General features: G+C 43.2%; 44 protein-coding genes (2 of these 44 cut by a window edge). 11 read left to right on the top strand and 33 right to left on the bottom strand.

The window, feature by feature from the left end:
* From P1X15_RS21775 to P1X15_RS21750, 6 genes are all read right to left on the bottom strand, one after another.
* A protein-coding gene (locus P1X15_RS21775; protein ID WP_277340254.1) for a TolC family protein crosses the window boundary here: on the bottom strand, positions 1 to 1,039 show its 5' portion. The gene continues 152 nt to the left of window position 1, outside the view; the window shows 1,039 of its 1,191 coding nt (coding positions 1–1,039); its start codon is at positions 1,037 to 1,039; its stop codon lies off the left edge, out of view.
* 86 nt (positions 1,040 to 1,125) lie between these two features.
* Positions 1,126 to 1,560, bottom strand: a complete 435-nt coding sequence (locus P1X15_RS21770; protein ID WP_277340253.1) for a hypothetical protein — start codon at positions 1,558 to 1,560, stop codon at positions 1,126 to 1,128.
* A gap of 260 nt (positions 1,561 to 1,820) precedes the next feature.
* Complete coding sequence (locus P1X15_RS21765; protein ID WP_277340252.1) at positions 1,821 to 3,224, bottom strand: Gfo/Idh/MocA family oxidoreductase; 1,404 nt, start codon at positions 3,222 to 3,224, stop codon at positions 1,821 to 1,823.
* Between the two features lie 14 nt (positions 3,225 to 3,238).
* Positions 3,239 to 3,934 carry a DUF1080 domain-containing protein gene (locus tag P1X15_RS21760; RefSeq protein WP_277340251.1) on the bottom strand — a complete coding sequence of 232 codons (696 nt, stop codon included), beginning with the start codon at positions 3,932 to 3,934 and terminating at the stop codon, positions 3,239 to 3,241.
* Positions 3,935 to 4,075: 141 nt separating this feature from the next.
* A complete protein-coding gene (locus tag P1X15_RS21755; protein ID WP_277340250.1) occupies positions 4,076 to 4,834 on the bottom strand; it encodes an oxygenase MpaB family protein in 759 nt (252 codons plus the stop codon).
* A gap of 103 nt (positions 4,835 to 4,937) precedes the next feature.
* The gene (locus P1X15_RS21750; protein ID WP_277340249.1) at positions 4,938 to 6,386 is read right to left on the bottom strand and encodes an ATP-binding protein; all 1,449 of its coding nucleotides are present in this window, start codon (positions 6,384 to 6,386) and stop codon (positions 4,938 to 4,940) included.
* 374 nt (positions 6,387 to 6,760) lie between these two features.
* Between P1X15_RS21750 and P1X15_RS21745 the strand changes: the two genes are divergently transcribed.
* Positions 6,761 to 7,438 (top strand): hypothetical protein, encoded by a 678-nt coding sequence (locus P1X15_RS21745; protein WP_277340248.1) that lies wholly within the window; start codon positions 6,761 to 6,763, stop codon positions 7,436 to 7,438.
* A gap of 317 nt (positions 7,439 to 7,755) precedes the next feature.
* Here P1X15_RS21745 and P1X15_RS21740 read toward each other — a convergent pair whose 3' ends face one another.
* The 24 genes from P1X15_RS21740 to P1X15_RS21625 all read right to left on the bottom strand — a co-directional run bounded on the left by P1X15_RS21740 (position 7,756) and on the right by P1X15_RS21625 (position 35,734).
* Complete coding sequence (locus P1X15_RS21740; protein WP_277340247.1) at positions 7,756 to 8,757, bottom strand: IS110 family transposase; 1,002 nt, start codon at positions 8,755 to 8,757, stop codon at positions 7,756 to 7,758.
* Positions 8,758 to 9,232: 475 nt separating this feature from the next.
* Complete coding sequence (locus P1X15_RS21735; RefSeq protein ID WP_277340246.1) at positions 9,233 to 9,520, bottom strand: hypothetical protein; 288 nt, start codon at positions 9,518 to 9,520, stop codon at positions 9,233 to 9,235.
* On the bottom strand, positions 9,517 to 10,503 hold the full coding sequence (locus P1X15_RS21730; protein ID WP_277340245.1) for an HNH endonuclease: 987 nt from the start codon (positions 10,501 to 10,503) through the stop codon (positions 9,517 to 9,519). The genes P1X15_RS21735 and P1X15_RS21730 overlap by 4 nt, the downstream gene beginning before the upstream one ends.
* Before the next feature lie 26 nt (positions 10,504 to 10,529).
* Entirely contained in the window at positions 10,530 to 11,534 is a 1,005-nt protein-coding gene (locus P1X15_RS21725) for a 4-hydroxyproline epimerase (protein ID WP_277340244.1), read from the bottom strand.
* A 32-nt stretch (positions 11,535 to 11,566) separates the two neighbouring features.
* Positions 11,567 to 11,977, bottom strand: coding sequence for a DUF1801 domain-containing protein (locus P1X15_RS21720; protein ID WP_277340242.1), 411 nt, complete (start codon positions 11,975 to 11,977; stop codon positions 11,567 to 11,569).
* Between the two features lie 276 nt (positions 11,978 to 12,253).
* Entirely contained in the window at positions 12,254 to 13,135 is an 882-nt protein-coding gene (locus P1X15_RS21715) for an RluA family pseudouridine synthase (RefSeq protein WP_277340241.1), read from the bottom strand.
* Between the two features lies 1 nt (position 13,136).
* Complete coding sequence (locus P1X15_RS21710) at positions 13,137 to 13,913, bottom strand: glycoside hydrolase family 16 protein (protein WP_277340239.1); 777 nt, start codon at positions 13,911 to 13,913, stop codon at positions 13,137 to 13,139.
* 20 nt (positions 13,914 to 13,933) lie between these two features.
* Positions 13,934 to 16,744, bottom strand: coding sequence for an alpha-L-rhamnosidase (locus tag P1X15_RS21705; RefSeq protein WP_277340238.1), 2,811 nt, complete (start codon positions 16,742 to 16,744; stop codon positions 13,934 to 13,936).
* Positions 16,745 to 16,856: 112 nt separating this feature from the next.
* Positions 16,857 to 18,248, bottom strand: a complete 1,392-nt coding sequence (locus tag P1X15_RS21700; protein ID WP_277340237.1) for a sulfatase — start codon at positions 18,246 to 18,248, stop codon at positions 16,857 to 16,859.
* A gap of 47 nt (positions 18,249 to 18,295) precedes the next feature.
* The gene (locus P1X15_RS21695) at positions 18,296 to 19,441 is read right to left on the bottom strand and encodes a hypothetical protein (protein WP_277340236.1); all 1,146 of its coding nucleotides are present in this window, start codon (positions 19,439 to 19,441) and stop codon (positions 18,296 to 18,298) included.
* A 21-nt stretch (positions 19,442 to 19,462) separates the two neighbouring features.
* Entirely contained in the window at positions 19,463 to 20,824 is a 1,362-nt protein-coding gene (locus tag P1X15_RS21690; RefSeq protein ID WP_277340235.1) for an FAD-dependent oxidoreductase, read from the bottom strand.
* A gap of 11 nt (positions 20,825 to 20,835) precedes the next feature.
* Positions 20,836 to 22,317: a RagB/SusD family nutrient uptake outer membrane protein gene (locus tag P1X15_RS21685; protein WP_277340234.1), complete on the bottom strand. Its 1,482-nt coding sequence runs from the start codon at positions 22,315 to 22,317 to the stop codon at positions 20,836 to 20,838.
* 50 nt (positions 22,318 to 22,367) lie between these two features.
* Positions 22,368 to 25,712, bottom strand: coding sequence for a TonB-dependent receptor (locus tag P1X15_RS21680; protein ID WP_277340233.1), 3,345 nt, complete (start codon positions 25,710 to 25,712; stop codon positions 22,368 to 22,370).
* A gap of 190 nt (positions 25,713 to 25,902) precedes the next feature.
* Positions 25,903 to 26,916: a FecR family protein gene (locus tag P1X15_RS21675; protein WP_277340232.1), complete on the bottom strand. Its 1,014-nt coding sequence runs from the start codon at positions 26,914 to 26,916 to the stop codon at positions 25,903 to 25,905.
* A 32-nt stretch (positions 26,917 to 26,948) separates the two neighbouring features.
* Positions 26,949 to 27,506, bottom strand: coding sequence for an RNA polymerase sigma factor (locus P1X15_RS21670; RefSeq protein WP_277340231.1), 558 nt, complete (start codon positions 27,504 to 27,506; stop codon positions 26,949 to 26,951).
* 163 nt (positions 27,507 to 27,669) lie between these two features.
* A complete protein-coding gene (locus tag P1X15_RS21665; RefSeq protein ID WP_277340230.1) occupies positions 27,670 to 28,092 on the bottom strand; it encodes a putative toxin-antitoxin system toxin component, PIN family in 423 nt (140 codons plus the stop codon).
* Positions 28,073 to 28,300 carry a hypothetical protein gene (locus P1X15_RS21660; protein WP_277340229.1) on the bottom strand — a complete coding sequence of 76 codons (228 nt, stop codon included), beginning with the start codon at positions 28,298 to 28,300 and terminating at the stop codon, positions 28,073 to 28,075. Before P1X15_RS21660 ends, P1X15_RS21665 begins: the two co-directional genes overlap by 20 nt.
* 226 nt (positions 28,301 to 28,526) lie before the next feature.
* Positions 28,527 to 29,378, bottom strand: coding sequence for a sugar phosphate isomerase/epimerase (locus P1X15_RS21655; RefSeq protein WP_277340228.1), 852 nt, complete (start codon positions 29,376 to 29,378; stop codon positions 28,527 to 28,529).
* A gap of 216 nt (positions 29,379 to 29,594) precedes the next feature.
* The gene (locus tag P1X15_RS21650) at positions 29,595 to 30,365 is read right to left on the bottom strand and encodes a sialate O-acetylesterase (protein WP_277340227.1); all 771 of its coding nucleotides are present in this window, start codon (positions 30,363 to 30,365) and stop codon (positions 29,595 to 29,597) included.
* A 22-nt stretch (positions 30,366 to 30,387) separates the two neighbouring features.
* Positions 30,388 to 31,821: a sulfatase-like hydrolase/transferase gene (locus P1X15_RS21645; RefSeq protein ID WP_277340226.1), complete on the bottom strand. Its 1,434-nt coding sequence runs from the start codon at positions 31,819 to 31,821 to the stop codon at positions 30,388 to 30,390.
* A 215-nt stretch (positions 31,822 to 32,036) separates the two neighbouring features.
* Positions 32,037 to 33,305 (bottom strand): hypothetical protein, encoded by a 1,269-nt coding sequence (locus P1X15_RS21640; protein WP_277340225.1) that lies wholly within the window; start codon positions 33,303 to 33,305, stop codon positions 32,037 to 32,039.
* Between the two features lie 95 nt (positions 33,306 to 33,400).
* Positions 33,401 to 34,045 (bottom strand): polynucleotide kinase, encoded by a 645-nt coding sequence (locus P1X15_RS21635; protein WP_277340224.1) that lies wholly within the window; start codon positions 34,043 to 34,045, stop codon positions 33,401 to 33,403.
* Positions 34,046 to 34,137: 92 nt separating this feature from the next.
* Entirely contained in the window at positions 34,138 to 35,238 is a 1,101-nt protein-coding gene (locus P1X15_RS21630) for a slipin family protein (RefSeq protein WP_277340223.1), read from the bottom strand.
* Between the two features lie 91 nt (positions 35,239 to 35,329).
* The gene (locus tag P1X15_RS21625) at positions 35,330 to 35,734 is read right to left on the bottom strand and encodes a hypothetical protein (RefSeq protein ID WP_277340222.1); all 405 of its coding nucleotides are present in this window, start codon (positions 35,732 to 35,734) and stop codon (positions 35,330 to 35,332) included.
* A 77-nt stretch (positions 35,735 to 35,811) separates the two neighbouring features.
* Here P1X15_RS21625 and P1X15_RS21620 point away from each other — a divergent pair, with 77 nt between their 5' ends.
* The 6 genes from P1X15_RS21620 (at position 35,812) to P1X15_RS21595 (ending at position 52,045) form a co-directional block, all read left to right on the top strand.
* Complete coding sequence (locus P1X15_RS21620) at positions 35,812 to 36,834, top strand: YafY family protein (RefSeq protein ID WP_277340221.1); 1,023 nt, start codon at positions 35,812 to 35,814, stop codon at positions 36,832 to 36,834.
* A gap of 172 nt (positions 36,835 to 37,006) precedes the next feature.
* Positions 37,007 to 42,124 carry a DEAD/DEAH box helicase gene (locus P1X15_RS21615; protein WP_277340220.1) on the top strand — a complete coding sequence of 1,706 codons (5,118 nt, stop codon included), beginning with the start codon at positions 37,007 to 37,009 and terminating at the stop codon, positions 42,122 to 42,124.
* Entirely contained in the window at positions 42,121 to 44,955 is a 2,835-nt protein-coding gene (locus P1X15_RS21610) for a helicase-related protein (protein WP_277340219.1), read from the top strand. Before P1X15_RS21615 ends, P1X15_RS21610 begins: the two co-directional genes overlap by 4 nt.
* Before the next feature lie 69 nt (positions 44,956 to 45,024).
* Complete coding sequence (locus P1X15_RS21605) at positions 45,025 to 50,040, top strand: Eco57I restriction-modification methylase domain-containing protein (protein WP_277340218.1); 5,016 nt, start codon at positions 45,025 to 45,027, stop codon at positions 50,038 to 50,040.
* Positions 50,037 to 50,411, top strand: coding sequence for a hypothetical protein (locus tag P1X15_RS21600; RefSeq protein ID WP_277340217.1), 375 nt, complete (start codon positions 50,037 to 50,039; stop codon positions 50,409 to 50,411). Before P1X15_RS21605 ends, P1X15_RS21600 begins: the two co-directional genes overlap by 4 nt.
* 23 nt (positions 50,412 to 50,434) lie before the next feature.
* Positions 50,435 to 52,045 carry an RNA-binding domain-containing protein gene (locus P1X15_RS21595; protein ID WP_277340216.1) on the top strand — a complete coding sequence of 537 codons (1,611 nt, stop codon included), beginning with the start codon at positions 50,435 to 50,437 and terminating at the stop codon, positions 52,043 to 52,045.
* Between the two features lie 73 nt (positions 52,046 to 52,118).
* On the opposite strand, the gene P1X15_RS21590 is transcribed toward P1X15_RS21595, so the two are convergent.
* The 3 genes from P1X15_RS21590 to P1X15_RS21580 all read right to left on the bottom strand — a co-directional run bounded on the left by P1X15_RS21590 (position 52,119) and on the right by P1X15_RS21580 (position 54,824).
* A complete protein-coding gene (locus P1X15_RS21590) occupies positions 52,119 to 53,024 on the bottom strand; it encodes a dihydrodipicolinate synthase family protein (protein ID WP_277340215.1) in 906 nt (301 codons plus the stop codon).
* A gap of 166 nt (positions 53,025 to 53,190) precedes the next feature.
* A complete protein-coding gene (locus P1X15_RS21585; protein ID WP_277340214.1) occupies positions 53,191 to 54,054 on the bottom strand; it encodes an AraC family transcriptional regulator in 864 nt (287 codons plus the stop codon).
* Complete coding sequence (locus P1X15_RS21580) at positions 54,051 to 54,824, bottom strand: endonuclease/exonuclease/phosphatase family protein (protein WP_277340213.1); 774 nt, start codon at positions 54,822 to 54,824, stop codon at positions 54,051 to 54,053. Before P1X15_RS21580 ends, P1X15_RS21585 begins: the two co-directional genes overlap by 4 nt.
* A 167-nt stretch (positions 54,825 to 54,991) precedes the next feature.
* On the opposite strand from P1X15_RS21580, the gene P1X15_RS21575 reads away from it, so the two are divergent.
* The 4 genes from P1X15_RS21575 to P1X15_RS21560 form a co-directional block, all read left to right on the top strand.
* Positions 54,992 to 55,351, top strand: coding sequence for a hypothetical protein (locus tag P1X15_RS21575; protein WP_277340212.1), 360 nt, complete (start codon positions 54,992 to 54,994; stop codon positions 55,349 to 55,351).
* A 20-nt stretch (positions 55,352 to 55,371) separates the two neighbouring features.
* Positions 55,372 to 55,992 (top strand): TetR/AcrR family transcriptional regulator, encoded by a 621-nt coding sequence (locus P1X15_RS21570; protein ID WP_277340211.1) that lies wholly within the window; start codon positions 55,372 to 55,374, stop codon positions 55,990 to 55,992.
* Between the two features lie 211 nt (positions 55,993 to 56,203).
* A complete protein-coding gene (locus tag P1X15_RS21565) occupies positions 56,204 to 57,187 on the top strand; it encodes a hydrogenase (RefSeq protein WP_183979189.1) in 984 nt (327 codons plus the stop codon).
* A gap of 44 nt (positions 57,188 to 57,231) precedes the next feature.
* On the top strand, positions 57,232 to 57,671 hold the start of the coding sequence (locus tag P1X15_RS21560) for a nickel-dependent hydrogenase large subunit (protein WP_277340210.1). The gene runs 1,153 nt beyond the window's last position; only the first 440 of its 1,593 coding nucleotides appear in the window; its start codon is at positions 57,232 to 57,234; its stop codon lies beyond the right edge, outside the window.

The following is a 57,671-nucleotide window of genomic DNA, read 5'->3' as shown; positions in this document are numbered from 1 at the left end:
CCGTCGAAATCAACTCTTCCGCCTGTCCAATCGCTACGGTCTGAAAATAAGTGAGTGTATTTCGATAGCGAATCAATTCGCCTTCGGCGGCTTGTAAGTCGGTAGCAAGTGCTACTTTTTGGGCTTCAGTACGCTGTTTGGCTATTTCATAACCTGTTTGAGCAGCTGAGATGCGACTTTTGTACTGCCCCGCCCACAGCGGAATACTCATGCCTGCGCGCCAGCGCAGCCCCAAATTGCTTTCTTTTGTTCCTTGATTATAATAGCCCACCATAAAACCTGGCAGGGCATTGGCTCGCTCTACATCAATGGCTTTTTGATTGATTACTTCCACTTGCTCAGCCGCTTGGACAAGTGGATTTTGGGTAAAATCACTAGACAAAGAAGCCCTCACTGGCATACTAGCCAATGGCGAAACATTAAATTCTGTCGCCACAGCTTCTGCCTTAGTGTTTCCTTGCATCAAGATTGTCAACTGAGCTTTGGCAGTCGTTAGTTGTTGAGTAGCTTCGGTCAGCGCATTGCGTACCTCAGCAGCTTGCATCTCGGCAAAAGTCAAAGCTAGTTTGTCGATAGTTCCTGCCTCAAATTGACGCTTGGCAGCCTGCCTTATCTGCTCGTACACACTATCTTGGGCGGCTATTTGCGCTCGATTCGCTTGCGCCGCCTGAATCATCAAGTAAATCGACTTTACCCGCCATTTGAGGTCATTTTGGGTAATAGCCTGTTCTTTTTGAGCCAAGCCAATTTGCTGACTTTGAAGTTGTGCTTGATGTTTATAAACCGTCGGAAACCGTAACGTTTGTTGTACACCCAAAGTATAGAAATCGCCCGTAGGGCTATCGAAGGTCACATCAGGGTTGGGGATATTGCGCGCCGAACGAACCAATTGCTCATTTTGACGGACATTCAAAGCCCCTGCTTTGAGGGAAGGACTATTTTTGAGGGCGGTTTCTACAGCTTCAGTTTCGGTAAGAAGCTGCTGTGCATGAGCCGATAAGCAGCTCAATAGCACGCCCATGAAAAGGATTTTTTTCATAGCAACATTGAAATGAAAGGATAGGATAGATTATACCAGACAGCAAGCGTTTGCGGTCTGTATCAATTGCCCGTGATTTCAATGGTCTAAATCAAAAATGACTGCACCCAAGCCAGAAGCTGCCGCCCAGACGGTCGTGGAGAGGAAGGGGGTTCAAAATGAGATACTACCGAAGTAAGAGTAGTTCTTAAAGCTAGTATTAAAAAAGTGTATTGGGGAGTAGCAAAGCCCATGTAAGGGGCCAAAAACTCAGGTTGGTTTTTGGCGATGGTCTCTGCATGAATAAAAACAAACTGCACATCAGCTGTATCGTGTTCATTCTGAGCATAACCTTCTTCGGTTTGGTGCGAATGTTCATGCTCTTCATGCTCACAAGCCTGGCTTTGGGTATTGACCATGAGGTGCAAATGCTCCCCATGCTGCTCACATGTATGTGTCAACGAGCCATACCCCCTACCAATCACCAATATGAAGGTAGCGAGCAAGAGTGTGAGAGTCCGTTGAAAATACTTTTTTAGCATCACCTATATGAGTATGCCCCAAATTTAAAGTAAAAACCTATGCAACAGGGTTTCAGGAAAGTTTTTATTTAGTTTTAAATTACAAATTGTTTGTCTTATCCTAAAAATCGTTGACATTGTTGGATAAAAAGAAAACCTTCCGGTCAGCTTCTTAGAAAGCTAAATTCGGAAGGTTTTTTATGGATAAACTAAAATAACCCGAGGTGAAACATGGAGTTAAGCTTTATCAAAACGAGTAAAGCTTAACCCAGTTATAGACCTTATACTTTATAATAATCTTCCCATCCTTTACGCGGAGGCAATCCTGTAAGCCATGCATTGGCAAAAGCATTGTTGGTGATGGTCTTGGTATTACGGTCAAACAACAGTTTGGTATTCATCCGTTGGGCAAGCACTCCTAGCGAAAACACCTGACATAATGGCCCTGCGATTTCGAATGGCGAGCGTGTTTTTTCTTCGCCTTGGCATGCCAACAAGAAGTTTTTGAAGTGATTCGAAGGGCTTTGAGGCACTACCGGAAGTTTAGATTGCATAGCCAACGCTTTTTCTTTGGGGATAATGCTCAAAGTACTTCCGTGAGAACCACCTTTGAAAATAAGATCTTTTGAATAAATAATCTTACCAGGATTCAATTTGGCCTCTTTTACTTTTTGACCCGCTGCCACCGGAATATTGGGATCTAATTCCGACAAGCCATAGCCTTCTGGCAATGGAGGCTGATTGTTGACGCCATCATACCAAGTAACATCCACTGCGGGCATTCCTTTTCGCTCAGGGAAACGGAACAACAACGTAGAAGACATCGGGAAAAAGTAGTCATTATGCCCTTCCAATTTAAGCGCGTTGACCTCGGTAGGCAAGCCAAGGTCGAGGAATTGGTGCGCGGTATCCAAAATATGCGCGCCCCAGTCACCGAGCGCACCCATTCCAAAGTCATACCAGCAGCGCCAGTTGCCGTAGTGGTATTTTTCGTTGAAATCATGATACATGGTATTCAGGTGCCAAGTATTCCAATCTAAGGTAGCAGGAATAGGCTGTGCTTCGGGATATCTGCTGATGTTGGTATCCCAACCGTGCCATCTACGCGCCGAGTTCATATGAGCGGTGATTTTGGTCACATCTTTGATGATACCCGCTTCTTTCCACGCTTTAAACTGGAAATAGTTGGCCTCCGAGTGACCTTGATTTCCCATTTGGGTCACCACTTTTGGGTATTTTTTGGCCGCTTTCATCATCAACTCTGACTCATGAAAAGTACGCGCCATTGGTTTTTCGACATAGACGTGTTTTCCCAATGCCATTGCGTGCATAGCCACTACGAAGTGGGCGAAATCAGGAATCCCGATAGACACCGCCTCAATTTGGTTGCCCATGCTGTCAAACATCTTCCGAAAATCTTGGAATTGTCTTGCATTGGGGAATTTGGCCGCAATCTCTTGCGTATGCTTTGCACCCATATCAATATCGCACAAAGCCACAATCTCGGCCAGGCCAGTTTTGTCTAACTCCTTGATAATCTCCCCTCCTCGGAACCCAATACCGATACAAGCCAATTTTACTTTTTCAGCTTTTTTGTTGGTAATAATCCCCGGACTAAGTTGTGAAAACGCGAGCCCTGTGCCCGCCAAACCTGTTTTTTTTATAAAATCCCTTCTGGTTGCCATGGTATAGATAATTGTTATTTTGCTAATATTTTGAGGTTTTTAAACCAAACTTCGTCTCCGTGGTCTTGCAATAAAATAGGGGCTTCGGCAGCATTGCCAAAGTCAGCATATTTTTTGTATTTGCTATAGTTGACCAAAGCGCGCCACATCTGATTGTTGCGCTCATATTCCACAATTTTGACGCCATTGAGCCAATGCTCTACCTTGTTGTTGTTGACTACAACCATTGCGGTATTGAATTCACCATTTTTATAAGGCTTATTGGGAGCCGCCGCAATCAAATCATAAAGTGAGCCTAAGGTACGATTGCCTTCTACGCCAGCTTTGGCATCGGGATGCTTTTCATCGTCAAGTACCTGAAACTCGCATCCAATTCCTGATGGATCTACAAAGTACTTAATACCGCTATTTGCACCTTCGGTCAGTTTGAAATCTACTTTCAAAACGAAGTTTTTGTATTTAGTGGTCGTAATAATATCACCACCACGCGCACTTTTCAGGACTTTTAGCGCGCCTCCATCTACACTCCAACCTTTATCGGGGAAATTATCGCCTTTGGTACTTTTCCAACCATTGCTGGTTTTGCCGTCCCAGAGGAGTTTCCATCCTTCGGCTTTTTCTTTTTTAGACAAAGTATTATCGCTTTCGGTCTGAGCTTGAGCCACTGACACCAAAAACGATAAAGACACTAATAAAAATCTAATTTTCATACATATATCGAATTAGCATTGAATTTGGTTTGCTGCTTGAAAGGTCATATCAAGGACATAAGCCTTTGAGACTACTCATAAGAAGTCTCAAAGGTGGATTTCTTACCCACAGATACCGTGAGAATCTTCATTAATCTGGAGTCATACCTTATCCAAAGCCATAATTTGCGGCTTGTATGCTTGGGGCAAAATCACATCTTTGAGATAATTTTCGACTTTTAGCAAACGTAAAAATTGATAACAACTCACCACAGGGGCAAAAAAAGGGACTTTACCCAACCCCAGAAGTGCATTCACCCTTGAAGGTACTACCAAAATCTGTGCTTGCTTAAGAAGCAAAAACCGAAATAAGCCTAGATGCTTTTTGTATTGTTGATAAAGATCGGTAGTAAAATGGCTTGCTAATAAATTTTCTTGAAGATGCTCCGCCCGCATTTGCTCCCACATTTGAAAATGGGTGGGCAATCCTCTGATTCCCATCCTAGCCCCTACCCGATAAAATACCTCAAAGACTTCTTCTTTTTCCTTGGCAGTTAGTGTTCGTTCTAGCAATTCATAGGACCTAATGGAGTAATCTATCAACATAAAAAGAACATCACGATAAGCCCAATCGGGAATTTGGGCTGCACGACTTTGCTCCACTGCCTGATGGATAGAGGCGATTTTGTCAATGGCAAAAAGGGCTTGATGATATTCTGAAAAAACAATTTGGCGGGCATAAGCCACCGTCGAAAACAAACGACCTAGGGGGTCAGATGGTAGCTTGCCCGTAAAATACAACCAATCGACAGCCTTATTCAGGGCAAATTCGGCAGAAGCACCCGCAAAAATAAACAGAATGGTATCGGACTTTCCCCAGATTTTTCTTACAACAGAATCAGGAGCTACAAAGTATTCCATTTTGATACAAGAGGTTTTAATTTCATTTCTACAATCCATACAAAGAGAAAGCAGAATTCGCCTATGACTGATGCTCCGTTATTTTTACGACTTATCTCAGCCGTTAATTGTTATTTTTCATTTTCAAGGTTATGTCGCCAATGTTGTAACTATAAACAGAAACAGGTAAAAATGAAAACGTAAGAGTGTCTAATTTCTTTACTCCTGTTTGATCAATTGAAGTTACTACGGCATTTTGAAAATTATTAGCTTTACAAAATTGAATTAAACTTTTCAACTCGTTTGGCTTTTCAAAATATCGGTTGCTCCATTTTATTTCTACCCCCCACACTGGTTTATATTGTTTATCATCTACCAAAACCAAATCTACCTCACCTTCGCTTCTACCTTCTTTCCAACGGGCATAAGTTAAATCCAACTTTTCACGGTGCATCCATTGTGATAACACCCCTGTTTCTACCATATTTCCCATTTCACTGTCTGTTTCAGAAATAGGGGAAAATAAAGCTGTACGTAAGGATGGATTCGTTAGATATACTTTAAAGCTCGTAACTCTTTTCAGTCTTTTGGCGTTAACGTCCACTTTGTTCAATACTTTTATAAGGAATGCTGCTTCTAAGTATTCCAAGTATTTTTTCAGTGTGTCTTTCTGTATTCCACTTTCTCTGCTCATTATTTCATACGAAAACTCGTTGGCTGTGTTGTAAGCAATGTAAGTAAAAAAACGATTTAACTCTTGAACATCTTTTATACCATATAAACTTGGTAAATCCCTCAAAAGTACCTTGTCCACAATGTCATTTTTGACGTACCTGCCCATATCACTTTGTATTCTTTCAGATAGAACCACTTCTGGATAACCGCCAAAATTCAAATAATGCACAAATTCTTTATTGAGTACTTTTATATCGTGTGTAAGACAATAAGGCATTTGTCTTTCGCCATACCAAATATTTCCCTCATAAAGGAGGTGATTCATATTTTTGAGATGAATGTACTCTTGAAAAGTAAGCGGTGGCAACATAAAATCGGTGAATCTGCCCGCCCCACTTTCGGTACTGTGCCATTTCAAGGCCGCAGCAGCTGAACCTGAAACAATAAATTTAGTCTCGGGATAAGAATCCACCAAAACCTTGAGGTGACGTTCCCAATCTTTAAGGTATTGTATTTCATCAAAAAAAACGTAGCAGCCGTTCAAGTTGATTTGGTTAAGTGCTTTTTTGCAGAGGGCTAAAATATCTTCTAAACTTAAATGGACATAGATAGGGTTGTCTATACCCACAAAGAATATTTTTTGTGGATTTACATTTTCCGCCAATAATTGTTTTATGCTATGGAATAACATTACCGTTTTGCCTACACGTCTTGGCCCCATAAGTACTAATGCTCTACGCACATTTTTTTCTATAACGTAAGGATAAAACAACCTAAAATATAACCGTTCTGCCATAGAACTATACACTTCTGGTATATGTCTGTTTACCCACCAAGGGTTTTCATAACGTAACCGTTCTATTATTTTTTCGACAGGAATAAGGCTTATATTGTCCATAAAATTATTTATTTTTACAAATTTACCCTAAATAAACATTTTTCAAACTACTTATTATAACATTTTATGTAGTTATATGTACTCTTACTCATTTATTTCTATCTATTGTATCAAAGTTACGAGCGAACCCGCCAGTTTTGAGTTGTTCATTGTTTAAGTACTATAACGATGACATCAATAAGACTGGGTTTGTTGAACTTCATTATAAAACAAAAAAGTACTTTTAAACACAAAGTAAGATAAAAAATAATTAGGTTCACACGTTTTTGCATTTTTTTAGGGTACTCATTTTACCCTCCATTTTTTAACATACTTCTTACAACCTTTTATACCATCAGTTGCGTCTCTCTACTAAAATCAACCTTTCTATTTTTATGAAAAAAATTCTTATCGGAATCATCGCGATAAGCGTAGGGATGAGCAGCTGTAAGTTGGATTCAACAGTACAACCAGAAATTATCATTGATCCGATCCCTTATCAAGTCACCCGTGATAGTGTCGAAACAGGTAGCTATTTAGGAATCAATATTGACGAAAATGCCGCCGATGCCTATAGCAAAATCCAAGCCCTTCAGTCTCTTAAAGGAGTGGCGTTCTTAAACATCGTTAGTAATACCTATTCAGATTTGGGACAGCTCCAAGAGCGCCTTCCTTTGTATCAATACATTTTGTTAGACCAAAAACAAGGGACCGATTCGGGCGTACAGATAACGATAGAAGGCCAAACCGTAAAAGCAATTTATCTCAATAGTGGTACAAAACTCAATCAATGGCCGACCAACTCAAAAGAAAAATCATCGGTAAGAATGGGAGATCATGTCAGCGTATTGTATCAAAAACTGGTAAATATCAGGCAATTAAACTCCTATTCTAATAAATTTGAACGTATTTCGCTCCTCACCAAAAACTTAGCCACTCCCTATGATCTTGGTATGACTCGCTCTCCCCAATGGTATTTTACTTATCCCACGGGTCCTAAGCAAATGGACGAAATACAGTTGCATTTTAAAGAAGGAAAAGTCCACAAAATCTACATCAATCATTATCGATAAGCTCAGCAAAGGCAAAGTTTTTTTGCTAGGGAAGTGGAGTAGTAATAGGTGTAATAAGCAAATTCTTGTGCCTCAGTACCAAGAGAGCCGCATTTTATGTCTAAAATGTCTTCTAAAGAAGTGATATTAGGATTGTTTTTCATCGAAATATGATTTTTTCTTTTGTCACGCTGCAAGCGTCTGAAATCGTTTTTGGGGAAAGCGTCAGACGTTAAAAACGCATCTTAGAGAGGTTAGAGATAAAGGCTTTTAGCCAAACATAAACAAGCTCAAACAGCCCCAGAGGGGCGTAATATTGCGGGGCCGATTTCTATGATCTATGCAAGCGCATGTTTATAGTTTTCGTCATAATTTCGGTCATCTCGAACGCAAGCGAATATTCGAAGCACCAGCTTATTGCGAACGTTGTTAATCACGAGCATTTTGTTCTTGCCCTCCAAGACTTTTCGGTCGTAATAAGCCTTCAGTTCTTGACAATGTTGGATGGCCGATAAGGCCGCTAAATGCAGCAAGGATTTAACTTTCTTATTCGCCATCTGACTCACTTTAGGTTTCCCTTTGCGCTTCCCCGAACTATGTTCAAAGGGAACCACGCCAGCATAACAAGCGTATTTTTTAGGGTCTGTAATGCTTTTGAACTCGTTGGTGGTGATGATCACTTCAACTGCCGTAGTCTGGCTAATGCCTTTAATTGAAGTGACTCGCTCAAAAAGATGTTTCAATTCAGGGTCACTTTCGATGACTGCCGCGATTGATTTATCAGTGCTTTTCAAATCCGCTTTGAGCGCTTTTAGAGAATGATCACAGGCTTGGCTATTTGCTTTCCGGTCTTCTTTACTAATGAAGCCTGCAGTGTTAGTGAGTGGTGTTTTTAGCAATTTAATGGCTTTGGTCAAGCGGGCACGTTGAGCTGTGAGTCGATCTAACTGGCTGATAATCTGGCGTGGTGGTGCCCATAAACGGGCATCCTCCCGATTTTTATAGGCAAATAAAGCGATTCGCTTTGAATCAAGTTTGTCTGTTTTTCCCCGGCATAAGCCCAGACTATCTTTAATGTGAGCTGCTCGTTCAACCCAAATCGAAGTTTTCTGGTAGAGGGCATTTAATAACGGGTTATTATAAATACCGGTAAACTCCAGGCAAAACAGACAATCAGTTAAGTTGGCTTTAGTTTGTTTTCGAAGTTCTTTTAGAAATTGAGTGATGCCTTTTTTGTCATTGCTCACCTGTTGATGAAACAAGACTTTATTGGCCAGGACGACGGCAAAATCCAGCGTGTCTTTAGAGACATCAATACCAATGAAATGGGTAAAATTCATACCTTTGACTGATTAAAAAAGTGGTAACCAACACTTAAGTTTCCTCATCACCTTACTAATGGGTCACGAACCCGCATTTCTATTTGAGGTTAAAAATTAAGAACCCGGTGGGGCTTCAATCGGCCCATAGGTTTTACCTGGCCCGTGCGCTAAGGTGACCCACCGGGACGGTCCGCCGCGCGGTTGGTTTCTCACAATCTGTGAGGGCTTTAAGTTACACGACTATCTTCGAATCGCACAACGGTGTAAATCTAAAGGCCCGTGCGGTAGAAAAAAGTAATTTCCCACCCATAAAGCTCCGTAGGGGTGGGTATAAGGGACGTTAATTTGTCACGCTGTAAGCGTCTGGAATCGTTTTGGAGAATGTGTTATGTTAAAAACGCATATTTCAGAGGTTGGCGACAAAGGCTTTTAGGCTAAAGACAAACCAGCTAAGACTTGGGGAGCGAATGAAAATACTTTAAGAAAAAAAGCTTTACTCCTTCTTTGTCCTTTTAGCGTATAAGCTAGTAAATGGCTCAGAATTAAGCAGTTTATTTATATTTTCTGCTATTAAAGTGGCATATTCTTTTGTGCCAAGCTTTGAAATTCTATTTGGATGAATAATTAGTTGACCGTTTTTGTCCTTTTTCTGCTTCCATTTTGGCCCTGAAATCCAGAGTTCGCCATTTTCAAAAACTTGATACATAATGTAGCTATCTCCTTGTTTTCCAATAGCTACATCACCTTCCCAATTCAAAGGATGTATAGTTACGTCACTCATTTCTTAAACACATTTTTACGATGCCATTCAAAATTAGCCAATGACGGCCAAAAATCCTTGTCAGAAGGCAAAGCAATTGTTTTTCCTTCAATTTTTGAAAAACTGTACTCACTTTGGGCATTTTCTTTGAAGGATTTGGAAAGTATTACTTCGTAGTTGTCATTTACTGAAATTAAGCCTCTGTCAAAAGCACGATGAAGGTTTGGGCAGAGCGCAACACCGTTACTTAATGAGTTATCAAAATCTTTTGAAAAAGGCACAATATGACAAGCGTCCACCATCGTAATAGCAAACAAAGCTGAAACCCGAAGCCCTGATACACAACAAGTTTCGTCGTAAATCTTAATTACTTCGCGTCTAAAAATCGCACCTCGGTTATAGACTTCGATTTGATATGTTTCGGGGTCAAGACGCTTTTTGAGGTTCAGTAGTTTAGTTTTGTATTCCACTGAAGGTTCAAAAACTTCGTTTTTTAAATCATCTAAATAGTCATCTTTCTGGTTTTCAATTGACTGCATAGACTTTTGAGGAAAGTACGTTTTTAAGACCATTTGTTTTAAAACGTCTCTACTTTCTTTATTTAAAAGTAACGAGGCCAAATTTGGGTCAATTTCAGCATAAGCGACGGCAGCACTCAAATTGCCAAAACTCCGCATGGAACCAGGGTTTTCAATCCAAATTTCACAACCAACGTTAGGGATTAATTGCCACCAATTACCTTTTTCGCCCGAAAGATGATAAAACGGCAATACAAAACGTTGGTCATGCTCCGTTGTTACAAGTTGATTCCAAAGAACAGAAAACGAATGAGTTAACTCAGGCGTGATAAAAATACGATTGTCCTTAATTCGGCCTAATTCATATTCATAAATAATGGCAAGAAGTAAAACGGGTTTGTGAGGGGCACCCCCTTTTTTTGAATCACGACGAAGATTCGCGAAAGCGTGGATATAGTAGCCAATAATCCGATTTTCTTCTTGCATTATTCTTTTCCTGAAAAAACCTTTAATTATATCACCTGAAAACCATGCGCGTACGGGTCGTCGTCGGGGTCGATGGTGATGGTATTGAGACCATATACTTTGGCCCAGCCTTCCACGCCTGGAATGATAGCATCGTACTCACCCACTTTAGCATAGTCTTCGACTGTACCGATAAATTTACTCCCAATGATGCTTTCATGCACAAAGCGGTCGCCTTTTTTTAGCTTGCCTTTGGCGGCCCACTGGGCCATACGGGCAGAGGTGCCCGTACCACAAGGCGAGCGGTCGATGGCTTTGTCGCCGTAAAAAACGGCATTGCGCGCCGACGACGTAGGGTCAATCACCGCCCCCGTCCATTCGATATGGCTCAGGCCATTGATAGTAGGGTCGTTGGGGTGAACGAAGCTGTATTTTTCGTTGATGCGCTGACGCAACACCCGCGCCCAACCGATGAGTTGCTCGGCCTTGAAATGCTCCAAGCCAGGGAAGTTTTCCTGTACATCCACTATGGCATAGAAATTACCCCCATATGCCACGTCCATTTTGAGCGTACCAAGGTCGGGGCACTCAGCTTCGATGCCTTCCGCCGCCAAATACGACGGCACATTAACGAGTTTGACTGATTTTACCTTCTTGCCTTCCTGTACATAGCTGATAAGTACCAATCCCGCAGGCGCTTCCATGCGCACGATACCGGGCGTTTTGGGCTGAATCAGGCCGTGCTCAATCGCAATCGTAATGGTCCCAATGGTGCCATGCCCGCACATGGGCAAACAACCGCTGGTTTCGATAAATAGCACCGCTACGTCGTTTTGGGGGTCATGGGGTGGATACAAGATACTGCCCGACATCATGTCGTGGCCGCGTGGCTCAAACATAAGGCCCTTGCGAATCCAGTCGTATTCGCGCAAGAAATGTTGGCGTTTTTCGCTCATATTACGGCCTTCGAGGACCGGGCCACCGCCCGCTACGAGACGAACAGGGTTGCCACAAGTATGGGCATCAATGCAAAAAAATGTTTTGGCTGACACGTAAAATATAAATTGGGGTTGATGATGACGATTTACTTGAGCGCCGCTTGGCGGAGTGCTTTTTGAATAATTTCTTCTAAAACAGCAAGGTCTACTCCCGACAACTTATTGATATACAAACAGTAAGCACTCGTTTTGTACTTACCAAGGCGTTTTAGTTCTTCCTCAAAATACCCAATGCCACCAGTAAGATAGAGGGTGAGGTTTTGTTTGCGGGGCGAAAAACCCACCAAAAACCAATCACCTTGACGCCCACTAGCGTATTGGTAGTGAGTATCTCCAAAACCCACAATATTCTCACCCCACATGCGAGCTGGACTTTGGCTCAAACGCTCCATGATTTCGGCCACGGTACGGCTATCAGCCTGACGCTGCGGAGGTACGATACTTTCCAAAAAAGCGTCCACGCTTTTGTCGGTAGGTTGGGTTTTGTTTTCTGCCATGATAGTAGGATTTTTTTAGATAGAAGACAAAGTTAAGAGGATTTGGGAAGCGACGAAAATCCGCCTAAAATGAATAATCCTCGGCACGTATGCCGAGGATTATTTCGCCGTTTAGATAGCATCGCAGATAAGCATTACATACCTTTACTTTTGCCTTCTTTCTTGGCTTTTTTCTCAGCCCGTTTTTCTTTTAGATTTTTTTCAGGCTCTTTTTTCTTTTCCTTGCTTGGTTTATCTTTTGACATAGTCGTACAGGAATTTAGGTGATGATAATAACTAAAAGGTTGGAAAAAGTCCCCGAAAATGACTAGGTACTTTTGTTTCAAAACGCAATTTCTCGTTGGTTATTGGATGTACAAATCCAAGAATCCACGCGTGCAAACCTAGCCGCCGAATGGGATTGGAATTTGCGCCATATTTTTTATCTCCCACAATAGGATGCCCTAAGTCTTGTAAATGCACCCGAATCTGATTTTTTCGACCTGTTTCTAGGTTGATTTTCAAGAGACTAAAGTCTTGATTTTGACTAACAACCTCAAAATGAGTGACGGCTTTTTGTCCTTGTGTAGGGTCTTGGGTCGAATATACAACAAATGCCTTACTTTCTTTCAAATAAGAAATAATCGTGCCTTGGGGCTCGCTCACTTTGCCTTCCGCAATCGCCAAATAAGTACGCTCTTTGGTACTAGGTTCCCACGAAGCTTGCAGACGTTCTTTGGCTTTTTCACTTTTGGCAAAAACCATCACGCCCGAAGTGTCGCGGTCGAGGCGATGCACGATAAAAATCTTGTGGGCGGGATTTTGGCGTTTTAAGTAGGCACTTAATAGATTATAGGCCGTTTTTTCGTCCGATTTTCCAGTCGAAATGGAGAGTAGACCTTCGGGTTTGTCAATCACAATCAGATGCGCATCTTCAAACAAAATCGTGAGTCCCGATAAAGCGGGCGCACGTTCGGTTTTTTCGCGACGAATCTCAACGCGCTGCCCTGCCTGAAGCTGCAAATTGTACTGAGATTGCACCTTACCTTCCACCCATACTTGCCCGTCGCGCAGTAAGGTTTTGATGTTGTTACGGCTTTTTTGGGGTAGTTTTACCAACAAAAAAGCCATTAATTCGGCAGGCTCGGCCACGGAGAGCACGATAGACGTTTGAGACATTCTAAGGTTTTTTATAGACTTTTACATAGTCTACCACAAATACATCAGGATAGACGGTATGCTGTAAATCTTTTTTTTCGGAAGGAAGCTCCATGCTCAAAATGAGGTATTGTTCGATACGCGAAATACCCATCGTGACTTCGTAAAACTTATAGCCATCAATAAAAAACGAGTATTTCTCAGGAGTCCACTCCAGCGCAAAGGTATGAAATCCTTCGCTCACTCCTTTCAGGTAGCTTTGCATCCCACGAGTGGTTTTTTGGTTGGGACCATAGGCCCAGTGTACATTGTGCGAAACAATGTCGGTACCCAGTTTTTTGAAAAATTCAAAAATATCAATCTCCGCTCCATACACGGCGGGGTCTTCTCCTTTGGAAATATCGGGTGATTGAATCCAAAAAGCAGCCCACACCCCTGGCGACTTTTGGAGCTGTGCGCGGCATTCAAAATAGCCGTATTTAGTCATGAGCTTGCCTTGGGTTCCTACGGCTCCGATAAGCAGGCTATCGTTTCGCTGAAGGGCGTAGATTTTGAGCATTCCATCTTCTACCTTGACCGTTTCGGCCGATACATACCCCAATGCTCGTGGCCCTACCCCACGCACACTCCATTTTGATTCATCTAATCGATCACCATCAAAATTATCTTCCCAAAACAACTGATAGCCCAGCTTTTCGGGCGTATAACGTTCGGGCGACATTGGCGGCTGTGCAGGACGTTGAGCAGCTGCTACAAGGCTCCCCAAGCCAGCAATGAGTGCAAAGAGGTAGTGTTTCATAAGGTAAAATAGCTATATCATCACCAATGAAAGTTATATTTTCCCGAACCTACTGACAGCACTGTCTGTAGCTTGCCATTGAGCCATTGCGAACGTAGCAACGACGACGGTACGGGCTTGCCGTTGAGGGTGATAGGCGTATGGGAAGGTACGCAAATCGTAGCCGAAGTATTTACCGGAATTTCTACCATAAGAGAAGTACCAGAGAGCGTTTTCTGCCAAGATGAAACGATATTTCCACTCATAGAACGATAAGTGGCTTTGAGGCGATTTACGCCCAAGCCCATCTCAGGCTGAATCACAAAAGACTTGAAAGCGGGGGCGGTTTCTTGGATGCCTGCCATCGTCTCAAACATCCACTCGCAGATAGAGCCAAAAGCATAGTGATTGAATGAATTCATACCAGCCGGAAATCCACCTTCTTTGGTAAAACTATTCCAACGCTCCCAGATAGTATTGGCACCATTTTCGATTTCGAAGCCCCACGAAGGATATTCTTTTTGGAACAACAACTTGTAAGCCGTAGGCGTATATCCCATGCGCGAAAGTGAGGGCAACATAGGCCGCACTCCCAAAAATCCCGTGGTGAGTTTGTTACCATTGTTGACGACGAGTTCGTTGAGCCAAGTCGCTGCTTTTACTGCGTGAGCACTATCCAAAAGATTCATATACAGGGCATTGGCGTAGGCAGTTTGGGTATGTCCTTCAAAGCCTTGCTCACCGTCCACATAGCCACGTCCGTTGCCATAAGCGGCGGCATTGCATTTGAATTTGCCGTTGGTATCGGTATAATGTTGCAAAAACGCTTTTCTCACCTTTGCCGCTACGGTTCTAAACTGCTGAGCGTCTTGGGATTCGCCAATAGCCTCCGCCATTTCTTGCATCAAACTTGCCGAATACGCATAATACATCGTAGCCAGCATATCGGGTGGGGTCTTTTTGCCCACGCTCAGCCAATCGCCAAATCCACCTTTGGGGTCGATTTCGGCAAAGGCCGTTTCTTTAAACACATATTCTCCTTTGCTTTTGGTTTCGAGAAAAGCCATGAAACGCTTCATTTCGGGCCAATGCCGCTTGAGGAGTTGCGTATCTCCATAAGACCTAAAAATTTGGTAAGGATAAATGATACCCGCTTCCATCCAACCTGGCGAATACGTATCGGTTTTGCGTACCGATGGTGCCGGTGCATAGAGCGGATAGGCACCATTGGGCAGTAAGGCGTCGTTCAAATCGACCAGCCATTTGGTACCAAAAGCGGCAATGTCGTTGTTGAAAGTAGCACTTTTGACGTAGGCTTGGGCGTCGCCCGTCCATGCGAGGCGCTCGTCGCGCTGCGGGCAGTCGGTGGGTATCTCAAAATAATTGGACTGCTGCGTCCAGATGATGTTGTGGTACAATTGATTCACAAAAGGATTGTCGGTTTCGAACGTGCCCACTTGTGCCGTAGCTGATGATAAAACAATGCCTACCAAATCACTTTTTTGAAGAGGGATTTTGAGACCTTCGATTTGTACATACTGAAAGCCATGATACGTAAATCGCGGCTGATAAGTTTCGCCCTCGGGCAAGCCTTTGGCAATATACAAGTCCGTGCCACGCGCTTTGCGGAGGTTTTCGGTCATGAGCTTGCCATCAGGATAAAGCATTTCGCCAAATCTAAACAGCACCGAATCACCTTTGGCAGCTTTTAACTTGACGCGGATAATGCCCGCAAAATTTTGTCCCAAATCGACAAGGTATTTGTCTTTACCGATGACCTTGATGCTTTTGGGAGTGAGCGTAGTAATTTCTTTTACGGGCACTCCCGGATACACCTCCAACTGACGGTCGGGCTTATCAGCAATCACGGCAATGGACTTCCAATCAGCTTCTTTGTAAGAGGCTTGATTCCAACCTGTTAGCTCTTTATTGGCGTTATATACCTCTCCATTCAAAATATCTGACTCTATGATAGGGCCATAGTTGGCTTTCCAAGTGTTGTCGGTGGCGATAGTTTCTTTTTGACCGTTGGCGTATTCGATTTCGAGTTGGGCTTTGAGGGCTGGTACATCGCCATAAAAATTTTTGACGACGGGGTTTCCTACCAACAGTGCGTAGCCCAAATATCCCGCGTACCAGCCATAAGAAATGATAGAGCCTAGCGCGTTTTTTCCCTGTTTGAGTTCTTTACTGACATCATATACTTGATAGTAAAGGCGCTTGTTGTAGTCAGTCCAGCCGGGTGTAAAATAATCTTTCCCGATTTTTTTACCATTGATTTGAAACTCATAAAGCCCCAAGGCCGTCACATACAACCGCGCTTTTTTGACAGGAGTATTGACCGAAATCTCTTTTCTAAAAAAAGGGGCAGGTGGCAGGTGATATTCTTTTCCTTTGCCTAAATGATTGAGGTTTAAGCTAATAAAATCAGCTTTCCAGTCGGTTTTATGCAATAAGCCCATTTCCCAAGTTGCCACTTCACTCCAAGGGCCTGGCTGATTGTTTTTGTCCCAACTTCTTACTTTCCAATAACATAGCTGACGCGACGCAAGGGCTTTGCCCGCATACGAAATCTGAGCCGTAGCCGAGGTTTTGATCAACTGTGAATCCCACAAATCAGCCTTTCCTTCTCTCAAAAGCGCAGGCGACGTAGCGACCAAAATATGATAAGCACTTTGAAACTGATTAGTAGCCTTGGAAGTCAGCTCCCAACTCAAGCGTGGATGCGCCACATCGGTGACTGGATTTACTTTGTATTCGCACCGTAAATAAGTAGGTGCAAGGTCACTCTGGGCTACCGAACCCACTGATATTAAGACGAATAAAAACCAAAAAGTGATTTTCGGGAACATAAAGGCGTAAAGGTTTGGAATCAAAACTATGAGCCACAAGTAGCAAAAAAACGCCTTCCGAACTATCCTTTACTTGCCTACTTTTGGTTTCCAAAACTCCCCTATCCCATTGTTAGCGCACTTTGGTTTTCCAGTCTTGGTATTTTTGTCGCATTTGGGTTAAGGAAGCCTGATAAGCCGCTTCTTTGGCTACATTACGCTTTTCGTCAGGGTCTTTTTTTAGGTCATAAAATTCCTCGTAGCCATGTTCGAGATAGTTCATGTATTTGAAATCCTTTCTTACAACGCCTTCTACTTTTGGCAAACGGGGGGTTCCTAAAAAAGTGTGTTCGTAAAAAAACTCTTCTCGGTGGAGGCGTTTGTTTTTCCCTGCCACCATTTCCAGCAAATTGATGCCTTGCATTTGCGCAGGAATCTTGACTCCCGCCAAGGCCACAATGGTAGGGGCGATGTCGATATTAAGCGCAAATTGCGTATTCACTTTTTTCTGCAATTTAGCATTACGAGGGTCATAAATAATAAGTGGCACCCGAATCGACTCTTCATGACCAAACCACTTACCCGAAAGACCGTATTCGCCCAAATAATAACCGTTGTCGCCCATAAACACAATCACCGTATTGTCGGCTAATCCTTTGTCTTGCAATGTCTTCATCATATTTCCGACTACTTCATCTACGCCACTAATAAGCCGATAATACTGACGCACACTTTCTTGATACATACGATTGCCGTCAAATTGAAGATACCAACGCTCGCGGGCGATGTTTTTGTCGGTTCGGAAAAAATCTGGAAACGACTGCCAATATTTAGGATTTGCTTTTTCTGATTCGGGAATGGAGTCTTGGGCATACATGGTTTTGTAGCGTTCTTGGACAATAAACTGCCGTGGGTCGCCATCTTGAATATGCGGCGCTTTGAAACTCACCGAAAGGCAAAACGGGGCGTCGGAGGGTAGATTGGTCAAAAACGCTTGAATATCGTTGTTGACCTTGTCGGTATGATGAATAAATCGCCCTTGGGCGTCTTTCATTTCATAATCGGGCTGAGGCTTGTCAGACCCCGCCCAAAAATCAAAAGCCTTGGCGGGTTGTTCTTTGGGTACTCCTACCCCATATTTCCCAATAAAGCCTGTCTGATAACCCGCACTTTTGAGCAGCATTGGATAGGTATTTTGAAAAGCTTCGGGGGTAAAACTAGTATTAAAATCTTCGATTTTGTGACGTGACATGTACTGCCCACTCAACAAGCTAGCCCGACTTACGCAACAGATAGAAGTAGTGACGTAGGCGTTTTTGAATAATATCCCTTTGGTAGCGATTTGGTCTAGGTGAGGGGTTTTGATGAGGGTATTTCCCATCACCCCCAATGAATTCCAGCGATGGTCGTCAGTAAGCAAAAAAATAATATTGGGACGAGCATCGGCTGGTTTTTTTTTAGCAATCATGCCAAAAGCACCAAGTCCCAAACACCCCACAACAAGCAGATAGCCACAGTACTTCATCAGAAAACAGAATTTAGTTTTGAATAGAAGTCGAGGCCAAGCAGCTTCTACTTTTGCGACTGATTTTTTGCCAAATACACCTTTATTTGCTGCTCGGTATCCGCACTTTTGTGTTTTTGTTTGACCAAAAATTGGTAGGCTTTATCGGCAATAAAGCTATTTTTGTGATTCAACAATTTTGCCACCATCGTCTCAATTTCGACCTCTTCTACTTGGTTTTTTTGAAAAAGAGCCAACACATTGTTGACCAACTCCCCACTGAGAGATGATAACGACGACGCCAACGCATAGACCGTAGAGGGAGTCAAAGATTGCATACGTCTGAGTTTGTTGATAATCAATTTTTGAATGGCGTAATTACTTTTCAAAAACACCTCTGTCAGACCCTTTTGGACCGTTTCGTCGGTCAAAGGAAGTACCCGAATCGCCGTTTCGGAGAGATTATAAGCATCTTCATGAATCAAAGAAAGTACTTTGGAAGTAATCAGGGGATTCTCGTTAAAATAAGGAGTAGCATGATTGAGTGCCCATATCCTGTCACCCAAATCGGGGCTATCCAAAATTTGAAGCAATAAAGAAGGCGTTAAAACACTCAACGTTTTTTGTTGGACTTCGCTTTGCGTAATTCCATACACAAAATGCCAAAGTTTGTAAGTCGTATAAGCAGCTCCCTTAATAATATATTCGAGTACATCAGGCGCGGTAGGCGACGAAATAGCATCTACTTTTTGGGAATCCGAAGAAACCTTGGGCACTAAAGCCTCGTACGCAATCGTCCCTAAAGGCGACAACGAATCGGCCAGCAAGGTGTGCAAACGCTCATATTCTTGAGGTACAAATGGTTCGTGGTCGGTTTTGCTCAAAAACTCTCCTTTGGGTAGTTCAAACCCCAGATAGCGCCCTGTAATATTCCAGTAAAGCGTAACAACGAGCATACGACATTTACCCTCAAAACAAACATTGCTTTGGATATGCCGATAATAAGCCGTGGGGAATCCCTCTTTTGATTGAAATTGGAACAAAGTATCAATCCCTAAATCTTCCTGAAAATCAACAAGATGAAATACGACCTTATCTTGTTCTAACTTTACGGTAGGAGATTGAAAATAGCGAATTTTGTCGGAGGCATCCACGGTGCTAAGGATGCCTCCCCACAAAATCAATAAGGTTATTTTAAAAATAAGCTTCTTCAAAACCAATCAAAGAGTCTTGTTTTAAACTTTGGGAACAATGCCGCCGTGCTCCTCCAAAAGCTGCCGAATATCTTTCATCGATACTTCCAAAGGTGTTTTGTTTTGAAGGTTAGCCAACACCGCCGTCGCCCCGGCGGCCTGTCCCATTCCCATGCAAGACGCCTGCACACGGAGGGCCGAATTGGCCAATCGGTCACTACTCACACAGCGGCCTGCTACCATAAAATTACGACTATTTTTGGGAATCAACGCCCTTAGAGGAACGGTAGGCACAATACCCTCTTTGAGGTGGTCAGGGACTACGCCATTTTCGTCGTGCACATCGATAGGATAGTAAGAATACGAAACCGAATCATCAAACATCTTGCCCGTGACATAATCTTCGTGGGTGATTTTGTAATGCCCGTCAATGCGGTAAGTTTCGCGCACTGCCGTCTCGTTTTGCATGTCTATAAGGTGGGTTTTTTCCAATCCTGGCAAGGTTCGCAAAAAGCGCAGCGTATCTAACAACGACTTCCGTCCCTTCAAATTGGCCACTGTATGGGTTTCGGAAGTAGTAGCATCGGCCCCCAGAACGTGCGAAATATTGTCGCCAGCACTTCTGAGCAGCCCCACGATATTGTTACGAAAATCCGCTTTTACCAGTTCTCCTTTGGCAAGGGCCTCTTGGTAGCGTTGTTGTATCAATTTCACATCCAAAGTTTTAAGGTCATATCCGCCAATCTGAAACATCAAAGTACCCGGCTGTGTCTCGGCTTCTCTCAATACCGGAAAACCCGCCAAAGAAGTAGCGAAGGCATTTCCCGTACAGTCAATCAGCTGATTACAAGTAATTTCGGCAATTACGCCTTTCCCCATGGTTTGTACCAACCACCCATTTTTTTGAGGCGTAATTTTGGTAGGAGTTTCATAAAACCGAATTTGTACGCCCGCTTCTACGCATTTTTCTTCGATGAGCAAAGCATACAATTGCCCATTGAGCCGCACCTGATGTCGAGGGTGGTTGCGGCCATGTGGTATCGAAAAGTTGGGTAAAGTGTCGTCGTTCATAGCCACTGCCGATTGTACCAATTCCCAGCCAATCCCGCTGATGACCTGTTTGCCCCACGCGAAGAAAATTCCCGGAAAAGCCACGCCACCCGTGGTGGTGGTACCGCCTAGTTGACTACCATTTTCGACGAGAATCGTTTTGCGACCCGCTCGCCCTGCCTGAATCGCCGCAATGACCCCCGCCGTACCGCCCCCAATTACTAAAATATCGGTTTTGAGGGTTGTTTTTTTGATTTGATAAGGTGCTTGTACAAACTCACCCTTTTCTAAAACGGGGGCCGTCATGAGACTTCCCAAAGAAGCTAGTGCGGTTCTTCTTTTTATTTTTTCCATAAGCTAAAAATTTAATAACCAGGATTTTGGTCTTTTACGGGGTCAAGGGCTTTGTTGAAGTTCATTTCCGATACTGGAATCGGCCACAAGAGGTGTTTGTCGGCTACCGTAATTCCTTTAGAGGCTTTGATTACCTCTTTTACTTTTCCTGTTCTGACGAGGTCAAGCCATCTTTTACCGAGGTACAAAAACTCATAGGCACGTTCTTGTAAAACCAAATCTACAAAAGAAGTGGCATTGTAATTACCCAACACAAAATCAACCGAAGAAGCCACTTTTGGGTTTTTGCCGTAAGCTCTGCGGTGTACTTGATTGAGCGCTTCAAGCGCTTGGGCGGTAGGGCCATTGCCTGCCCGAGCGGCAGCTTCAGCATAAATCAACAGCACATCGGCATAGGCATATACAGGGTCGTCGTTGCCAGCGCCGTTTTGACTGATGGCCTTTTGGTCAATAAATTTAGAACTGATAACTGTATTGGCTCCTAGCCCGATGTTGACTTTTTCCCATAAAGCCTTGCGAATATCAGCAGGGTCCCATGCTTTGTAAAAAGGGTCGGTGGTTTCACCATATACCACATACGCTCCCCCAAAATTGAAGAGATTGGTACTTGGGTGGTTGGTAATCCAAAGCATATAGTTTCCTTGGTCCACTTGGCGCGTGTATTTAAAATAAAAGATTTCTTCGGTCGTAGAAACCAACTCTGGCCCAAATACTTTCAATTGAAAATCTTCTTTTGAAACTACTGGTACAAGCGAAAACTTATTGCTCTTAATCACCTCATCGGCTTTATCTCTGGCTTCTGCGTATCGGCCTAGATTGAGATATACATCAGCCAAGAAGGTCTTGGCAGCCCATTTGGAAGGACGCCCCACATTGGAGGGAGTTTCGGGGAGGTTGGTTTCGGCTTCTTTCAAATCAGCCATAATCAGATTATAGACCTCTTCTACACTGCTTTTTTTGAGATTGATGTCGGTCATATTTTGTTCGGTACGCAAGGGTACGCCCGCCCAAGTTCGCACGAGTTGGAAATAATTAAAAGCCCGTAAAAATTTGGCTTCCGCCACGTATTTGTTGATGTCGGCCTGTGAAATGGATTTACCCAAAGGTGCGTTTTTAATGACCAAATTGGCATTGCGAATACTCAGATAAAAAGCATTCCAAAGCCCTGCTACGCGGCTGATATTGGCATCGTTAAGACCTTGATATCCATGCAGCGGTGCCCAACTTCCCCGCCCATACGCGTAGTCGGCTTGGCACTCTAGGGAGGTTTCAAACACGGTGAAGTTGGTACTCCGAAGTGGCGTGTAAATTGCATTGGTAGCTGCCTCTACTTCGGCTGCCGTATTGAAGAAATTTTCAACTACAATAAACTTGGGTTCTTCCACCAAAAGATTCTCGCAAGAAGTAAGGGCGAAACAAATAAACAACCCGAATATGCCTCTTCTAAACACATTCTTAGAAGGTTTTAAAAAATTTATGATTGGCTTTTCCATGTTCAATTTTTTGATTTTACCGACATTTTGGAATGAATATCTACTCTTCATTAAAACCCTGCTCTGAGTCCAATCGTCCATGACTTAGCAGTAGGATAACTGTTGTGGTCAATTCCTTGCATGGTCGAATTGCTCCCTCCTCTTGAATTGACCTCAGGGTCCCACCACGAATACTTGGTGAGCGTAAGTAGATTTTGGCCACTGCCATACACTTGCAAATTGCGTATCCACTTCACCCCCAATTTTTCCATTGGGAGATTGTAGGCAAGTTGTATGGTTCGGAGACGCAAGTAAGAACCGTCCTCGATAAATCGGTTTGAGACACGAGTGGTGGTGGTGCGGCTAATAATCGGATATTTGGCGTTGGTGTTGGTAGGAGTCCAGTGGTTGTAAAGGACTTCTTTGGGCATATTTAATCCAAAACCATAATCAATCGTATTGACAATCGAACTTACATTAAACAAATCATTGCCTTGCACGCCTTGTACAAAAAACGATAAATCGAAATTCTTGTAAGACATATTCGAATTCAACCCATAGATAAAATTAGGGTTGGGGTCGCCGATGTAGGTTTTGTCGTTTTGAGTGATGCTTCCATTGCCGTCCAAATCTTTGAAATTGATGCGACCTTGATCGGTATAGCCGTCTTCTACGTAGCCCCAAAACTGCCCAATAGGCCTACCTTCTCTCAAAATACTGGTGACATCATTGATGACAACCACGTTTACGTTTCCTCCCAAAATATCGTCACCACCGTAGAGTTTTACTACTTTGTTGCGATTGAATGAAATATTGGCGTTGACATCCCATTTGAAACTTCCCGTAAACAAGCGGCTATCTACTCCTAGCTCAAACCCTTTGTTTTGAACTTCTCCTACATTCTGAATCGTAGAAGTAAAACCTAAAGAAGAAGGCAAAGCCACGGTATTGAGCAAGTCGCGGGTATTTTTGATGTAATAATCGGCCGTCAAAATGATGCGATTATTCAAAATCCCAAAGTCTATCCCAATGTCTTTTTGCTCGGTAGTTTCCCATTTGAGATTACCCGGAAGGCGGGTTCCTGGCGAAAAGGTGGTGTACATGGCGTCGTCAAACACGGTCCGAAACGAAGAAAGTTGATTGAGCGTCGCATAGGGGCTAATGGCCTGGCTACCCGTAAGTCCCCAGCTTGCGCGTAGTTTCAGGTCGGAGATGAAAGTATTGCTTTTCAGAAAGTCTTCATTTGAAATCCGCCACGCCAAAGCTCCCGACGGGAAATAACCCCATTTGTTGCCCTCACTATAGCGCGACGAACCATCTCTACGAATACTTACCGTGGCTAAGTACTTGTCTTTGAAGGTATAATTGATGCGACCTAGATAAGACAAGAGTACTGATTTAGAATAACCCGAGTTCGGAATGCCAGGCGTAATGGCCGAACCTAAGCCCGAGGTTTCGATAATATCGCTCAAAAAGCCATTGCCCGAAGCGGAAAGCGAGGTATTTACAAAATCCTGATACGTAAATCCAGCCACTGCCGACACACTATGCACTTGGCCAAATACTTTACTATAACTAATGGTATTTTCGTTCAACAAACTAGTTTGCTGAGTGGTACTTACACTAGCCCGTCCGGGTGAATTGAAGAAATTGGTGGTTGTATAATTGTCTGTACGGTCATCGGCATTTTCGATACCACCCGATATTTTTATCGTAATTTCGGGAATAGGATTATATATCAAAGCGGCATTGGTCAATACCCGATTGGCTTTGATGCGGTTTGTTTGCTCATTAATAAAATTCAGCGGATTGATAAGGTCGGTAGCCACAAAAGGATACGCAATCGCCAACACCCGATACGTACCGTTGTCATTGTAAGGTGTCAAAGTAGGAGGTGCCGAAATAGCTGCCGAAATCATCGAATTGCCACGCGAGCCACCTTCACTGTCTCTTCGGTCGGTTTTGAGGCGTGAAAGAGTACTAGAAAGCGTCACGCTAAATTTTTCGCTGATTTTATGAGATAGATTGGTTCGTAATGAATAACGCTTGTAGTCACTCCCTTTGATGATACCATCTTGTCCAAAAAAACTACCTGATATCGAAAACTGTGTCTTGTCATTTCCGCCGCTAATATTGAGCGAGGTAGTCTTCATAGGAGCTTTGGTAAATACCAAGTTTTGCCAATCAAATCCCTCCCCAAAACCATCTACTTGGGCTTGTGTAAAATAAGGATTCAGTTTGTCGTTGGCGGCCTGTAGGTTATAAAACGTAGCATACTCTTTGGCATTCATCAAATCCAATCTTTTGATGAGAGACTGAGAGGTAAAGCTTGTTTCAAAATCGACCTTTGTTTTGCCTGATTTTCCGCGTTTGGTGGTAATCAAAACCACGCCATTAGCACCCCTTGACCCATAAATTGCCGTAGCGGAAGCATCTTTGAGGATTTCCATGCTTTCGATATCGGCATTGTTCAAAACGGTAGGATTGCTACCCGAAGTAGGGAAGCCATCTACTACATACAAAGGCTCGTTACTTCCCTGAATCGAATTGGTACCTCTGATACGAACACTCACCCCTCCTCCTGGTGCTCCTGTATTTTGGGTCACTTGTACCCCTGCTGCTCGTCCCGACAAGGCTTGTAATACATTGGCGGCGGGAAAAGCATTCAATTCTTTTGATTTTACCTGTGTCACCGACCCCGTCAAATCGCTTCGTTTTACAGTACCATACCCCACTACCACCACTTCGTCGAGTGCTTTGGTATCTACTTTTAAGCTTATATTGATTTGGGTACGGTTGCCTACCACTACCTCTTGCGGCTCATAGCCCACAAAACTAAACACCAAAATGGCGTTTGCGTCAGGCACGGCCAGCGAAAACTCTCCATTAGGATTGGTGGTAGTTCCTTTTTGAGTGCCTCTCAACAATACACTCACACCAGGCAGGCCATCGCCTTTGTCGCCATCGGTGACTTTACCTTTGATGACTTGCTCTTGGGGTTCGATTACGTTTGGGACTGGCACCGAAACTTCTTCTAGCGAAGCAGATTTTTCGGGGAGTTTTTGGCGCAACAAAATGCGCGTCCCTACCACTTCATACGAAATATGAAGCGGCGTAAGAAGTTCTTTCAATACCTCCGAGAGTTTGTTGGTAGTAGCCAACGACACCTTTTGGTCGGCTCGGATGGCATTGGGGCTATATACAAATTTGACTTTTGCTTGTTTTTCAATATTACTAAATACACGTTTTATCTCCACGGCTTCGATTTGCAGCGAAACAGTCGTATTCAGTACTTCTTGAGCTTTGGTAGCGTTGGCGCTGGCTAGTCCACAAAAAACTACCAGCAGCATAAATTGAGTAACCGTCATTCTCATCGCTTTGAGTAAGAACGCTTTGGTTCGTACATTTTTTTGCATAATTTTAACATGTTTTTGGTTTCGTAAGGCAAAAACTAACCGCCCACCAGACCTCACGCCAATGAAGTCTGAACACCCCGAACGCCAATTCGGTGGCGGCTACGCTAAGCCGACAATGCTCGCTACATTGTCGGCTTTTTTGTAAAAAGTCCATTTCATTTTAAGGAATTACAAACAAAAACCGTAGGTTTTACTTACATCCTTCACCGTTAATAAAAAGGCTGGTGCCGCGTTGTTCGTAGGTAGCATTTACCGACTTACACACCAAATCTAGCTGCGTATAAAGAGGTAGGTCATTGAGGTCTGCCGTAAAAATACATTGGTTAAGGGTTTGGTTTTCAACAATAATTTGAAGTCCGTAGGCTTTTTCGAGCCTTTTCAAGACTTGAGGCAAGGGGGTTTCGTCAAAAATAAAAGCAGTAGAGGCCGCAGGAGGGCGCACAATAACGGGCACTTCGATGATACCCGGCGTGAGTTTTCCGGATGCTTTATCAAATACAATTTTTTGATTGGGAGTCAAAATCATGCCGTTTCGAGGCTGCGTTTTTTTGGAAGAATTTTCATAAACCGATACTCTCCCCGTAGCTACTACTACTTCGATAGATTGGGCCTCTTCGTAAGATTTGACCGTAAAACTCGTCCCTAATACCTCAGTTATCAAATCGCCCGTATGAACGATAAAAGGTTTGGTAGGGTCACGTTTAACATTGAAAAAAGCTTCGCCTTTTAGAAATACACTTCGGCTTTGTTTTCCAAAATGCTCAGGATAAGTCACACTGCTGTTGGCCTTCAATACCACGATACTCCCGTCTTCTAATTTGATTTGGCGAGGATTGGTGGCGGTATTTTTAACTTCAATACCGTGCGGGGCTTCTATCTCAGCTTCAGCGCGGGGCACAGGAGGGGTTTCTGAACGATTAAGCCCCCAATAAACACCCAAAAGCAATATCACCGAGGCCGCACTCAGCCATTTCCACCAGCCTATACGGTGTCGATGCGCCTCTTCTATCACTGGCTCAGAAGTAGCTTCTTGGATGTGATGCCAAAGTCGTTTTTTTGTGGTTTCTTTTTCTTGTTCTCCTAATCCCAAATCAGTGCTTTTTAGCAAGTTGCCCTGCCACTCCATAATCAAGCGCTCCTCATCAGGGCTACATTGTCCTGCTAAGTATTTTTCTAACAATTGATTGAATTCGTACTGGTTCATTTTGTGTCTGTGTATGAAGAAATGGGTGGATATCAATTGTCAGAATGATAGGCTTTGAGTTGTTCTTTAAGAACCTTTAGCGACTTGGTGATATGATACTCTACCGCTTTTTCAGAAAGATTGAGTTGTTGGGCAATTGCCTTCACAGATTGGTTTTCAAACCGACTCAACTTAAAAATCTCGACGCTTTTTTCGGGGAGTTTTTTCATTGCTTCCTCTACTGCCTTCGACAAATCCGAAAACTGAACGGTTTCGTCCGTGGCATACGACTGCCTTATTTCATTAAAAATCAAATACTCCTGAAACTTACGATGTGTAATCTGCGACTTGATGTAGTTGGTAGCTAAGTGCTTAATCGAAACTACCAAATACGCACTCAAATGCTGAATGATACTTACGTGCCTGCGTTTCCAGAGTTTTTCAAAGAGGTCTTGAACCAATTCTTCGGCTTCCTCACGCGTGCCCGTTTCGTGATAGGCTACCCCCAACAATTTATACCAATACCGATGATAGATTTCTTCAAAAGCACTTTGGTTGTCGCTTTTCAAAAAATCCACTAATTGCTCATCCGTCAGGGCTTGATACTTCATAAGTAAGTGCTTCTGTTGGTGTATAGTCAATCAAGTCGGCAAAATCCCTAAATGATTTTAAAAAATCTTTGAATAATAATGAAAGAAGGAATTCCAAAGCCCACAAAGTAGTATGGGCATGAGGAGCATCAGAGAAGTAGTACTATCTAACTAAAATGTGTTTTTACCCTTTAGGTGCGTAGTTTTCCCAGTACTCTCTGGGTGTTAGAATTCTGGTGTACTCAAATTCTGTTATCGTGAAGTCAAGTGTGTTGCCTGTGGTCAAATAGTCTGCTGCACTTACCGCTGCTAACTCCAAAAATTTGTTATCGCTCGTGTCGCTCAAAACTTCTATTTTTCTATTTGTCTTATAAAAGATTGAAATTTCCCGAAGTTTGTTCAACACTACTTCTGCTTTTGTTTTGAAGTTAGTGAATTTAGAAAATTTATCTCGGTTTAATACTTCTATATATTCTGCAAATACTTCTTCCGAAAGGCAAGTTTCCACTTTTTTGGTTAGTACCAATTCGTACAAAATTTTAGTGGGAATAGAATTTGAAATGAGTGCCGAAACAATGACATTCGTATCAAGAATGAGTTTTTGCATCTCTTACGGCTTTGATTTCGGCGTTTATTTCGTCCATCGTCATTTGAGATAACCCTACTTGCTCGGCTATCTCATTACACTCTAGAAGTGCTTTTCGCGCATACTCACGACTTATCATCTCCACTAAATCTGTGAATTTGATTTCTCCTACCCCCAAATTGTATTTTTGGAAGTCGGTCTCACTCACTTTTAATTGTACTGTTCGCATAACCATGTTTGGTTTAAATTTTCAGTCTTCATCATCTCACTAAGCACTAAGTTCATCTAAAATAATTCGATAAATAGAAGTAGAGATGAACAAAATTCGTTAGCACAATAAACAACAGAATAACTAAAAGTACTTTTAGTTATTCTGTATCAACAAAAAAAATGTTTAGGAATTACAATAAGTCGCTATTATTTTGGCTTCTTGTTCAAAATCTTCTAATCCCAATCTACAAACTTTTCAAATAAGCAATGCTTTTAGGCACTTGCTGACTCCAGATAGGGCTTTCGTCTTCGATAAAATAGTGTTTGATGCCAATTTTTTTGGCTTCTCTTATTACTCCTGGAATATCGATTTGGCCTGTCCCGAGCGTCACATCATTTTCTAGTGGCGTACCTCCGGTCAAATCCCCTTTTACTCCTTTGCGAAGATCTTTGAGATGCACAAGCTGAAAGCGTTTTCCATATTTTTTCAACAATGCCACGGGGTCTGCCCCTCCGTAAAACGCCCAAAGTATATCCAATTCAAAAGATACATAATCAGGATTGGTGTTTTTGACAATATAATCAAACAAAGTGCCGTCTTCGTAAGGCTGAAACTCATAGCCGTGGATATGATAACAAAATGTGACACCGTTTTCTTTCAAGGCTTTTCCAATCATGTTGAAGTCAGTCACGGCTTTTTTGGCCTCTTCTAGCGTAAAACCTCCTTTTACTTTGTGCGGAATCCAAGCGCACATGAGGTATTTAGAACCTAAAATATTGGCTGTTTTGGCGGCTGCAACGGGGTCTTTTACCAATTGTTCATAGCCACCGCCCGTAGCGGGTATTTTGATACCTCGCTCTTCACACATTTTTCTAAATTGCTCTGGGGTGGTTCCTTTTTGTGCCCCGCCCTCAAGCTCCGTCACACCCAAGGCTTTGAGGGTATCGAGTGTAGCAGCGACATCTTTCGGAAAACTAGCCCGATAGGTGTAAGCCTGCATACCAATGGGGAAAGAATACAATTTCCCTTTTTGAGCGAAGGTATCAATGCCTATCAACAAAAGAGAAAGACAAAATAAAACAGCGATTTTTCTCATTGTATAAAATTGATTTTGAATTAGTTAAATGCTTTCGCATGGTTAATTATTAATTATCTAATAAACAGGATGTTAAATCAAGTATTTTAGTACTTAAAAAAATACGATGATTTAATATCTTAGATTTTAGCCTACTGATTAAAAAGTCAATTTAGCTCTATTTTACTGATAATAAGTAAACGTACAAGAATACACTTCGCAAGAATACTTACCTCTCTAAAACTTCTTCATAGCCTCAGCGTACCGGCGTCCCAATTCGCGCGCCGAAGGGGTATCAAAGTGCGTTTTATCCCCTTTGTCGGTCAGGCCCGTGGCTTCTACACAGGCTGTTTTTTTGACCTCTTTAGGCAAATTGCGGAGTTGTTGATTAATATTTTGAGCTTCAGGCACTTTAAGCACATAAAAATCACCCAAAGTACCTACAACAAACGGGACTTTTTTAGCAGATAGTTCTTTACGAAACCGCTTAATCAAAGCCTTTAATTTTTCGGTATAGCTTCCTACTAGTTCCGCCTTGCTATCGCTTTCGCCCTGATGCCACAAGATGCCTTTCAATTTGCCCGCGGCCAAAGCCGCTTTAGCTCTCCGAATCGCATCATCATAAGGGTAGCTTTTGGTTTGGTCGTGATAGCCTCCGGGTTGCCATTTATCAATACTTGAGCCACCCGCCGCCGCAGGTATGAGTCCTATGATGATGTTGGTGTCGGCCTCTGCCATTACTTTTGCAAACTCCAATCCGGGCCCTACTCCCGCTTCAGGTTTATCAAAATGCAAAGGAGCGACGGCGGGCACCCATTGATTGTCTTTACTGAACATCCAAATCCGTGGATGTGCCACCTTGTCAGCCGCTTCGGGAATTCCCCTTCCTGCCATATTTGACTGACCTACAAGTAGATATAGATGTACTTTTTTGCCTTTAAAATCGGGATTTTGGGCGGTTGCTCCCACCACAAAAAGACATAATACCACGCAGAGAAGAGATTTCATGTACATTTTATCACGTTTATTTTTACTTAAAATACTTTTCTAATACTTCTTTGGGCTGCCATTGGTCGGGTTTACGCACTACATTTTTATAATCAAATACCTGAGAAGAGATTTCGGTAGCCGTAAGCGGATGCGGGTCGCCATAGAGTTGTTGATGTTTTTTCAAGTCTTCGGTCATCGCCTTGACTCTATCGGCATGTTCGGGTTTTTGAGCCAAATTATTAAGCTCATAAGGGTCTGATTGCAAATCAAAAAGCTGCGTGAAATCTACTTTCGGATAACGAATCAATTTCCAACGACGATCACGAATTGCTCGTTGATTGAAGGTATAAGCCGTAAATACTTGTTGACGCACAGCCTGTGTTTTGTTTTGAATGATTCCCGACAAGTCTTTTCCGTCCAAATCATTGGGTGCTGCGAAGTTGAGCATTTGGCTGAAAGTGGGAAAAAGGTCAAAAAGATACACAAAAGCATCTCTCTTTTGGTTTTTGGGGATGCCTACCCCACTCATAATCAGCGGCACTCTCATGCTATGTTCATAGAGGTTTTGCTTGCCCAATAGCCCATGACTTCCCATTGCCAAACCATTGTCGGCGGCAAATACCACAATGGTATTTTTGTCGAGTCCTTTTTCTTTGAGTTTGGCCAAGATTTTACCAATCGCTTCGTCCAAATGCGTAATCATGGCGTAGTACTCGGTCAACTGTGACTTGATAACATCAGTCGTGCGAGGATAAGCCGCCAGCATTTCATCGCGCACGGTCATATCACTGCCAAAATTGAAAGGATGAGCCGGCATAAAATTAGGAGGCAGCGGTGCCGTACCGTAGCGTTTGAGATAATCGGGCAGCGGCGACCGTGGGTCGTGCGGAGCGGTAAAAGCTACATATGTAACAAATGGTTTTTTGGGAGTTTGTTTATCCAAAAACGCAATCGCCGACTCGGCAAAATAATCCGTAGAAAAACCTTTTTTGATAGGTTCAGTAAAAGTCCCGTCGGGTTTTAAATCGCACATGGGTGTTTGATAATGATCGGCCATGCCGCCGAGCATTACGTTTTTGGCCTCCATAAAACTCGCACTTACAGCAGCAGGTTCATTGTGCCATTTGCCCGTCATAAAGGTATAGTATCCTTTTTGGCGCAATAGCATCGGCCACGTGGTGACGCCATTGAGTTTGTCGGTTACTCTAAAAAAACCTTTGCCGCTCATCAACATGGCCCGACTAGGCGCACATACTGCCCCGTGATGACCTCCCAAAATATGCGCCTCGCTAAACATGATACCATTTTGGGCAAGTTTATCAAGATTGGGAGTTTGTACATAAGGGTTGCCATAACATCCCACTGCATCGGCGCGTAGATCGTCGGCAAAAAGAAAAAGGATGTTTGGCTTAGAAGATTGCGCCAATACGATTTGACAAAAAAGACAACAAAACAAGAATAAAACTCTCGACATAAAGGTTATTTTTTAATTGTTTAGCTTGTGTATTTTGCGTCAGAGACGCTGTACCATTTGTGACCCAAATCATAGTTTGGGTCAAGTTATACGCGTCCCAGCCTGATGTGGGAACAAAGACAACATTTGCCAATCACTATTGTATACCACTCAAAAAATACTTCTGATTATCAGTACATTATACATCATTTGCAAATTATATAATTAATCCCCGATTATGATTTTATGATTTCCGAAACATCAAGCAGATACATTTGGCGTCCGTTTCCTTCGTGTGGGGAATCGATGCAGATTTTGGTGCCGTCATGGCTAAATCTCGGATGTAAATCACAGCGCCATTCGGCCACAAACTCAGGCGGCGAATAAAAACTCCCTAAGTCGGTACGGCGGTCGGTAGGGATATGATATAAATAAGGGGTTTGAAGGCGGTCTTGCCCACTTGCGTAGTTGTCGTTGAGAATCCACTCAGTGCCATTGCCCACGGGCAAGTAGGTTTGATGCCCATTTACTTTCATTTTGTCGGCGCCGATACGGGTATATTTTCCGGTAAAATCATCCAGTATATAAAACCCCGACGGCTGCCCTTCTGGGCGCGTGTAAGCGCATATGCTACGCGGGTCTTTCCAAATAAAATGCGAGGTAAAACCTGAAGGGTCGATACAATAAAGATTGCTTCCATCGGCATTGGCTGTAAACATCCGCGTTACGAAATTGGTACGTGCCATGATTTGGCGGTCTTCGCGTTTGGCGCGCCAGCGATGCAAAAAAGTAAAACGAGAGGCGTCGGTATTGACCAGTAAATGATTGAACCAGTGATAATTATCCACTACCGATTGTCCTTGATGCGGCAACTGAGCCAGTTCGTTGAGCGAAAACAACAATTGCGTTTTCCCTGTTTGTAAGTCCATCTTATAAAGCCCTATCTCTTTAGGAGCTTTGACCTCAAAATACGGGTCAGGAATCCCCGAATACCCATAGCCTGGGCGCAGGTCTTGAATCCGCGAAAACTCAGTCCCGATGGCCCATTTACCGTCAGGACTAAGCGCATAAACAGCCTTGGGAAGGGTACGTTTTTTGCCTGTTTTGATGTTGACAACATGGCTTACAAACTGATTGTCAACGCGGTCGTTCCAAATCACCTCCGTCGTAGATTGGGGAACCCACTGTAGCATACAGCCCTGCTGCCATCCCCATGAGCGACTTTCGCCAAGGGTAGTCCAGCGGTCATTGTCTTGCAAATCAATAAGGCCAATTTTGACACTATCCTTTTCTGTAGGCGAACGATGCTGAAAATCCACCTGCATTCCCAACACATAACGCCCAGTAGGATCAAATTGCCATTTGTCATAATATCCAAACCAATGATAATAAGGGCCTTTTGTGATAGCTCTTAGAGGGACAGTTTTAGGGTTATATCCCAGCAGCGGCATTGAAAGTGCCAATAGAGACTGTTGTAAAAAAATACGGCGCGAGTGAAGGGTCATGGGAGAAGTGGCTTTTTGGTACTTTAAAAAGCATTTTTGCCAACTCAACTACTAAATAGTTAAGTGCATATCCCCAACAAAACCACTCCTTCTCCTCAAAAATCTCCATAATTAACTTGCAAACACGGAAGCCCTAGTTCTAATCGCCACAAATCCACTACTTGATTGCGGTCATCAAGCACAAACTGCACAAAATATTTGCCTTGGATGTGAGTTTGATAAAGTTCTTTCTTCACAACGGCATCCTGCCGGTTGTCATCCTGAGGTCGCATGTAGAGTGCTTCAAAGGGGATGTGATTATACGAAAGCCAATTTAACGTAGGCTGACGAGCCTTCTCTTCCCGGCCCGACATTAATATAATTTTTACCCCCAACTTGTGATAAGTATGTAGCATATTAGCAATAGGCTCATTGAGTTCGTCTAGTTCACAGGCCATTGCATTGTAGGGGTTTCGATGCCTAATGAGCGCCAATGTCCCGTCCAAATCACAAATAATTGCCGCTGGCAAAGTAGCATCTTGCGCTTGATAATGCGGTCCCCGCTCGTTGCCTAATTGATGCGTTTTGTACATTTTCATGATTACCTCCCGTCCTACTTTTTTTTCTCTCACTTCATCTCTTGCCAAACACTCCTCCAAAGAAGTATTTAGTTCTTTCATTTCTATTTTTACGTTTTCGCCTGATTCTTGGTTGTACCTTTCTACCACCGCGCCAATACGCTCAAAAGGTAGATTTGCCACTTGCTGGCAATCCCCGAAGTATAATTACTTTTTTCATTGTAAGAAAAGGTTCGCGCTTATGACGCGAACCTACAAAAATAAAATACTAACCTTTATTTAGCCGTACCGAAAATTTGCTTCAATTGGTCGAGTACTTGCCCACCTCCCGAAATAGAAATGGTATTGATTTTATCGGCAATTTTTTCCACGTATTCCATTTCTTTGAGGCGGAATAGCATTTCGTTTTCCTCCATGAGTTTGGCGGTGTTGAGAAGGCTACGCATCGAAGCCGTTTCTTCGCGGCGCATGATGATGTTGGCCTGCGCTGTTTTTTCAGCGATAAGCACGCGGTTCATGATTTCTTTCATATCGCCAGGCAAAATCACATCCCTGATACCACAGTTCACCAATGCTACCCCTAACTGCCCTGCTTTTTCGGCAATGGCGTCCAAGATAAATTTTGAAATGCCTTCTTTTTTTTCCAGCAACTCATCCAAAGTAAGCGTACCAATGTACTCTCGTAACCCCAACTGCATCAAAATATACAATTGTTTATCGATGTCTTTATTTTCGAGTAACGCTTTCATTATATCCGTCACTTTGTACTGAACGTAAAAGTTAATTCGCAAAGTAGCCTTGTCTTTGGTCAAGATTTCTTGCCCCGCAATTTCTAATTGCAGCTGACGAATGTCCACTTTAGAAATATGTACCGATAGATTGTTTCTCCACCAATAGTAAGTACCTGCCTCAAGCACTTTTTGGTATTTACCATTCACAAAAAGTAGCCCTTTTTCGTAAGATTCAACCGTATAAGAACGCATATACACCAATACTTCCTTAGAAGTAAGTGACACCAAATCAATATCTTCCGTAATCTCTACTTTGCTCAAGTCAGCTCTGACATAGCGATAGTTGACCATGTTTTTCCAAAAAGCATGACGACCAGGTTTCAAAACGGTTTTGAGTACTTGGTTTTCATACTGAAGTACAATTTCGTGGTCTTTCACATCAATCACCTCCAACAAATCAGCCAAAACCTTGTCTGCCAACAATATATCGAGCGAGTAAGGGGCTGTAAAAGGTTTGGTAATGTCATACACTTTTACAGTTTGGAAAGGGCCAACGAAATGAACCCCTTCTGTGAGGGCCTTCAGATAGGTTTCGTTACGAAATACCAGCCCTACTTGATACGCGTTGATGTTGACAAATTTCATGGTTTTGTATGTTTAATAATTGCTGTTCTTGTTTTATTCCTATGACAAAAAATACCTCATTCGCCCAAGGCGGAAGCTGGCTTAAGCATTCTTATTTTGCAACTGTGTTTGAAGTTTGTTTTTGGCTTTTCAAACAGCTCACTCGCTGTTTGAGCCACCAAAAATGCCCCTTCAAAAAGAGATACAACCTACGAGTGCGGTATCTGCTCGCTTTCAGGCTTTGTGTGAATCGTAGGTTGGTATTGAATTTCAACACCCCCACCGAAGTATTTTTTGCCTTGATGGAATCAGGTGACCTATTTTTAACGAAGTGGCCTTCTTCTACCGAGACTGTTACTCTACCCAACTGAGTTACATGGCTTTCGCCAAGGCGGGATTCGAACCCACGACCCACAGAAAAATCAAATAGAGATGGTTGTGACAGTATACCGTGCGATACTTCGTCGGTACTACGTGGCTCTATAAAACCATCGTCATCCCTTGTTTGACGATGCAAAGGTGAGCGGCGTCTGCGCAGTCTTTTTGCGTAGTTGAAATTATTTTCAGAAATTTTGAGAAAAACATCACAATCACATGCCTGTCAACCGCAACGCCCTTATTCGATACAAAACGATAGACGCCTGTTTGCGCAATCGCCACCGCAAATGGACACTCGAAGACCTTATAGACAAAGTCTCCGAAACCATGTATGAATATGAAGGTATGGATAAAGGCATCAGTCGCCGCACTATCCAAGCCGACCTGCAAATGATGCGGAGTGACAAATTAGGCTACTTTGCGCCGATTATTGTAGTAGACAAAAAGTACTATACTTACGAAGACCCAAATTACAGCATTACCCAAATCCCTCTAACTGACCAAGACCTGCTACGTATGAATGAGGCCGTAGAGGTATTACGCCAATTCAAAGGTTTTTCTCATTTTCAACAACTTACGGATGTAATTCAAAAATTAGAAGACCATGTATATGCTGCCAAGCATCATCAGCGTACGGTTATTGATTTTGAAAAAAATGAAAACCTGAAAGGGCTGGTATTTTTGGATACATTGTATCAAGTCATAATCCAACAAAAACCTATATCACTTACTTATCAATCTTTTAAGGCCAGAGCACCACAGAAGTTTATTTTTCATGTATGGTGGCTCAAAGAATTTAAGAATCGTTGGTTTGCGGTAGGAGTCAAAAACAACCAAAAGGATATTTTAAATCTAGCCATCGACCGCATGATTGATATAACCCCTAGCAACGAATCAGCCTATCGCCCCAACGAGCACCTCAATCCAGAAGAATACTACCGCGATGTGATTGGGGTGACAGTGGCGCCCAACCAAAGACCCCGAAAGGTGCGGCTCTGGGTCGCCGCCGCTCATGCGCCTTATCTCGAAACCAAACCCCTTCATAGCTCACAAGTGACCTTAGAGCGTCATCAAGAGGGAATTATCATTGAGCTTTTTGTGCAGCTGAATTTTGAATTAGAAAAGGAAATCTTAGGGTTTGGAGAAATTGTGAAAGTACTCGCCCCCGATGCCCTCCGTAAGCAAATCCATAAACGTTTGGTTGAAGGGGCAAAGAAGTATGAAGAACTAATGTTTTAACAACTCTCCCTTTAGAAATTTATTTTCTTGAAGATTGTCCAGAAAAAGCAAGTAAAGAGATTTCATGGCCTCAAAGAGGAACACTACTTTGCAAAATTTTAAGTAGGTAGTTTTATAGAATAGTGTATATATTTGACACCTTTCATTGCAATACAATTTCTTTGCCTAAACCATGAATGTCTTTGACACACACCGAAAAATTATTGATGAATACAGCTCATACATCAATAGTTTTATTTCAATTAAAGACCCGCACATTGAATCAAAAGTCAATACCGGCCTAAACAGCGGTAAACTCTGGCCAGAGCCACTTATTCAGTTCAATCCTTCTTTTGAAAAGGGAACAACAGTGGAGATGCTGATCCAAAAATCTGTGTTTCACCCTTACATGAAAAGAATTTTTTCAAGTGATTCGGGGCGCACATGGGAATTGTATCAACATCAAATTGATGCGATTGAAATCGGCACTAAAGGCGAAGGGTTTATCGTCACCTCGGGTACAGGGTCAGGCAAATCGTTGACTTACATAGCTACTATCTTCAATGACATCCTGCAAAGTAAAATTACAGAAGGGATACGCGCGATTATAGTTTATCCGATGAACGCACTAATTAATTCCCAATACAAAGAAATTGAAAAGTACCAGGAGAACTATGAGAAGTCAGGCCAATCATTTCCTATTCGCTTTGGACAATATACTGGACAGGAAAAAGAGGAAGAGCGTGAAGAACTTAAGAACAACCCACCGCATATCCTTTTGACTAACTACATGATGCTTGAACTCATTATGACTCGAAGTGGGGAGAGCAGCTTCCGAGAAGCAATCAAAGAAAAACTTAAATTCATTGTTTTTGACGAATTACATACCTACCGAGGTCGGCAAGGCGCTGATGTAGCATTCCTGATTCGCCGTATCAAAGCTTTGGCCACCAATGATTTGATACCCATTGGTACTTCTGCCACCATGATTTCCGCGAAAGATACCACTCTGATTCAACAAAAACAGAAAGTTGCCGAAGTAGCTACCATCATTTTTGGAAAAGAGTTCAATCCAAACCAAGTGGTTATTGAGAAACTTCGCAGAAGCCTATCCAATCAGGAATACTCAGAAATTAAAGTAAGACAAGTTGTTCTTGAACCCATTAATGTAGATGGTGATGCCAAATTATTCAGAAATAACCCTTTGGCAATCTGGCTCGAAAAACAAATTGCTTTGGAAGAAAAAGATGATGTTTTGGTGAGGAAGAAACCACAAACACTTACCCAAATAGCTAAAGAATTGGCGGCTTATGTCTATCTGGATGAACAGATATGTACAAATGCTCTGCTTCTCATACTTACTTGGGCAAATACACTAAATGCAAATCCTCAAAAAAAACAAAATTATTTACCATACAGAATCCATCAATTTGTGGCTCAAACGGGTTCCGTTTACGTAACATTAGAATCAATAGCTACCCGGGAAATCTCACTGGATACGGCACGGTACTCAATACAGGATAACTCCAAGAAATTGTATCCAGTGGCATTTAGCCGCAATTCTGGTCATGAGTTCATCTGTGTAACTTTGGAGGCTGGCAGCGTTGAGCCTCGTACCTTTTGGGATACCGCTGACGATGAATCAGGCAAGCTCAACGGGTACATCTTTTTAGACTATCCCGAAGAGGAGATGATTTGGGACTATGAACGTGATAAAGATTCTCTACCTAAAGCTTGGTTTAGAGAAACAAAAAAAGAAGGACTCAAACCCATTAAAGAATACCGTGACCGACTTCCCAAAAAGATTTATTTTGATGCCAATGGCAGTTATTCTTTCGTCGAACCTCTTTCGTTTGAAGGATGGTTTATATCGTTTCCTTTGCTTTTTGACCCTACTTCGGGTACATTTTTCGACACCCGCAGCTCCGAGCAAACCAAATTAATTGGTTTGGGTGGTGAAGGGAGAAGTACCGCTACTACCGTTCTTTCTCTGGCAGTATTGAATCAATTAAAATCCACTGGATTAACTGTCAAGGAAAGTAAATTATTGAGCTTTACCGACAACCGGCAAGATGCATCGCTTCAGGCAGGGCATTTCAATGATTTTATTCGAGTTGGGCAGTTAAGATCCTCTATTTTTCACGCACTTACCAAGAATCGAAGTTTAGATTATTCAACGATTGCATTTGAAGTATTTAGTAGCCTGAAAATACCACAAGAGCAATATGCCCAATATCCCAGTGCATTCCCTGGGCCTGCTAAAGACAATTCCGATGCCTTTCGGGATTATTTGATGTATCGTATTTTACACGATTTGCGCCGAAGTTGGCGAGTCATTATGCCCAACTTAGAGCAGTGTGCGCTGCTAAAAGTAACTTACAAACAATTAAAAGAAACAATGGTCAGCGACGAACTCTGTCAACGAGTTCCTCTACTTTTCAAAATGCCTATTTCTAATCGTATTACGTTCGTTCATCAGATTCTTGATTTTTTTCGTAAACAATACGCTCTCGAATATTCGCTCCTACAGGAAAATGTTATTGACCAGAATACTCGCATTTTTGCTGAAAAACTGAAAGCCCCTTGGACTTTAGATAAAAACGAAAAAATTGAAAGTCCATCCTTTATTCGGGTCGAAAATTTAGCCCCTAACAATAACAAATACACCCATAGTATAGGACGACGAAGTGGTTTTGCGAAATGGCTGATTCCCTTAGCCCAATCATTCGGAGAAGACCTGCACGAGGAGAGTATCTATCAGGAAACGGTTTATTTACTACTGAACTTTATGCACGATGCAGGTTGGTTGAAGCCAACAAAGGTTAAATCAGATAGTCATCAGGAAATATTAATCTATCAAATTCGGGTGGATATGATTTCCTGGGAATTGGGAGATAGTCAAACAGTAATTCTTGACGAAATCAAGAGCCGAAGTTATAAATCCAGAAGCTTAAAGCCCAATTTATATTTTCAACAATTCTACGCCCGAAGGTTAGCTGAAACTACCATTGAGGGAAAAGAACATACTGGCCAAATTAGTTCCGAGACTCGTAAAGAACGTGAGCAACTTTTCCGTGATGGCAAAATTAGCCTATTGTTTTGCTCACCCACCATGGAACTCGGTATTGATATTTCTGAACTCAGCGTCGTACACATGCGTAATGTGCCGCCTACCCCTGCCAATTATGCCCAACGAAGCGGGCGCGCTGGTCGGGGAGGACAAGCCGCGATGGTTTTTACTTATTGTTCCAATCATTCCCCCCACGACCGCCATTACTTCGATCATGCTGCCGATATGGTGGCTGGCAATGTTCAGGCGCCGCGCATTGACCTAATTAATGAAGAGCTTTGGGAAAACCACCTGCACGCTTGCTACATCATGGTCAAATCGTCTCATGCTTTTGAAAGAACCATCCGAGATTTTCTGGAGATTGATGCCATTCCGGCGGGCGTTCCTCTCAAAGAAGATATAAAAATCGCTTTTGCTCTCTCAGAAGGGGAAAAAAAACGAATTATTACGACTTTTTATAAGCTTATTGAAGATCCAGTCATTCAGCAACGCCTGAATGACCATAACTACAAATGGTTTCAGAAGGAATGGGTGAAAACCAAAGTCGACAGTTTTACTAATGACCTTGATAAATGTCTTAACCGCTGGCGAACGCTCTATAAGTCGGCGCAGGACCAAATTGTGCGGGGAAATGCAATTATTGAGAACCCAATTTACGGGCGTGAAAGCCGAGAACGTAAGAGTGCTGAAACTGACATCCGTCAGGGTAAACAGCAACGCGATCTGTTGCTCAACGAAAATCAGGGAGGTATTCGTCAACTCTCCGAATTTTATCCCTATCGGTATTTTGCCTCAGAAGGCTTTTTACCCGGCTATAACTTTACCCGCTTGCCAATTCGCTCCTTTATGGAAAACAGCGACAAAGGAGGGGAATACGTATCACGCCCTCGTTTCTTAGCTTTACGGGAATTTGGCCCTCAAAACATCATTTACCACGATGGTTCCAAGTACCGTATTAATCAAATCATCATTCCTGATGCTGAAAATAAACTCAAAACGGCCAAAGTAAGCCGATTGACTGGGTATTTTATGATGGATAATCAATTGAGTTGGGATACTGACCCCATTGTAAAAAAGCCTCTGGGAAATGACGCGGAGCGAAAAATTGTCGTTCCGATCATTGAAATGGCTGAAACCCGTGCTCGAGAAATTCAGCGAATTAATTGTGAAGAAGAAGAACGCACCTCTCGCGGGTTTGACATCAAAACGTATTTTTATGTGGAAGACGGTTTTGAAAAAACGGTGGACGCTCATGTAAAGTACAATGATACCGTTTTACTTAGAATCCATTCAATGCCTACGGCCCGCATCGTTCATGTCAATTATAAATGGCGCATTAAACAGGAAGAGGGCTTTCGCTTAGAATTAAAGTCAGGCTATTGGAGAGGGGACGATGAAGAAACCAATCCGGCAAATAACGATGAATATAAGGACGTAAAAATCTTTACTTCTGACACCGCCAATGCTATTTATATTCAACCTGTCCAAGCTCTTGCACTTAATAAAAAAGGAGTAATTTCTCTTCAATACGCCTTGAAACGAGCCATTGAAAACGTATTTCAAGTAGAATCAAACGAAATTGGCGTAATGTTGATGGGTGAAACCGAACAGCCCAATATTTTACTGTATGAATCGGCGCAGGGCAGCTTAGGGGTATTGTCGCAGTTAGTAGAGCGAGTAGAAATGTTTCAGGAAATTGTTAAAGAAGCATTCAATATCTGTTTTATGAAAGAGGGCGTCTTAATGGAGGCTCAAAATTCACCCGCTGCCACTTACGACGACTTACTATCTTATTATAACCAGCGGGACCACAAGGAAATAGACCGTTGGGAAATAAAAGATGCTTTGGAGCGATTAATGAACTGTACCATTGAACTCCAAACGTCACGCACTTACGACAACTATGATGCCCAATACAATACACTCGAAGCTGCCCGCGACCCAAACTCTTCGACCGAACAGGTATTTTTGAAATTTTTATATACCAATAACTTACGTCTCCCTGATGTAGCTCAACCCTCCATTCCTAACATGTACGTACGTCCTGATTTTTTATATAAACCCAATATCTGTATTTTTTGCGATGGCAGCGTACATGACAGTCCGCAGGTAAATGAAGACGATACTCAAAAACGAGCAGCCCTCAAAAAAGCAGGCTATCAGATTTTAGTCTGGTATTACAGCGAACCGCTTCCCCAATTTGTGGCCAAACGCCCTGATATTTTCAAAAAGATACGATGAAACTCACGTTCAAACCAGGTAATTTAGTACGTTTTCGACAACGCGATTGGGTCGTGCAACCGCATGATTCAGAAGACGTTTTGCTGCTCAAGCCGCTTGGTGGTAATGAGGAAGAAATAACGGGTATCTTTTTACCACTACAAGCCAAACTGCTTGAAAAAGTCGAACCTACTGATTTTCCTAAACCTTCCAACGAGGATTTAGGAAACTTTGAATCCGCCAAACTGCTCTACAATGCCAATCGCCTTTCGTTTCGCTCGGCATCGGGACCGTTTCGCAGTTTAGGACGACTTTCTTTTCGTCCCCGTTCCTATCAGATGGTACCGCTGATTATGGCACTGCGACAAGATACCGTACGCTTACTCATTGCTGACGACGTGGGGGTAGGCAAAACTATTGAAGCATTATTGATTGCCCGGGAGCTACTGGATCGAGGCGAAATCAAACGCTTCGCCATTTTGTGCTTGCCGCACCTGTGCGAACAGTGGCAGGAAGAGCTTAAAAATAAGTTCGGAATTGAAGCTATCATCATTCGTTCAGGAACCATTGCCAAGTTGGAACGCCAACTCCGTAACGACGAAATTTTATATCGAAAGTTTCCGTTTCAGGTCATTTCCATAGAATATGTCAAAGCCGAAAGCCACAAACGGATTTTTTTAGACCATATTCCCGAGTTTATCATCGTGGATGAAGTCCATACCTGCGCAATGCCAGCAGGAGCAACGGCCCCAAGTCAGCAACAACGATTCCATTTGTTACACGAAATTTCACAAAAGCAAAAACAACACTTGCTTTTGCTTACCGCTACCCCCCACAGCGGAAAGCAGGAAGAGTTTCAATCGTTATTGGGGCTGTTAAAATCTTCTTTCAAAAATACCCACGTCGCCGAAGCCGATGAAACCAAACGTAAAGAAATTGCCCGCCATTTTGTACAAAGGCGACGTATTGACGTTGAAAAATGGCTGGGGGAAGACACCCCTTTCCCCGACCGAATATCTGCCGAATTGGCTTATGCTCTTTCGAAGCCTTATGCAGTTTTTTTTGAGAAAGTACTGAAAGTAGCCCGAAAAATCACCCAAATGGGTAGTAGCGATATTCAAATCAAAGGTAATTACTTTGCAGCCTTGGCATTGTTACGAGGTGTGATGTCCAGCCCTGCGGTAGGTTACGAAATGTTTTCTCGAAAATTGGGGGACGACAATGACTTTACTGAAGTATTTACCGACGAAAACCCTGTATTGGATGCCGACTTTTATGCCGGCGATGTTGCGCCCGTGCAGGTGACTGAATACTCGCAGCGTTCTGTAGAGGGCTTGGTAACATCCTTTAAATCATTAGCAAATGAATGTGCTAACCTGATGAGTCTAAGCAAGGATACGAAGGCCCAAACTACCCTTGAACAACTGTCCAACTGGCTCAAAAAGGGAATCAATCCCATTGTTTTCTGTCGCTATATTGCCACTGCCAATTACTTGGGTAAAGTACTAACTGCGGAACTTAAACGGCAATTCCCTCACATTGAGGTGGAAGTAATCACGAGTGAATTGGCCGATGAGCAACGCCGCGAACGAATTGATGAAATAGGCAAAGCCCCTTTACGTGTGCTCATCGCAACGGACTGTCTTAGCGAAGGGGTTAATTTACAAGCGTATTTCAGTGCCATTCTCCACTATGACTTGCCTTGGAATCCTAATCGGCTGGAGCAACGGGAAGGACGAATTGACCGTTTCGGGCAATTGACCAAAGAGGTCTTTGTAATGCTGCTCTACGGAAGCGACAACCCCATCGACAGCATTGTATTGGAAGTATTACTCCGTAAAGCCAAAGAAATTCGCAAGGCAACGGGTATCAGCGTACCGTTTCCCGAAGATAGCCGTTCCATCATGGATGCAGTTTTGAATAAAGTTCTTCTCAATGATACCAGGCATCATGGTACTCAAATGGCACTGGATTTTGGAAGTGATGACACGTATCAGCAGAATCTTCTCAAGGTGTCGGATGCTTACCAAAAAGCAACGAAACTGGAGAAAGCCTCTCGCAGTATTTTTGCCCAAAATGCCATCAAAGCGCAGGAAATTGAGGATGATTTGAAAGAAGTAGATCAGGCTATTGGAAACGTGGAAGCCGTTCAAAATTTCGTAATAGAAACATTACGTTTCTTGGGAGTACAGGTCAAAGTACAACCTGAAGGTTTTCTGATTTTTACGCAAAATATACCTGCTCGTTTGCGGGGATTGCTTTCTGATCAGGAAAAAGTATCCATATCTTTTATCTCACCTACTCCGCAAGGCTATCATTATTTAGGCCGTAATCACCTGTTTGTGGAGCAACTCTGTCAATATTTACTCACCGATGCGCTCGAAAAACGCTACCAAACGGGCGTGGCACGCGCCTCCGTGGTTAGAACAGGAGCAGTCACGAATAAAACGACACTGGTCCAGTTTAGGGTAAGAAATGTAATTTCGGAAGTGACCGAAAAGCAGGAACTCGTTGCCGAAGAACTCCTTGTATGGGGTTATGAAGGGGATGTTTCTGAGCAATTGTTTTTAGAAGAACCTATCGCAAATCGCCTTCTTATGGAAACAAAAGCCGCTGAAAACGTGGAGTTGGGTGAACAAATGTACTGGCTCAATGAAGAATTGGAATGGATAAACAAACCAACACTGTACAACCAAATCACCGACCCCATTGCCATCACCAGAGCCAATGCTTTGGTAGAAGCCCACGAACGCTTCCGACGAGCCGTCGGCTTGGGCAATAAATTTCGACCTGTTGAGCCAGTCCTACCCATGGACGTCATAGGAGTTTATATCCTATTACCCGAACTATAACACACTTATTCCTCCCCCTTGCTCTTCTCCAAAATGGAGAAGAGCAAGGGGGAGGAAACAAAAATACTCATGCACTTACACGGAAATATCCTCTCTGCCGAACTCGTCTCCAAACTCGAACAAAATCAGTTTGAAGGTCAGCAACCTACCGACTTTGGCCTTACACCCCAGCAAAAAGTAAGGGACGAAATTGCCTTTGCGTGGTCAATGGCTAAAGATTATTGGACAATTTTTAACCGAAAAATAGAACGCTTACCTGCCCATCAATCGGGCACCGCCGAAACGCGTAAAGACTGGATTGTACCGTTACTGCGGCTATTGGGGTATGACCTCGAACCTGCTAAAGCGGAAATGCTGCACGAAAGAAGCTACGCCATCAGTCACCGTGCTGGCCACTTGGACGGACTGCCTGTCCATATCATGGGTTTTACGGATGAGCTGGACAAAAAACGGAGTGATTCGGGTCCGCGACTTTCCCCGCACGGCCTCATGCAAGAGTATCTCAACCTCACCGAGCACCTGTATGGAATCGTAACCAATGGCTATCAACTCCGTTTGCTGCGCGATTCGGGGCGCATTGTCAATCTCAACTACGTGGAGTTTGACCTACGGCAGATGCTGGACGAAGATCGTTATCCCGAGTTTGCTTTGCTTTTCAGGCTGTTACACGCCACCCGAATGCCTCGCTCCCAAGCCGAGGCATCGCATTGCCTGCTCGAACGGTACCATCAATTGAGTCTCGAAGAAGGCAACCGGGTTCGTGAAAATCTTCGTAATGCCGTTGAAAGCTCATTGATGGCTCTTGGGAACGGTTTTATCCTGCACCCTTCCAATGACGCACTACGCCAGCAACTGGAGAATCAGCATCTTAGCCCCCAAGATTACTATCGTCAACTGCGTCGGTTGGTGTACCGAATGTTGTTTTTGATGGTGACCGAAGAGCGCGACATTATTTATCCCCAACCCGACGAAGTAGCCGAAGCCGAACGCTCCAAGCTGGCCAAAAACCGCCAACTTTACTACAGTTTTTATAGTGTGAGCCGTCTGCGAAAACTCTCTGAAAATCCCTACCTCTACGAAGAGCGTTACACGGACTTATGGCAAGGGTTATTGGCTACTTTCCGACTGTTGGAAGCCGACGGAGCCGGTTTGCCTATGGGATTGGCTCCCTTAGACGGGGACTTGTTTAACGAATCAGCGCTTGGAATACTAAACCATAGCCTCATATCCAACAAATTACTTCTCGATTGTATTGGTTCGTTGCATGAGTTTTATGACAAAGACAGTGGTCAAAAGGTCAAAATAAATTACGCTTCCTTAGACGTAGAAGAACTTGGCTCGGTCTATGAAGGCCTGCTTGATTTGCAGCCCGTTATACGCTTACATGAAATTGCTCACCCCTTTGTGTTTCATGCCGGCACCGACCGTAAAACAACGGGCTCCTATTATACCCGTCCCGAATTGGTCAACGAACTCATCAAATCGGCTCTCCTCCCCGTCATTGAACAGCGATTAGAAATAGCTTCACCTATTAGAGAACGAGAGGAGGCACTGCTTTCCCTCAAAATATGCGATACCGCTGCGGGCTCAGGTCATATCCTGCTGGCGGCGGCCCGTACTTTGGCTTGGTATGTGGCGAGAGTTCGCACCAATGAAGACAATCCAGCCCCAAAAGCTTATCGTAAAGCCCTGCGTGACGTAATTCAACGGTGTATCTATGGTATTGACCTTAATCCCGATGCGGTCGAACTTTGCCGACTGGCGCTTTGGATAGAAGGTCACAACAGTGGAAAGCCACTTAGTTTTTTAGAACACAAAATAAAATGTGGCAACAGCTTAGTAGGAATTGTGGACCTAAAAACCCTTGACAAGGGAATTCCTGATGATGCCTTCAATCCCCTTACAGGCGATGTACGCGAGGTTGCATTAAACTATAAAAAAGTTAATAAGCAGTTTCGAGAAAAACGACAATTCGCACTCTTTCAGCCCGCGCCAAACGAACACTTAGAGCAGCTTGATTTTGCTAAGGAATATCGAGAAATAGATCAAGTGGAGCAAAATAACGTGGAAGAAATTAACAAGATTCGTCAAAAATACCTTGCCCTCCGCCAAAAACCGGATTGGTTCAGAGATTACGTTGCTGCAAATATATATACTTCTGCATTTTACTATAATTTCACCTTAGAAAATGACCCTGCTGCACCTACCTCTGAAAAATTAGGCAATCACTTTTTTAATCCTGCTGCCTCTCACGGGCAACTCGTCGGTAAAGCCCTTGCTGCTACGGAAGAAAACTGCTTTTTTCACTATCCACTCGAATTTCCTGACATCTTTGCCGATACCCCCACCCCTACAGGGGGAGGGGCAGGGGTTGGCTTTGACATCATCATGGGGAATCCACCTTGGGAGCGCATCAAACTTCAGGAACAAGAATATTTTGCCACGCGCCACGCCGATATTGCCAATGCGCCCAACAAAGCAGCCCGCGAGAAAATCATCAAAAATCTGCCCATTACGCACCCTGATTTATACGGTGAGTTTCAGAAAGCCCTGCATACAGCCGAAGCTTACTCTAAGTTTATCCGAGGTTGCGGGCGTTTTCCGCTGACTGCCGTAGGCGACATCAATACCTATCCCATTTTTGCCGAACTATGCCTGCGCTTGCTCGCTCCCAATGGACGCGCAGCCGTCATTGTACCTACGGGCATTGCCACCGATGATAACAACAAAGCCTATTTCGGCCATCTCATTACCGAAAATCGTTTGGTAAGTTTGTTCGATTTTGAAAACCGAGAAAAGTTATTTGCTGATGTAGATAGCAGGCAAAAATTTTGTCTTTTAACTCTTTCTGGTAAACCTCAAGTTGCTAATCAAGCCATGCAGTTTGCTTTTTTTGCTACTCGGACCACCCACCTCGAAGATCCACGACGCGTATTCTCCTTAACCAGTGATGATTTTTTACGATTAAACCCCAACACCCATACCTGCCCGATATTTCGTACCCGCCAAGATGCCGAGCTGACCGCCAAGATTTACCGAAAAGCCCCCATTCTCATCAAAGAAGCGACGGACAACAGCCCCGAAGAAAACCCTTGGGGAATACGATTTTCGGCCATGTTCCACATGTCAAACGATTCTCATTTGTTCCGAACCTTGGAAGAATTGACTAATCAAGGTTTTGAATTAACGGGCAACCGCTTGATAAAAGAGGATAAAGTATTCTTTCCGCTTTATGAATCGAAGATGATTTGGCACTATGATCATCGTTTCGGCACGTTTGAAGGCGTAAATGCACGTAATGAAATCAATAACCCAACGCCCGAGCAATACGCCAACCCCGATTTTGTGGCTATTCCTTGGTATTGGGTTGAAGAAGTAGAGGTATATTTAGTAACTTCGCAAGTGCCAACACCTATAAAAAGAGCCTATAAAACCCAAGAAACGAATGATTTATGTGCCAGTCTATACCTGTGGTTAGCAGCCCAATATCCATTACAGGAAGCAGAACCCTACCTAAAAAAAGCACTCGCCTATACCTCCCGAACTACCATTACCGACCTGCGCAAGCAGCTCAAAAATTATACTGGTTTCTCCCTTCATCCGCTGGAAATGGCTGATATTGAAGAAGCACTGTATGACCAATTGCCCTATGAAATCGTCTTTGATTTGCTGAAAGCACGTAGCCCCCAATGGTTAATTGGGTTTAGAGACATTACAAACAGTACCAATGAGAGAACAATAATTTCTCATATTTTACCTTTATCTGGTGTTAGTAATAAATTCCCGATATTGTACATTAATGATCAATTGTCTCTTTTGAAATGTGCCTTTGTTGCCAATTTTACTTCAATGGTATTTGATTATTTATCGAGGCAAAAAATTGGCGGAACAACATTGAATTTCTTTTTATTCAAACAATTAGCGGTACTTGCTCCTGAAACTTATCAAACCCAAGACCTGAATTTTATTGTACCGCGAGTACTTGAACTCAGCTATACTGCTACCGATTTACGAGCCTTTTTTGAAGAAATATGGCTGGAAGCCGATGATGAACTACGAGCAAGCATCACTGAACAGTGGGAGGCAAACGGCAGGGTCACGGGGCGCATTGAAGCATTTGCCGAGGAAGATACGGCTCCTTTTATCTGGCACGAAGAGCGTCGCGCCCAACTACGCGCCGAGTTGGATGCTTACTATGCCCGTTTGTACGGTCTTACTGAACAAGAGTTACGCTATGTCTTAGACCCGCAATCCGTCATGGGGGAAGACTTCCCTGGCGAAACCTTTCGCGTTTTGAAGGACAAAGACATTCGTCGCTATGGCGAATACCGCACGCAGCGCTTAATATTGGAAGCATGGGAACGCTTAGAAAACAAAAAAGATGTACTTTTACCCACTGAAAAGCAATTACCTAAACCAATGGTAGAACAATCTCCTTTCGACGGTATTTATCGTATTCGCAACGTGGCCGAAATCACGCGCCTCAGCGAAGGGAAAATCCGTCGTTGGTTTAGAGAGTTGTATCAAGCTAACTATGAGGGGCTTACAGGGGCTGAACGAGCTGATATTGAACAACTTAAAGTAAGTTTTTATGGGGTGATTGAAATCGTAGTAATTGGGACACTGCGCGAAAATGGATTTTCGATGGCCAAAATTTTGAAAGCACGCACTCAACTCTCGCAAATCACCAAAAAGCAATATCCTTTTGCAACCAACAATGTCCGAGATGATTTAAAAATAGCAGGCAAGTCACTCATTTTTAAAACTAAAAACGGTGATGTAACTCTTGATGGTACAGGGCAGTATAATTTGGAATTTATCAAACAATTTTTCAAAAATATTGAGTTTGATGATGCTGGAGTTGCTCAAAGAATGTTCCCGTTAGGTATTCATGTACCTATTGTCATAGATCCAAAACTCAGCGGTGGCCATGCGGTTATAAAAGATAAAGGTATCTATGCGAGCGAGATAGATAGTTATCTTAAAGGCGGGGTTTCCGTTCAATCGCTTGTTAAAGAGTATGACTTAAATGAGATTGAAATAGAGGCTACCCGAAGCTATTATGAGAAATATATACAGCAATGAAAGTTTTGTTTCACGTCAATTTCCCCAAAAGTTTGGCCGAAGCACTAAGAGTCTTGCACGATATGCAAGACCCACAAGAGATTGAGATTGGGCGAACTATTCATTTTGATGTAACTGACCCTGCTAATACAGCTGTGTTCGTTGTTGATAAGGGGATTCGCGGACTTGATATTTCTACCGAAAAGCAATTTCAGGCCGGCTTTAAAGTGTTTGCTCTAAAATTAGCCCCTAACACTCCATGTACACCCTTTAAATTGGCACTCGTAACACTGCAACATTGGCCAAAAATACTTCAACTTATTTCCCAAACTTCTACCCCGTTTATTTACACATATTCGCTGAATGGGAAGTTACCGAAACAAGTAAAATAGTTTTTGTAATCTTTTAACAAAAAATGGCACTTCCAATCAATATAGAAGACCTCATCAATGGCCAAACCGTCGAATGGGAACGGATTGAGTTCAAACGCGGTTGGAATCCCGAAGAAATTATTCATACCCTTTGCGCCTTTGCCAATGATTTGAATAATTGGGGGGGCGGATATGTGATTGTAGGCGTTGAAGAAGATAAAGGAAAGGCCGTGCTACCTCCTTTTGGTATCAATCCGGCTGATTTAGATTCGATTCAGGGCGAAGTATTGCAATTGGCCTATCAGATTTTACCCAATTATTTTCCCCTTATACAGCCCTATGTTATCTCTGGTAAACACATTCTGGTGATTTGGTGCCCTGCGGGTGATAACCGCCCTTATACGGCACCCACCACTCAGGGAAAACAGGCGCAACGCTACCCCTATATCCGCTTTGGTTCGCGCAGTATTATTGCCAAAGATGACAATCTGCGACGATTGCAGGAACTCACGGCCCGTACGCCCTTTGACGACCGAATCAATGGAAAAGCACACCTGAATGCCTTAGATTTAGGTTTGATACAAGCATTCTTACAGGAGGTGAAAAGCGATCTTTATGAAGAAAGTAAGCGGATTTCTTTTGCTGATTTGTGCCGTAGGATGCTCATTGCCAAAGGCCCTGACGAGGCCATTCAACCGCTGAATGTTGGGGTGCTATTTTTCTGCCGGGAGCCTGAAAAATACTTAGAAAGGAGTTGGATAGAATTAGTAATCCATACCGACGACTCGGGCAGAAGTTTTACCGAAAAATATTTCAAAGGTCCGCTTCATCATCAGCTCAGGGCGATATTAGATTATTTTAAAGCCAACGTCATTCAAGAGCAAATAATCAAAGTATCGAAACAGGCAGAAGCCGAGCGTTTTTACAATTATCCGTTCGCGGCGTTGGAAGAAGCACTGGCAAATGCAGTATATCATAAAAGTTATGAACTCTCCAAACCTATAGAGGTGCAACTTTGGCCTGATAGAATAGAAATCCTGAGTTATCCTGGGCCTGTGCCACCAGTAGATGCCCAAATACTAAAGCAAAATCAGCGCATCGTCGCCCGAGATTACCGCAATCGACGCATTGGAGATTTTCTCAAAGAACTTCGCCTGACCGAAGGTCGAGGGACAGGCTTTCCCGTTATTTATCGTTCAATGGAGGCAAACGGCTCAGAAAAACCACTATTTGAAACGGATGCCCAAAGTACTTACTTTCTGACTACACTGTTCAAACGAGAAGAACTAACTAACCAAGTAACTAACCAAGCTGATGGTAAATTTTCAGTACTTCACGAGGTTATACGGCATATGTTTGAAGAAGAACAAAAACTAACTCCTAAACAAATAGAAAAAGCACGACAAAATCTTGAAAAGCTGAATGATACCATGATTCAAATGCTGCAATTTTTGTCGGAGGAAGGGCCCAAGAAGAAAAAGGAGATATTTAACCACGTCGGAATGACCACACAAACCTTCAACACCAACCAATACCTTATACCGATGTTAGAATTAGGGCTTATCCAACCTACCATTAAAGACCGCCCCAACAGCCCTTTACAACGGTATTTAATCACTCCTTTGGGAAAAAATGTCTTAACAATTATAGTATAAATTCAAGAAAAAGACAGTAAACATAAAGTCATACCTTATGCCTACTGTCTTCATTAAAACTATAATTGTGTTCTTAGATTTGGGGTAATACAGGGCGCGTTGCCAACGAATCGTTGATTACTTTAAGCACGCGCTCACGCTCCTCTCCTATCAATGGCAAACGTGGCTGACGTACATACTCTGTTCCCAAACCAGTAGCTACTTCGGCTAGTTTGATGTTTTGGACAAACTTCGTAGATACATCTAAGTGCAACAAAGGATAAAACCACCGATAAATCTCCCGCGCTTCTTCGATACGTCCTTGTTTTGCCAATTCATAAATCACAACTGTTTCGCGTGGGAAGGCATCTACCAAACCCGCAATCCAACCGTCAGCTCCCATGATGAGGCTTTCAAGCGCCATATCATCTACACCCGAAAGGATTTTGAAACGATGCCCGATTTCATTGATGATGTCGGTCATATACCGAATGTCGCCTGTCGATTCTTTCATAGATTCGAAGTGAGCATTCTGGGCCAAATCCTTGAACATCGGAATAGTCACCAAGGTCTTATAAGCAATGGGATTATTATAAATCATCACTGGTAAATCAGTCGCATCAGCCACGGTGTGCATATAATGCAAGGTTTCGCGCTCATCTGAAGGGTAGCGCATTGGGGGCAACAACATAAAACCGTCGGCTCCCGCTTCTGCCGCTTGTTTTACAAAGTTAACGGCCACCCGAGTGATGTTTTCGGCCACGCCAATGATAAGTGGTACCCGGTCGGCAATCACTTCACGAGCCGAAGTCAAGAGTGTAAGTTTTTCATCATAAGTCAGGGTACTATTTTCACCCAACGACCCACAAATGATAATACCATGCACGCCAGCCTTGATTTGTTCGTCGATGTTATAATTAAATGTTTTGAGGTCAAGTGTTTCGTCTTCGAAAAACTTGGTTGTCACGGCGGGATAAACGCCAATCCAATCTGGTTTCATAAGAGAAGAATATTTTTGGTAAGCTGAGAGTTTTTGTATCTGCTAAAGGACTCCACAAAATTAGACTATCAGCGATTCTCACACTCTCCAACACTTAGCAAATTCTAATATTATTTTATTACAAATGAGACATAAACCCACCAAAACGGGTTAAATATTCAGCCAATTAGCCTGTTTTTTTCAGATAATCCCTGGGTGCCATGCCTGTCACTTGCTTAAATTGGCGATTAAAATTTGAGAGATTAGAATATCCACAAGCAAAAGCAATCTGACTGATACTGTGGGTCGAATCGCGCAGCAATCGACAGGCATGTTCTACCCTAACTTCATTTAGCAACTGAGAGAAAGTTTTGCGGGTATGAGTCCGCAAAAAACGACAAAAAGCGTGAGGTGTAAGATTGGCAACACTAGCGATATTTTCTAAGGTAATTTCATTGGCGTAGTTTGTCAAAATAAAATTGAAGACATTTTCTAGACGCCGATGGTCAACAGGCTTACTCGGCTGTTTGTAGGCCGTTCCTGAAAGTCGTTCACAATCCTGCGACAATATCAGCCCGTCCAAGCTAGTCAAGAGTGTCATCAATTGCTCAAAAGGGCGTTGAGTTTCCACCTTTTCAAACCGCTCCGTGAGGCCGTTAGGCGCAGTACATTTAAGTCTTAACCCATGAGCCGCTTCCCGAAGCAGTTCGGCCACGTGGGCAAGTTCAGGACATTTTATAAATATATCTCCCAATATTTCTTCTTTAAAAAAGAAAGAATAAGCAATCACTTTTTGGGAAGATTCTACCTCAAAATACGCAGGGTCGTTGAGCAACACATGCGGCACATTAGCTCCTAACAACAGCAAATCATAAGGTTGAAAACGGTCAATGCGATCGCCTACTACCAACGTCCCCGCACCTTCTTTGATAAGTGTCAACTGAATTTCGGGGTGAAAATGGAGACGTTGAAAAAAATGAGCACCGGTGTCGATTTGAACTCGAAACGAACGATCATCTACTGTCGGTACTTTAAAAAGGAGAGGTTTCATTTTCCTAGTTTATAAGTCACAATCACAGGGTAATGGTCTGAGGTTTGGGGTTCGTACAATACCCGATAGTCTACCATCTTAAAAGCGCTGCTTTGGTGAGTCCAAAAATAGTCGATACGTTTATTGGCGTCAGGAAGCGTGCCACCTTCAGTATTTTTACCTGCATCATTCCAGTATTTTGTCATTGCCTCCAAAGTATGGTCATCGGATGTCGCATTGAAATCTCCCCCCACAATCACCGGATAAATACTATTTTGGAGGTTTTCATTAATCACCGCCGCCTGCAAGCCCCGCCCCAAAGCCGAACGGTGATCTAAGTGCGTATTACAAAAACGTACGTATTTAGAATCAGAGAGTGGAACAAGGGCGCACATCAAAATACGGGGTTCGGCGTCTTCGGGGTTGGGTAGCTTCAGTTTTTGTACACTTTCTATCGGATATTTAGACAATATTCCTAATCCATATTTGCCTCCTTGTAACTCAATTGCATCCGAAAATGCCGCCTTATAACCTGTTAAAAGAGATAATACGTTCATTTGATTGACTTTTCCCGAACGTGTCACTACGCTATCGATTTCTTGTAAAGCTACCAAATCCGGTTTATGTTTTTTGATAAGCTCCACCACTCGATTAAGATTTGATTTTCCTTGCTCATTTTCGCCATGATGAATATTGTAAGTCATGACTTTCAAAGTAATGGGTTTACTTTTTTGGGCATATACGTGCAAAGTACCCAAAAGCAATAACACAAGATACAGCGTTTTCTTCATAATAACTACGTCAGGTTTAGAGAATGATTAAAGCTACAAATATAGCCCCCTCCTATTTTATACCCTAAATTTATACCAAACGTGCCTCATAAGTTTCTCTAAATACACTTCCAAAACAATAAAAATAGAGCCTAGTTTTGTATCTTTGACTCACCAACGCGCCACAGATGAAATCCCATTTTCGCATCGACGAAGTTACGTACTCCCATTTATTGGGCAGGCTCAACGACCTGCACGTGACCGATAAGCGCGGTTCGCTGCCTGATTTTACGTTTTTTCACAAAGACGAATGGCTCGCCGACACGGCCGTCATCGAGGAACTTACCCGACACAAAGGCGAGTGGCAAGTGAATTTGGTCTTTGCCCATACCAACAATCCGATGCGGTTTATTCGCCGACAAATCACTTCGTATTCTTGTCCGCGTAAGGCATCGTTGTTTGCGTCTTTGATGCGCCGATTGGCGGCAAAAGACCAGCGCGGTACGCAGGCAATCAGTATAAATGATATATTTGTACCACAGAACTGAGCATCATCGCACGGGTTATCATGCACAATACCAAAGAAAAAATCGTACTGGCTTCCATAAAACTCTTTAATGAGCACGGGGTGGCAAGTGTCAGGCTTCAACAAATAGCCGACGAAACGGGTATTAGCGTCGGTAATTTGGCCTACCATTTTCGCAACAAAGAGGCCATTGTCTCTTCTGTTTACGAAAAACTATTTGATGAATTTCGGCAACTTCTCAGTACGTACCTTCTCACACCTTCTTTTGCCGATTTCGATGGGCAGATGGCTGGTTATTTTGAATTTTTCAAAACCTACCGCTTTTACATTACCGATTTGTTTTCTGCCGAACATCCCCTGCCCGACATTCAGGCCGAATGGGAGATGTTTATGAACAAAATGATTTTACAAATCAAAAACCGTATCGACTTCCACATCAGTCGAGGTGAGCTCCTTCCCGAATCGTCGCAAGGAACGTACTACCTCATTTCAGAGTCGATTTGGATGACACTGGTTTTTTGGATTCCTCAACAAACCATGCGCCGCAAACCCGTCACGGAAGGACGCTATCGGACGGCCGTGTGGAACCATTTAAAACCGTATTTTACCCAAAAAGGCTTAGATACCTTCGAACTCATCTCTCCAGTCCTCTCTCAAAATTAATCTTCAAATCCTGACCAATGTCATGTCTTTGCAGTAGTACATCCACTACTTTGTGAAACACATGTACCTACCGATATTTAGGTTTATTCTAAATTAGAAAAAAATTTCTAAATTTAATTAGAAAATATTTTCTAAAAAGTCGGAAGTGGTTATATTTGTTCACTTTTTAGTACAATTTTAGCAAACCAAAACCCTTAAGCTATTTTTTCTTATGGCAAATGTACTATGGCTGCAAGGAGGCGCGTGCAGTGGCAATACCATGTCATTCTTAAATGCCGAAGAGCCTACGGTGGTTGACCTCGTCACCGATTTCGGCGTCAATATTCTCTGGCACCCTTCCATTGGGCTTGAAATTGGTCATCAAGTGACCGAGCTACTCGATGACATCATCAAGGGGAAAGTGCAATGCGACATTTTGGTATATGAAGGAAGTATCATCAAAGGCCCTAAAAATACGGGCACGATGAACTACTTCTGCGACCGCCCCATGAAGGACTGGGTAAAGGAGTTATCGGAGGTAGCGGGTTTTGTGGTCGCCATTGGCGACTGCGCCACCTGGGGCGGAATTCCCGCCGTGGAACCCAACCCCAGCGAATCGACGGGCGTACAGTTTTTGCGCAAAGAAAAAGGTGGCTTTTTGGGGGCTAATTACAAATCAAAAGGTGGTTTGCCCGTCATCAACATCCCTGGCTGTCCTGCTCACCCCGACTGGATTACGCAAATTTTGGTGGCCATCGCTACGGGTCGTATCGGGGATGTTTTATTAGACGACTACCACCGTCCCAAAACGTTCTTTACCGATTTTGTCCAAACGGGCTGTACCAACGTTGTCAATTTTGCCAATAAAGTGGATGGAGGTTTTGGAAAACGAGGCAACGGTTGCTTATTCTACGAAGTGGGCTGCCGTGGGCCCATGACCCGGGCGAGTTGTAACAAAATTTTGTGGAACCGTCAATCGAGTAAAACCCGCGCCAACCACCCCTGCTTAGGTTGTACTGAACCAGGCTTCCCGCACCACGATTTGGCCAAAGGAAGTGTCTTCAAAACCCTCAAGTATTTGGGCTTTTTGCCCCAAGACGTACCTGCGGGCAACTCCAAACTTGGCTACTACATGCGCGCTGGTTTTGAAAAAACAATGCACGCCGTGGAAGTCGGGCTTGGTATCGAAAAAGCCCACAGCCAAGGTTCTAAATAGTTTCCCCAAATCGCATTTTATCACTTCAATTTGAACACACTCCAATGGCAATCACCAAAGAACTAAATATATCCCCCGTAGGTCGGGTAGAAGGCGACCTCGACGTAAAAGTATATATGGAAGATGGCGTAGTGACCCGCGCCCACACGCAAGCAGCTATGTTCCGTGGTTTTGAACAAATTATGGCGGGCAAAGACCCCCAATCGGGCTTGATTGTTACCCCTCGTATTTGTGGAATTTGCGGTGGTTCGCACTTGTACTGTGCTTCATCGGCTTTAGACACCGCTTGGGGCACCACCTTGCCGCCGAATGCCCTCTTGCTTCGTGCCTTGGGCCAAGCCACCGAAACTATCCAAAGTATTCCGCGTTGGTTTTACGCCATTTTTGCCACCGACTTGGCCAATAAAAAATTTGCGAACAAACCCCTTTACGCCGAAGTTGTAAAACGCTGGGCAGCGTATGTGGGTACTTCCTTCCAAAAGGG

The sequence above is a fragment of the Runella sp. MFBS21 genome, assembly GCF_029433105.1.
Classification (GTDB): Bacteria; Bacteroidota; Bacteroidia; order Cytophagales; family Spirosomataceae; genus Runella.
Note: the sequence above shows the minus strand (reverse complement) of the source record. Positions and strands in the feature narration are given on the sequence as shown.

Coding starts and splice junctions, on each gene's coding strand:
- P1X15_RS21770 (WP_277340253.1), bottom strand. CDS start 1,560: ATGCTAAAAAAGTATTTTCAACGGACTCTCACACTCTTGCTCGCTACC.
- P1X15_RS21765 (WP_277340252.1), bottom strand. CDS start 3,224: ATGGCAACCAGAAGGGATTTTATAAAAAAAACAGGTTTGGCGGGCACA.
- P1X15_RS21760 (WP_277340251.1), bottom strand. CDS start 3,934: ATGAAAATTAGATTTTTATTAGTGTCTTTATCGTTTTTGGTGTCAGTG.
- P1X15_RS21755 (WP_277340250.1), bottom strand. CDS start 4,834: ATGGAATACTTTGTAGCTCCTGATTCTGTTGTAAGAAAAATCTGGGGA.
- P1X15_RS21750 (WP_277340249.1), bottom strand. CDS start 6,386: ATGGACAATATAAGCCTTATTCCTGTCGAAAAAATAATAGAACGGTTA.
- P1X15_RS21745 (WP_277340248.1), top strand. CDS start 6,761: ATGAAAAAAATTCTTATCGGAATCATCGCGATAAGCGTAGGGATGAGC.
- P1X15_RS21740 (WP_277340247.1), bottom strand. CDS start 8,757: ATGAATTTTACCCATTTCATTGGTATTGATGTCTCTAAAGACACGCTG.
- P1X15_RS21735 (WP_277340246.1), bottom strand. CDS start 9,520: ATGAGTGACGTAACTATACATCCTTTGAATTGGGAAGGTGATGTAGCT.
- P1X15_RS21730 (WP_277340245.1), bottom strand. CDS start 10,503: ATGCAAGAAGAAAATCGGATTATTGGCTACTATATCCACGCTTTCGCG.
- P1X15_RS21720 (WP_277340242.1), bottom strand. CDS start 11,977: ATGGCAGAAAACAAAACCCAACCTACCGACAAAAGCGTGGACGCTTTT.
- P1X15_RS21715 (WP_277340241.1), bottom strand. CDS start 13,135: ATGTCTCAAACGTCTATCGTGCTCTCCGTGGCCGAGCCTGCCGAATTA.
- P1X15_RS21710 (WP_277340239.1), bottom strand. CDS start 13,913: ATGAAACACTACCTCTTTGCACTCATTGCTGGCTTGGGGAGCCTTGTA.
- P1X15_RS21705 (WP_277340238.1), bottom strand. CDS start 16,744: ATGTTCCCGAAAATCACTTTTTGGTTTTTATTCGTCTTAATATCAGTG.
- P1X15_RS21700 (WP_277340237.1), bottom strand. CDS start 18,248: ATGAAGTACTGTGGCTATCTGCTTGTTGTGGGGTGTTTGGGACTTGGT.
- P1X15_RS21690 (WP_277340235.1), bottom strand. CDS start 20,824: ATGGAAAAAATAAAAAGAAGAACCGCACTAGCTTCTTTGGGAAGTCTC.
- P1X15_RS21685 (WP_277340234.1), bottom strand. CDS start 22,317: ATGGAAAAGCCAATCATAAATTTTTTAAAACCTTCTAAGAATGTGTTT.
- P1X15_RS21680 (WP_277340233.1), bottom strand. CDS start 25,712: ATGCAAAAAAATGTACGAACCAAAGCGTTCTTACTCAAAGCGATGAGA.
- P1X15_RS21675 (WP_277340232.1), bottom strand. CDS start 26,916: ATGAACCAGTACGAATTCAATCAATTGTTAGAAAAATACTTAGCAGGA.
- P1X15_RS21670 (WP_277340231.1), bottom strand. CDS start 27,506: ATGAAGTATCAAGCCCTGACGGATGAGCAATTAGTGGATTTTTTGAAA.
- P1X15_RS21665 (WP_277340230.1), bottom strand. CDS start 28,092: ATGCAAAAACTCATTCTTGATACGAATGTCATTGTTTCGGCACTCATT.
- P1X15_RS21660 (WP_277340229.1), bottom strand. CDS start 28,300: ATGCGAACAGTACAATTAAAAGTGAGTGAGACCGACTTCCAAAAATAC.
- P1X15_RS21655 (WP_277340228.1), bottom strand. CDS start 29,378: ATGAGAAAAATCGCTGTTTTATTTTGTCTTTCTCTTTTGTTGATAGGC.
- P1X15_RS21650 (WP_277340227.1), bottom strand. CDS start 30,365: ATGAAATCTCTTCTCTGCGTGGTATTATGTCTTTTTGTGGTGGGAGCA.
- P1X15_RS21645 (WP_277340226.1), bottom strand. CDS start 31,821: ATGTCGAGAGTTTTATTCTTGTTTTGTTGTCTTTTTTGTCAAATCGTA.
- P1X15_RS21640 (WP_277340225.1), bottom strand. CDS start 33,305: ATGACCCTTCACTCGCGCCGTATTTTTTTACAACAGTCTCTATTGGCA.
- P1X15_RS21630 (WP_277340223.1), bottom strand. CDS start 35,238: ATGAAATTTGTCAACATCAACGCGTATCAAGTAGGGCTGGTATTTCGT.
- P1X15_RS21620 (WP_277340221.1), top strand. CDS start 35,812: ATGCCTGTCAACCGCAACGCCCTTATTCGATACAAAACGATAGACGCC.
- P1X15_RS21615 (WP_277340220.1), top strand. CDS start 37,007: ATGAATGTCTTTGACACACACCGAAAAATTATTGATGAATACAGCTCA.
- P1X15_RS21610 (WP_277340219.1), top strand. CDS start 42,121: ATGAAACTCACGTTCAAACCAGGTAATTTAGTACGTTTTCGACAACGC.
- P1X15_RS21605 (WP_277340218.1), top strand. CDS start 45,025: ATGCACTTACACGGAAATATCCTCTCTGCCGAACTCGTCTCCAAACTC.
- P1X15_RS21600 (WP_277340217.1), top strand. CDS start 50,037: ATGAAAGTTTTGTTTCACGTCAATTTCCCCAAAAGTTTGGCCGAAGCA.
- P1X15_RS21595 (WP_277340216.1), top strand. CDS start 50,435: ATGGCACTTCCAATCAATATAGAAGACCTCATCAATGGCCAAACCGTC.
- P1X15_RS21590 (WP_277340215.1), bottom strand. CDS start 53,024: ATGAAACCAGATTGGATTGGCGTTTATCCCGCCGTGACAACCAAGTTT.
- P1X15_RS21585 (WP_277340214.1), bottom strand. CDS start 54,054: ATGAAACCTCTCCTTTTTAAAGTACCGACAGTAGATGATCGTTCGTTT.
- P1X15_RS21580 (WP_277340213.1), bottom strand. CDS start 54,824: ATGAAGAAAACGCTGTATCTTGTGTTATTGCTTTTGGGTACTTTGCAC.
- P1X15_RS21575 (WP_277340212.1), top strand. CDS start 54,992: ATGAAATCCCATTTTCGCATCGACGAAGTTACGTACTCCCATTTATTG.
- P1X15_RS21570 (WP_277340211.1), top strand. CDS start 55,372: ATGCACAATACCAAAGAAAAAATCGTACTGGCTTCCATAAAACTCTTT.
- P1X15_RS21565 (WP_183979189.1), top strand. CDS start 56,204: ATGGCAAATGTACTATGGCTGCAAGGAGGCGCGTGCAGTGGCAATACC.